Consider the following 56,605-nt stretch of genomic DNA (forward strand, 5'->3'; position numbering starts at 1 on the left):
TACTAATAGGCCGAGGGCTTGCCCCACAAACCCTCAACCAAAACCACAAGCACCCACTGCGTGCACGCGTCCACTACAAGACCACCCCACCACCCGGGGAACACGGTCACCACACCCCCCTCACAAAGAGGTCGCTGGTGAGCCGGTATCACCCCGGGCGGCATACTGGGGTCATAGAGTTACGGCGGCCATAGCGGCAGGGAAACACCCGGACCCATCCCGAACCCGGAAGTTAAGCCTGCCAGCGCCAATGGTACTGCAACCGAGAGGCTGTGGGAGAGTAGGACGCCGCCGGACAAACACCTCAGCAGGGCCATCCATTCGTGGGTGGCCCTGTTGCATTGGTGCGCCTGAGCAATGCGCCGGCAAGCTTCCACAGAGGCCCGTTCCGGCACCTGTCGTCCCCAGCCGCCGGTGCGCCGGGCCCCGGATGTCCCCGCCCTCCCCGAGTCTGGCTCGTGGAGGTGATGCGCATGTCAGCGCAGACGACGGAGACCGACGTGGAGGTCGCCAACGAGGTACGGCTGGTCGGACGGGTCTCGCAGGAGCCCGAGCTCAAGGAGATGCCCAGCGGGGACACGGTGTGGGTGTTCCGGGTGGTGGTGGCGCGTCCACCGGCGGCGGTGCGGCCCCACCAGACGGTGGACGCGCTCGAGTGCTGCGCGTGGAACGGCCGGGCCAAGCGCTCGGTCGCGTCCTGGCACGCCGGCGACCTGGTGGCCGTCGAGGGCAGCCTGAGGAGACGCTTCTTCCGGGCAGGCGGTGGTGCGGCCTCGCGCGTGGAGGTGGAGGTGAGTGCCGGACGGCTGGTCAGGCGCGCCGTCAGTCCTCGCGAAGAGAGCGGATGAGCACACCCAGGCTCGGCTTGGGCTGGAACGACGTGGCCTTCTCCGGCAGCAGCCGGTCGTCGCGCACGATCCGCAGCACCCGGTCGACCAGCGGCGCCGGCATCAGCACCGCCACGCCGGTGTCGGGCGCCACCTGTGCCAGCGCGTCCTCGGCCGTGTGGTGGTAGCGGATGTCGTGGGGGCCGTAGGGGAGGGCCGGGATCAGCTGGTCGTGCAGCAGCTGCACGGCGGTGCGGTCCGGTGGGACAGAGAGCGTGACCACCGCCCAACGGTCGTTGTCGGTGACGACCAGGTGGTCGGGGTCGAGGGCGGCCACGGCGACGGCGGCGGTGGTCTCCTCCACGCCCATGCCGGCCCCGGCCGCCGCTGCCACGACGTCGTCCACGGACGTGCCGGTCAGCACCCGGTGGATGGCACCGAGGAAGAGCGGAGTGTCCTCCTGGTCGACGAGCATGGCCAGGCCGTAGTCGCTGCCGGTGCCGGGGTTGCGCAGGTGCTGCCGCAGGTAGGCCGCGTAGCGGTGGTGCCCGTCGGCGATCAGCGCGGTCTCGTCCGCCAGCTGCGCCGCGATCGCCGCCAGCTCCTCGGGGTCCCGGATCGGCCAGATCCGGTGCTGCTGCTCATTGCGGTCGACGAAGTCATGCTCGGGGGCGCGCTCCTGCACCGCGGCGAGCAGCGCACGCAGGGGCGCCGGACCCCGGTGCACGAGGAGGATGGGTGCCGGGTTCAGCTGCATCTCCGACATCCGGTCGGCGAGGTCATCGGCCTGCGCGGGGTAGATCCCCTCGTGGGGCAGGATCGCGCGCTCCTCCGCGCGGCTCGCGCGACGCGAGACGTCGAGCAGCCCGACGAGTCCGCGGATGGTGATGCCGGCGGCGGTGTACTCGTGCAGGTACAGCGCGGGCTCGCTGTCCTGGGTCATCTGACCCTGGCTGCGCCACCTCTCCAGCCGGGCGGAGACGTCGCGGTAGGGGCGGGCGAAGGCACGCGCGGAGCTGGGTGCGCCGATGCGCGAGGGGGCCAGCATCATCGCGCGGAACGGCAGCAGCCGCAGGGGACCCCCGACGTACGGAGGGGTGACCACGGCGCTGGACTCCATCGGGGCATCGTAGGGTGCCCGGACCAGCCCACCGTGCCAGGAGGCACCATGCTCGGCGAGTCCGACACCGACCTGTCCACCGCCTACGACCTGGCGATGCTGGACCTCGACGGCGTGGTCTACATCGGCGGCGAGGCCGTGCCCGGCGCCCCGGCCCACCTCGACGCGGTGCGCGAGGCCGGCATGCGGCTCGCCTTCGTGACCAACAACGCCGCCCGGCCGCCCGGGGCGGTCGCGACCCACCTGCGCGAGCTCGGCGTGACCGCCGACCCCGAGGACGTCGTCACCTCCGCCCAGGCGGCGGCGCGGGTGCTCGTCGACCGGCTGGGCACGGGCGCCCGGGTCGTCCTGCTCGGCGCGGCCGGCCTGGAGGAGGCACTGGCGGCCGAGGGCCTGGTCGCCACCGACGTCGAGGACGAGGACGCCCAGGCGCTGGTGACCGGCTACGGGCCCGAGGTGCGGTGGCGCCACATCATGCGCGCGGCCGTGCGGGTCCGCGACGGGCTGTGGTGGGTGGCGAGCAACGCCGACTACACGATCCCCACCGCCTACGGCGTCGCCCCCGGACACGGGGTGCTCGTCGAGACCCTCGCCCGCTTCACCGGCGTGGACCCGGTCGTGGCCGGCAAGCCCCAGCGTCCGCTGCTGGACGAGACCGTGCGCAGGGTCGGGGGGCGACGCCCGCTCATGGTCGGCGACCGGCTGGACACCGACATCGAGGGCGCCCGCAACGCCGGCATCGACTCCCTGCTGGTGCTGACCGGCGTCACCGGCCTGCCCGAGCTGGTCGCCGCCGGGGAGGGCGAGCGCCCGACGTACGTCTCCCGCGACCTGGGCGGGCTGCTCCGCCCCCACGAGTCGCCGACGGGGGACGACGGCGGCTGGGCGCTCGGCGGCTGGCGCGCCACCGTCGCCGACGACCGACTCGAGGTGACGGGCTCGGGCGACCCGGAGGCCTGGTGGGCCGTCGTGGCGACGGCCGCCTGGGCCCACGTCGACGGCGGCGGCGCGGTGCCGGCCACCGACGCGCTGACGGCACCGTGACGCCGACGGGCACGGCGCCGAGCGTGCCGCTGGCGGCCGTCGAGGGCGGCCCCCGGTAGCCTCGGGACCATGACGCAGGAGCCGGCACCCGCAGCCCACGAGGCGCACGACGACGTGGCCGAGTCCCTTCCGGACGAGGAGCGCGTGCGCACCGGCGAGGAGCGGGTCGACTCCGTCGTGGCCGCGATCGAGCAGCTGCGCGACCGCCCGGTGGACGAGCACGTCGCCGCCTTCGAGCAGGCCCACGACGAGCTGCGCCGAGCCCTCGACGACGTCCCGCCGCAAGACCCGGCGTAGGGCCACCGCATGCCACCGCGCCGCCTGCGGCTCGATGCGGAGCTCGTACGCCGGGGCCTGGCCCGTAGCCGTGAGCACGCCAGCGAGCTGATCGCCGGCGGCCGCGTGAAGGTGTCCGGGTCCGTGGCCGGCAAGCCCGCGACCGGGGTCACGACCGACGTCGCGATCGTCGTCGTCGACGACCCCGACCGCCCCGACTACGCCTCCCGCGGCGGCCACAAGCTGGCCGGGGCCCTGGCGGCGTTCGGCCCGCAGGGGCTGGTGGTCGAGGGTCGCCGCTGCCTGGACGCCGGCGCGTCGACGGGCGGCTTCACCGACGTGCTGCTGCGGGCCGGGGCCGCCCAGGTGGTGGCGGTCGACGTCGGCTACGGCCAGCTGGTGTGGCGCCTGCAGAAGGACGAGCGGGTCGTCGTCCACGACCGCACCAACGTCCGTGAGCTCACGCCCGAGCTCATCGGGGGACCGGTGGACCTCGTGGTCGGCGACCTGTCGTTCATCTCGCTGCCGCTGGTCCTCGACGCGCTCGTGGGCGTCACCCGCCCCGACGGCGACCTGGCGCTGATGGTCAAGCCGCAGTTCGAGGTCGGCAAGGACCGGATCCCCAAGGGGGGCGTCGTGCGCGACCCGGGACTGCGCGCGGAGGCCGTGATCGGCGTGGCCACGGCGGCGGCGGCCCGGGGCTGGGGCGCGGTGCAGGTCGCGACCAGCCCGCTGCCGGGGCCGTCCGGCAACGTGGAGTTCTTCCTGTGGCTGCGGCGCGGGCCGGCGGTGCTGACCGACGACGCCATCCACGCCTGCGTGCAGGAGGCGTCGTCGGGAGCTCCGGGGGTCCCGGGTGAGAGGGTGGACCCGTGACCGACCAGCCCCCCGTGAGACGTGTCCTCGTGCTCGCCCACACCGGGCGGGAGGCGGCGCGTGAGGTCGCCCTCGAGTTCTGCCAGGGGCTCACCGGGCACGGCATCGTGGTGCGCCTGCTGGCCGGCGAGGCCGCCGACCTCGGGCTGGACCCCTCCGACTACGAGCCGCGCATCGAGCTGACCGAGTCCGAGAGCGACGCCAGCCGCGACTGCGAGCTCACGCTCGTGATCGGCGGCGACGGCTCGATCCTGCGGGCGGTGGAGCTCACCTACGCCAGCCAGACGCCGGTGCTCGGGGTCAACCTGGGCCACGTGGGGTTCCTGGCCGAGGCCGAGCAGGACGACGTCGACTCGACCCTCGCGGCGATCGTGGCACGCGACTACGCCACCGAGGACCGGATGACGCTCGACGTCCGCGTCTACCGCGACGGCGAGCTCGTGACGAGCACCTTCGCCGTCAACGAGGCCAGCGTCGAGAAGGCCGCGCGCCAGCGGATGCTCGAGGTGGTGCTCGGCATCGACGGCCGTCCTCTGTCCCGCTGGGGATGCGACGGCGTCGTGTGTGCCACCCCCACCGGCTCGACCGCCTACAACTTCAGCGCCGGCGGGCCCATCGTGTGGCCCAGCGTCGAGGCGATGTGCATCGTGCCGCTGAGCGCCCACGCCCTGTTCTCCCGACCCATGGTGGTCGCGCCGACCTCGGTCATCGCGATCGAGGTCCTGGCCCGCACCGACGGCGCCGGGGTGCTGTGGTGCGACGGTCGCCGCACCGTCGACCTGCCGCCCGGCGCGCGGATCGAGGTGCGGCGCGGCACCCAGCCCGTGCGGCTGGTGCGGCTGCACGAGGCGCCGTTCACCGACCGGCTCGTGGCCAAGTTCGGTCTCCCGGTCGAGGGCTGGCGTGGCAACGCCGAGCGCCGCCGGCGGGGTGAGGACACGTGATCGAGGAGATCCGCATCGGCTCGCTCGGCGTCATCGACGCCTCCGCGCTCGAGCTCGGGCCGGGCCTGACCGTCATCACCGGCGAGACCGGCGCCGGCAAGACCATGATCGTGACCGCCCTCGGGCTGCTCCTGGGTGGGCGGGCCGACAGCGGTGCGGTCCGCACCGGCGCCAAAACCGCCCGCGTCGAGGGTGTCGTCACGGTCAGCGACGTCCGAGGGCTGGCCGAGGCCGTGGAGCTGGCCGGGGGAGTCGTCGAGGACGACCGCGTCGTGCTGGCCCGCAACGTCTCGGCCGAGGGCCGCTCGCGCGCCTTCGTCGGTGGGGCCTCCGTTCCCGTCGCGACCCTGTCCGAGGTGGCGCAGCCGCTGGTCGCCGTCCACGGGCAGTCCGACCAGCACCGGCTCCTGCAGGCCCGCGCCCAGCGCGACGCGCTCGACCGGTTCGGTGGCGCCAAGCTGGCCAAGTCCTCGGCCGCCTACGCCGCCCTCCACGACCGGCTCGAGGTCGTCGAGGCCGAGCTGGTGGAGGTCGTGGCGACGGCGCGTGAGCGCGCGCGGGAGGCCGACCTGCTCCGCTTCGGGCTGGAGGAGGTCGAGGCCGTCTCGCCCGAGCCGGGCGAGGACGCCGTCCTGGCGTCGGAGGAGTCCCGGTTGGGCTTCGCCGACACCCTGCGCGCTGCGGCCGAGACCGCCCGCGAGGCGCTCAGCAGCGAGGAGGAGGCCCCCGACGCCCTGGCGACCACCTCGGCCGCCCGGATCGCCCTCGACGGCGTCCGCGAGCACGACCCCGAGGCCGGCGGGCTCGCCGACCGCCTGGCGGAGGTCACCTACCTGCTCTCCGACGTCGCCGCCGACGTGGCGTCCTACGCCTCGCGCATCGACACCGACCCGGCCCGGCTGGCCGCGGTCTCCGAGCGGCGTGCGGCGCTGACCGCGCTGACCCGCAAGTACGGCGACACCGTCGACGAGGTCCTGGCCTGGGCCCAGGAGTCCTCTGCGCGGCTGCTCGACCTGGACTCGACCGACGACCGCATCGCTGCGCTCAAGGCCCAGCGGGAGTCGCTGCGCGCCGACCTCGCCACGGCCGGCGGCGCTCTCTCCCAGCTGCGGCAGGACGCCGCCCGCCGCCTCGGCAAGCAGGTCACCGAGGAGCTGACCCTGCTCGCGATGCCCGACGCCCGGCTCACGGTCGCCGTCACCCAGGTCGACGGCGAGCCCGCCGAGGGCCGCCGCGCCCCCCTGCGCGTCGGCGAGCGCTGGGTGCGCTACGCCGCCCACGGCATCGACGAGGTCGAGCTGCTGCTCGCGGCCAACACCGGCTCCGAGCCCCGCCCGCTCGGCAAGGGCGCCTCCGGCGGTGAGCTGTCGCGGGTCATGCTCGCGATCGAGGTCGCCCTCGCCGGCACCAGCCCGGTGCCGACGTTCGTCTTCGACGAGGTCGACGCGGGCGTCGGCGGCGCCGCGGCGGTGGAGGTGGGCCGACGGCTCGCCCAGCTCGCCCAGACCGCCCAGGTGCTCGTCGTGACCCACCTGCCGCAGGTCGCCGCCTACGCCGACCGCCACGTCGTGGTCGAGAAGTCCAGCGACGGCTCGGTCACCAGCTCGGGCCTCACGGTGCTCGACGACGCGGCCCGCGAGCGCGAGCTGTCGCGCATGCTCGCCGGGCTCACCGACTCCGACACGGCCCTGGCCCACGCCCGCGAGCTGCTCGACGTGGCGCAGTCGGCGCGTGGACGCAGGTAGTTCGCGGATTCTGGGATAGCCTGGTCATCCGTGAAGAGCCCCACGCCCACCAAGCACGTATTCGTCACCGGAGGCGTCGCCTCCTCGCTCGGCAAGGGCCTCACGGCTTCGAGCCTCGGCCGGCTGCTGCGCTCGCGCGGGCTGCGGGTCACCATGCAGAAGCTCGACCCCTACCTCAACGTCGACCCCGGGACGATGAACCCCTTCCAGCACGGGGAGGTGTTCGTCACCAACGACGGCGCCGAGACCGACCTGGACATCGGTCACTACGAGCGGTTCCTCGACACCGACCTGGGCCAGATCGCCAACGTCACGACGGGGCAGGTCTACTCCAGCGTCATCGCCAAGGAGCGTCGCGGCGACTACCTCGGCGACACCGTCCAGGTGATCCCGCACATCACCAACGAGATCAAGGACCGCGTCCTGGCCATGGGCCTGGGCACCGGCGAGGACGCCGTGGACGTGGTGATCACCGAGGTCGGCGGCACCGTCGGCGACATCGAGTCGCTGCCGTTCCTCGAGGCGGCGCGCCAGGTCCGCCACGACATCGGCCGTGACAACTGCTTCTTCCTCCATGTCTCCCTCGTGCCCTACATCGGGCCGTCCGGCGAGCTGAAGACCAAGCCGACCCAGCACTCCGTCGCCGCGCTGCGCCAGGTCGGCATCCAGCCCGACGCGATCGTGTGCCGCGCCGACCGCGAGCTGCCCTCGTCGATCAAGAAGAAGATCTCGATGATGTGCGACGTCGACGAGGAGGCCGTGGTCACCGCGGCCGACGCCCCGTCGATCTACGACATCCCCAAGGTTCTGCACCGCGAGGGACTCGATGCCTACGTCGTACGCCGCCTCGACCTGCCCTTCCGCGACGTCGACTGGACGATATGGGACGACCTGCTCCGCCGGGTGCACCACCCGAAGGAGGACGTCACGATCGCGCTGGTCGGCAAGTACATCGACCTGCCCGACGCCTACCTCTCGGTCGCCGAGGCGCTGCGGGCCGGCGGCTTCGCCCACGAGGCGAAGGTGCACCTGCGCTGGGTCGCCTCCGACGAGTGCGAGACGCCCGCCGGCGCCCACAAGCACCTCCACGACGTCGACGCGATCTGCGTGCCCGGCGGCTTCGGCGTGCGCGGCATCGAGGGCAAGCTCGGCGCCCTGACCTTCGCGCGCACCCACCGCATCCCCACCCTGGGCCTGTGCCTGGGCCTGCAGTGCATGGTGATCGAGTACGCCCGGTCCGTCGCCGGGCTCGCCAAGGCCGCCTCTACCGAGTTCGACCCCGAGTGCCCCGAGCCGGTCATCGCCACGATGGAGGAGCAGAAGTCCATCGTGGACGGCGCCGGCGACCTGGGCGGCACCATGCGCCTGGGGCTCTACCCCGCCGAGCTCGTGGCCGGCACGGTCGTGCGCGAGGCCTACGGCCAGGCGTCGATCCAGGAGCGGCACCGCCACCGCTACGAGGTCAACAACGCCTACCGCGACCAGCTCTCGGAGGCCGGGCTGGTCTTCTCCGGGACCAACACCGAGCTGGGCCTGGTGGAGTTCGTCGAGCTGCCGCGAGACGTGCACCCCTACTACGTCTCCACGCAGGCCCACCCCGAGCTCCGGTCCCGCCCGACCCGACCGCACCCGCTCTTCGCGGGCCTGGTCGGCGCCGCCATCGAGCGCCAGAAGGAGCTCCGCTTCCCGATCGACGAGAGCCACCTGCGCGACGGGAAGTGACGAGAGCGTCGCTCGACGGCGACCGAGCCCTCAGTCGGTACGCCGCTTGGCGCGCTGCATGCGGGTCAGGGTGTCCCAGCCGGTGAGGATCGTCGAGCGCACGGCCGGCAGCACCTCGGGGGAGTCGGCCGTCGCGCGGCCGCGGCGCAGCAGGTCGTCGTCGGCGACGCTCGGGACCATCGCGCGCATCAGCGACATGATGTCGAGCATGCCGCCCCCGCTGAGCCGCTCCGCCTCGTCGAGGTAGCGCTGGGCGTAGGGGAGTAGGAGCTCGGACTGCCCCGGCTGCCAGAACAGCCCGGCGACCTGGATCACCGCTCCTCCGGCCGGGACCGACCGCCTCTCGAAGAGCTCGGCCCACACCCGGTCCTTGGCCGCCGCGTCCGGCTGCGCGGCGCTCACGCCCAGCACCCGGGCGGAGACGTCCGGGTCGGGGTCCCGCTCGCGCAGCGCCTCGACCGCAGCGGGGTCGTGGGACCCCAGGGCCGCTCGCCTGGCCAGTGCGCGCCAGGCCAGGTCGAGGTCGTCGCCGGCGGCGTCGTCAAGCGCCGCGAGGTGCTCGTCGGTGGTGGCGGACATGGCGAGCGCGCGCAGCGCCGGCTGCCGGTGCTCGCCGCCGGCCAGGGCGAGCGCCGCGTCCGCCAGCCGTCGCTGCCGCTCGGGGACGTCACGGTCGGCGCTCCACCGCGTCACGGTCGCCTGGGCCAGCCCGAGGAACGGCTCCACGAGCGCCGCTGAGCTCTCGCGCTCGAGGACGGCCAGGCAACAGTCCAGGAAGGCCCCGGGGCCGAGCTCGCCCTTGACCAGCATGTCCCAGGCGGTGGTGACGGCGAGCCCGCGCCCCAGAGGTGTGGGCAGGTCGGCGGCCCCGTCGAGCAGGGCCCGGGTGGTCGGCTCGTCGGCTCGGACGGCGGCGAAGGTCAGGTCGTCGTCGTTGACGAGGTAGAGGTCGGCCGCCGGCAGCTCGACCGGCGTGCTGGTGCCGGCGAGCTCGACCGCGACCGAAGCGGTGCGGCGCAGCCCCGAGGCCTCGCGGGTGTAGCAGCCGACGTCGAGGCGGTGCGGTCGCGGTGGCTCGCCGTCGGGCCCCACGGCCTCCACCTGACCGTCGCGCAGGGTCAGGGTGTCGGTGCCGGACCGGTCGAGCCACTCCCGCGTCCAGCCGGAGAGGTCACGGCCGGCCGCGGTCGCCACCGCCCCCATCAGGTCGTCGAGGGTCGTGTTGCCGTAGGCGTGGTCACGGAAGTAGGCGCGCAGCCCCTCCACGAAGGCGTCCTCGCCGACGTAGGCGACCAGCTGCTTGAGGACGCTGGAGCCCTTGACGTAGGTGATCGCGTCGAAGTTGGCCGTGGCGGCGGCCACGTCAGGCACCGCCGCGCGGATGGGGTGCGTCGCGGGGCCCATGTCGTCGCGGTAGCCCTGGGACTTGAAGCGCGCCAGGAAGGCGGCCCAGGCGTCGGCGTACTCGGTGGCCGCGGCCAACGCCCAGTCGGCGGCCCAGGAGGCGAAGGCCTCGTTGAGCCACAGGTCGTCCCACCACCGCATCGTGACGAGGTCGCCGAACCACTGGTGGGCCATCTCGTGCAGCAGCACGTTGGCGGTGCGGATGCGCTCGGTGTACGTCGGCGCCGAGCGGGGCACCAGGTTGTCGCCCCAGGTGACGCAGCCCCAGTTCTCCATCGCGCCGCCCATGTCGGGGACGAAGACCTGGTCGTAGCGCCGCTGCGGGAACGGCGAGCCGAAGCGCTCCCCGAAGAACGCGAGCCCCTGCCCGGTCACGGTGAACAGCTCCTCGGCCTCGCGCTCGAAGACCGGGCGCAGCGACCGGCGGCAGTAGAGGCCCAGGTCGTAGCCGGCGCGCTCGCTGCGCTGCTCGTGGAAGGGCCCGGCGTTGACCACCACGACGTACGTCGACAGCGGCGGCGTGTCCGGGAAGCGCCAGGTGCGGGCGTCGTCGGTCGGCTCGATCGCGTCGGGACCGCAGTTGGACAGGACCGTCCACGACGCCGGGGCGTGGACGGTGAACGCGTGCGGCGCCTTGAGGTCGGGCTGGTCGAAGCAGGCCCAGGCCCGGCGCGCCTCGTCGGGCTCGAAGGAGGTCCAGAAGTAGACGAGCCCGTCGCTCGGGTCGACCGTGCGGAGCATGCCGGCGCCGGTCCCGGTGTCGGACTGGGTGGCGGAGACGACCAGGACGTTGTGCTCGGCCAGGTCGCTCAGCACGATCCGGCCACCGCTCGCCGTCGACAGGTCGAGCCCGACCCCGTTGAGGGTGGCGCGGCTCGCCTCCGCGACGCAGTCGACGAAGGTCTCGGCCCCGGGCTCGCGGCAGGTGAAGGTCACCGTCGACGTCGACGCGAGCACCTCACCCTCCAGCAGGCCGCGCAGGTCGACCTCGATGTCGTAGCGCTCCACCGAGATCAGCGCCGCCCGCTCGGCTGCCTCGTCCATGGTCAGGCTCGTCGCGTCCATCCCGTCACGGTAGCGTCCGAGGCATGCCCAGCGACCCCCACGCAGCCACCACCGGCCCGCTCGGCGACAGCGAGGAGACGTGGCCCGTGGCGGCCACCCGTGACCTGCACCGCGACGACTGGGTCGTCGCGCTGCGGCGCGACGAGGTCCGGCTGCCGGGCGACGAGGACGGCCCGACGTTCGGCCGGCTGGTGCTGGAGCACCCCGGCGCGGTCGTCGTGCTCGCGATCGACGCCGACGAGCGGGTCCTGGTGCTGCTGCAGTACCGCCACCCGGGCCGGCACCGCTTCGTCGAGCTGCCCGCCGGGCTGATCGACAAGGTGGGGGAGGCGCCGGTCGAGGTCGCGCGCCGTGAGCTGCGCGAGGAAGCGGCGCTCGAGGCGGCCGACTGGGCCGACCTGGGCACGGCCTACTCCTCGCCCGGGATCTCCGACGAGCTCATCCACTACTTCGTCGCCCGCGGCCTCACCGAGGTCGACCGCGACTTCGCGCCCGACCACGAGGAGGCGGACATGGAGGCCCGGTGGGTCCCGTTCGCCGAGCTGTACGACGCCGTGCTGGCCGGGCGGGCCCGCGACGCGCCCCTCGCGCTGGCGGTCCTCCTCGCGCACGCGCGCGGGCTCGCCGGCAGCGCCGGCGGCGGGCGATAGTGTCGCCGCGTGGCGTCCTCGCGCCACGTCCTCGACGAAGGAGCTGCAGGTGAAGGTCGGCGTCCCCAAGGAAGTCAAGAACCACGAGTACCGCGTGGCGATCACGCCGGTCGGGGTGCACGAGCTGACCGCTCACGGTCACGAGGTCGTGGTCGAGCGGGACGCCGGGGTGGGGTCCTCGATCCCGGACGAGGCCTACGTCGCGGCCGGGGCCACGATCTCGGACTCCGCGGACGACGTGTGGGGCTCCGCGGAGATGGTGCTCAAGGTCAAGGAGCCGGTCGCGGAGGAGTACCACCGCCTGCGCGAGGGGCTGACGCTGTTCACCTACCTGCACCTGGCGGCGGACAAGCCGCTGACCGAGGCTCTGCTCGCCAGCAAGGTGACTGCGGTCGCCTACGAGACGGTGCAGCTGCCCTCGGGCGGGCTGCCGTTGCTGTACCCGATGTCGGAGGTCGCGGGCTGTCTCGCACCGCAGGTGGGTGCGCACAGCCTGTTGAAGGCGCAGGGTGGTCGTGGGGTGCTGATGGGGGGTGTCGGCGGGGTCGCGAACGCGAAGGTCGTGATCATCGGCGCCGGTGTCTCGGGCCAGAACGCCGCGAACATCGCGCTCGGGATGGGTGCGGACGTGACGTTGCTGGACACCGACCTGGACAAGCTGCGGATGTCGTTCTGGCGTTACAACAACCGGGTCCACGGCCTGGCGTCGTCCAGGCTCACGGTGGAGCAGCAGGTGATGGAGGCTGACATGGTGATCGGTGCGGTCCTGATCCCGGGTGCTGCGGCGCCGAAGCTGGTGTCGAACGAGCTGGTGTCGCGGATGAAGCCGGGTTCGGTGCTGGTCGACATCGCGGTGGACCAGGGTGGGTGCTTCGAGGACACCCGGGCCACCACCCACGACGACCCCACCTACCAGGTGCACGGGTCGACGTTCTACTGCGTGGCGAACATGCCGGGCGCGGTGCCGAACACCTCGACGTATGCGCTGACGAACGCGACGCTGCCCTACACGGTCAAGCTGGCCGACCACGGGTGGGCCGAGGCCAGTCGTCGTGACCACTCGCTCGCGCTGGGCCTCAACACCCACGCCGGCCAGCTCACCAACGCCCCCGTCGGGGAGGCCGTCGGCATCGACGCGGTCACCCTGGAGAGCGTGCTGGGCTGACTTGGCCGCCACGACCGGACCAGGACCCGCGACGTCGACCGGCGACGTCGACCGGGCCGTGCGCACCTACCTCGAGCACCTCTCGGTCGAGAAGGGCCTGGCGACCAACACGCTGACGTCCTACCGGCGCGACCTGCGCCGCTACCGCGCGCACCTCGCGGGCGAGGGCGTGGAGCGCCTGGAGCAGGTCGACGAGGCGACCGTGGCCGGCTTCCTGATGCGGCTGCGCGAGGGCGACGCCGACCACCCGCCGCTGAGCGCGACGTCCGCGGCGCGCACCGTGGTCGCGGTGCGGGGCTTCCACAAGTTCGCCGTGGCCGACGGGCTCGCGACGCTCGACCCGGCCAGCGGCGTCAAGCCGCCCGCCGCGGCGAAGCGGCTGCCCAAGGCGCTGCCGCTCTCCGACGTGGAGGCCATCCTGGAGGCGGCGGGCGCCCCGGGCACCACCCTGGCGCTGCGCGACCGTGCGCTGCTGGAGGTGCTCTACGGCACCGGTGCCCGGATCTCGGAGGCGGTGGGGCTCGACGTCGACGACCTCGACGACGTCGACGGCACGGTCCTGCTGCGCGGCAAGGGCAGCAAGGAGCGGCTGGTGCCGATCGGGTCGTTCGCCCGGGAGGCGCTCGCGGCCTACCTCGTGCGGGCGCGCCCCGAGCTGGTCGCGACCGGCTCCGGGGCCGTGGGTGGCGCGCTGTTCCTCAACGCCCGCGGTGGCCGGCTGTCCCGGCAGTCCGCGTGGGCCGTGCTGGCCAAGGCCGCCGACCGCGCCGGGGTCACCCGCGACGTCTCGCCGCACACCATGCGGCACTCCTTCGCGACCCACCTGCTCGACGGCGGCGCCGACGTGCGTGTCGTGCAGGAGCTGCTCGGGCACGCGTCGGTGACCACGACGCAGGTCTACACGCTGGTCACCGTCGACAACCTGCGCGAGGTCTTCGCCACCGCGCACCCGCGGGCGCGCGACTGATGGCGCGCACCCTCGACCCGGACAAGGTCTACGACGAGATCACCACCTGGGCGGCCGGGGAGGGCCTCGAGCTCTACCCGCACCAGGACGAGGCCGTCATCGAGCTGCTGGGCGGCAGCAACGTCGTCCTGGCGACGCCCACCGGCTCGGGCAAGTCGCTCGTCGCGATCGGCGCGCACATGGCGGCGCTCGCCGACGACCGGGTGAGCTTCTACACCGCGCCGATCAAGGCGCTGGTGAGCGAGAAGTTCTTCGCCCTCTGCGGGGTCTTCGGCGCCGAGAACGTCGGCATGCTCACCGGCGACGCCTCGGTCAACGTCGACGCCCCCATCATCTGCTGCACCGCGGAGGTCCTCGCCAACATCGCGCTGCGCGAGGGGGCGTCGGCCGACGTGGGGCTCGTCGTGATGGACGAGTTCCACTACTACGCCGAGCCCGACCGCGGCTGGGCCTGGCAGGTGCCGCTCCTGACCCTGCCGCACGCGCAGTTCCTGCTGATGTCGGCCACCCTCGGCGACGTCACGGAGATCGCCGAGGACCTGAGCCGGCGCACCGGGCGGGAGACCGCGATCGTCGACGACGCCGAGCGGCCGGTGCCGCTGTCCTTCGAGTGGGCGCTGACGCCGCTCGACGACACCGTGCAGCGGCTCGTGGAGGAGCGGCAGGCGCCCGTCTACGTCGTGCACTTCACCCAGAAGGACGCCGTCGAGCACGCCACCAGCCTGCTGTCGCCGAGCTCGGCCATCGGCAAGGTCAGCGAGGCCGACAAGGAGGCGATCGCCGCCACCATCGGGGCCTTCCGCTTCGGGGCCGGCTTCGGGAAGACGCTCTCCAAGATGGTGCGCCGGGGGGTCGGCATCCACCACGCCGGCATGCTCCCGCGCTACCGCCGCCTCGTCGAGCAGCTGGCCCAGGCCGGGCTGCTCACGGTCATCTGCGGCACCGACACCCTCGGCGTCGGCATCAACGTGCCGATCCGCACGGTGCTCTTCAGCGGGCTGGCGAAGTTCGACGGCAGCCGCCAGCGGATCCTGCGCACCCGCGAGTTCCTCCAGATCGCGGGTCGTGCGGGCCGCGCGGGCTTCGACACCGCCGGCTACGTCGTCGTGCAGGCGCCCGAGCACGTCATCGAGAACGACAGGGCACGCAAGAAGTCCGACGCCAAGAACGCGTCGATGAGCGCCGAGAAGCAGGCCAAGAAGAAGAGCAAGCCGCAGCTGAGGAAGCCCCCCGAGGGCATGGTCGTGTGGACCGAGCAGACCTTCGACAAGCTCGTCAACGGCGAGTCCGAGCGGCTGCAGTCGCGCATGAAGGTCGACAACGCGATGCTCGTCAACGTCCTGGCCCGCGAGGAGGACGCGTTCCCGGTCCTGCGCAGCCTGCTGACGGACAACCACGAGGACCGCCGCGGCCAGCTGCGGCTCAGCCGGCGCGCGCTGCGCCTGGTGCGCAGCCTGCTGCGCTCCGGGACCGTCACCCGCCTCGAGGAGCCCGACGAGTTCGGGCGCCGCTACGTCCTCACCGTCGACCTGCCCGAGGACTTCGCCCTCAACCAGCCGCTGGCGCACTTCGCGCTCGCCGCCCTCGACGTGCTCGACCCCGAGAGCGAGACCTACACCCTGGACATCGTCTCGGTGATGGAGTCCGTGCTCGACTCGCCCCGCCAGGTCCTGTTCGCCCAGCAGCGCGCGGCGCGGGGGGTCGCGATCGGCGAGATGAAGGCCGACGGCATCGAGTACGACGAGCGGATGCTGCTGCTCGACGCCATCACCTGGCCCCAGCCGCTCGCCGAGATGCTCGAGGGCGTCTACGAGATCTACCGCGGCACCCACCCCTGGCTGCGCGAGGACGCGCTCGACCCCAAGTCGATCGTCCGGGAGATGTACGAGCAGGGGATGGGGTTCACCGACTTCGTGGGTCGCTACGAGCTGGCGCGGTCCGAGGGGCTGGTGCTGCGCTACCTCACCGACGCCTACCGGACGCTGCGCCAGACCGTGCCCGAGGCGCACCGCACCCCCGAGCTCGACGACCTCGTCGAGTGGCTGGGGGAGACGGTGCGCCAGACCGACTCCTCGCTGCTCGACGAGTGGGAGGCGCTCTCCGACCCCGAGCAGGTCGCGAAGGCGCTCGCCGAGGGCACCCCGCCGCCCATGAACCGGCCGATCTCCGCGCAGGAGCGGCCCTTCGCGATCATGATCCGCAACGCGATGTTCCGTCGGGTGGAGCTGGTCGCCCGCGACGACCTCGACGGCCTGATGGCCGTCGAGCGCGCCGCCGCGGACCGCACGGACCCGCCCGGCGAGGTGCTGATGACCCGCTCGGCCTGGGACGCGGCGATCGAGGAGTACTACGCCGAGCACGACACCGTCGACTTCGGCCCGGACGCGCGCGGCCCGCAGCTGCTCGCCGTCCAGCGCACCGGACGGCGCTGGGAGGTCCGCCAGACCATCCACGACCCCGCGGGCGACCACGACTGGGTGATCGAGGCCGTGGTCGACCTGGACGTCTCCGACGAGCTGGGCGAGCTGGCGCTGACCACCACCGCCATGCGCTGCCTGGGCGACTGAGCGCCCGTTCGGAGTTCTCAGCCCAGCAGCTGGGCGATCTGCGCGTAGAACTCGGCGGGGTCGCCGGCCAGCGAGGCCTTGACCATCGCGGTCCAGTCGTCGACGACGACCTCGATCGCGCCCGTGGTCAGTCCGTCGAGCGAGAGCCGAGGCACGTCGCGGGGGTCGATCTTGGGTCCGTCGTAGCCGTCGGTGAGGTCCGTGTCCGCCGCACCCAGCAGGACGCCCTGCACGAAGGTGCCCTGGGCGGCGAGCTCGAGGCGGACGCCGTTGGTCATGTTCCACTCCGCCGCCTTGGCCGCGGAGTAGGAGCCGCTGCCCGGAGCGGCGAACCACGACAGCGCCGACAGGACGTTGACGATCGCGCCCCCGCCGTTGGCCGCGAGCACCGGGCTGGTCTCGCGGATGACGTCGAGCGTGCCCCAGAAGTGGGTGTCCATCTCGCGGCGGACCTCGGCGAGGTCGCCGGTCACCAGCGGGGCGCCGGTGGAGATGCCGGCGTTGTTGACCAGGAGGGTGAGGTCGGGCACGGCGGCCGCCGCTGCGACGACGGAGTCGTGGTCGAGGAGGTCGAGCCGCAGCGGCACCACCCGGCTGTCCTCGAAGTCGAGGGTCTCGGGACGGCGGGCCGTGGCGTACACCTTCGTGGCGCCGCGCTCGAGCAGCTCGAGCACGAACTGGCGCCCGATGCCGCGGTTGGCTCCGGTGACGAGGGCGACCTGGTCGGGAATGTTCATCGGTTCCTTGCTTTCGGGTGAGGTCTGACGAGGCCGGCCTCGGTGGCCCGGCGTCGGCTACGCTAGGACCTGACGTTGACGTCAAGGGCAAGTCGGCGAGACCGACGACACAGCACGGACCGGCAGGGAGACGTACATGCGCATCGGTGAGGTGGCCGACCGGGCCGGGGTCAGCACGCGGGCGCTGCGCTACTACGAGGAGCAGGGCCTGATCGCTCCCGAGCGCACCGGCAGCGGGCAGCGGAGCTATGCCGAGTCCGCCGTCGAGCGGGTGCAGATGATCCAGCAGTTCTTCACCGCCGGCCTGCCGAGCCGCACGATCCGCCAGCTGCTGCCGTGCGTCGACACCGGGCACGGCTCGCCGGAGGCCTTCGCCATGCTCGCGGCCGAGCGCGACCGGATCACCGCCGCCATGGCGGACCTCGCGGCCGCGCGCGACGCCCTGGACGCGCTCATCGACCTCGCCCACCACCCCACGCCGGAGCACTGCCCGGCGCTGCGCGACCCGGCCTGGTCGTCCTACGACGCCGGGCTCGTCCGCGCCTGACGAGCCGTCTCGACGCTCTCGTCGCGGCCTGGACCACCGGCGTCGTTCCTCCACAGGAAAGTGCACAGGGGAGTCCCGGCCTGTGCAGGGGAGCGCGCGCGAGTGCACATCCTCTCCACACCTTTCCCTTGCCCCTGTGGGAATCCGGCAACGAGTAGGTGCATCGTCGGGACCGGGCCTAGAGTCCGCGGCGAGTCTCCGCAATGTCGTCGTGTCGACATTGTGTGATGGGGAGCAGAGCCCCGACCGGTCTCGGAGAACCCACGAGGAGTGGCACATGAGCAGCAACGGGAACTACCCCCCGAGCCACGGCAGCGGTGGCAGCGCCGCACCCGACATGCCTCCCCGGGCACCGGTCCCTTCCCCTCCCGACCGAGATGAGCACGTCGTGTCCGACCCCCTTCCCTTCGAACGCCCCCGCGCCGGCATGCCCGAGATGGCCGCCAGCAACGAGGCCCCCTCCGCCCCCGCGCCCGAGCGCGAGCCGGCCCTCGACGACGTCGACGTGCCCGCGGTCGTCCTCGGCCCGACCGGCCGCCCGATGCCGCACCTGCCCGAGCCGCGACCCGTCACCGGCGAGCACCGCGCGCGGGTGATCTCGATGTGCAACCAGAAGGGCGGCGTGGGCAAGACCACGACGACCATCAACCTCGGCGCGGCGCTGGCGGAGTACGGCCGCAAGGTGCTGCTCGTCGACTTCGACCCGCAGGGCTCGCTGTCGGTCGGCCTGGGGCTCAACCCGCACGAGATGGACCTGTCGATCTACAACCTGCTGATGCAGCGCGACGTGAGCGTCGAGGACGTCGTGGTCCCCACCGGCGTGCCGGGCATGGACCTGCTGCCGTCCAACATCGACCTGTCGGCCGCCGAGGTGCAGCTGGTGCACGAGGTGGCCCGCGAGCAGACCCTCCAGCGGGTGCTGGCCCCGGCGCTCTCCCAGTACGACGTCATCCTCATCGACTGCCAGCCCTCGCTCGGGCTGCTCACCGTCAACGCGCTGACGGCCTCGCACGGCGTGATCATCCCGCTGGAGTGCGAGTACTTCGCGCTGCGCGGCGTCGCGCTGCTCAAGACCACGATCGACAAGGTGCGCGAGCGCCTCAACCCGCAGCTGGAGATCGACGGGGTGCTCGGCACGATGTTCGACGGCCGCACGCTGCACTCCCGCGAGGTCATGGAGCGGCTCGTGCAGGCCTGGGGCGACAAGGTCTTCCACACCGTCATCCGTCGCACCGTGAAGTTCTCCGACGCGACCGTCGCGGGGGAGCCGATCACCTCCTACGCCTCCACCTCGGGCGGCGCCGAGTCCTACCGCCAGCTCTCGAGGGAGGTGCTCGCACGGTGCCTCGACGCGTGAGCATGCCCACGGCCGACGACCTGTTCCGGCCCACCGCCGTCCACGCGGTCCCGGACGCCCCCGAGACCGCCGAGCCGGCCGAGGCCGAGTCGGCGACGCTGCCCAAGCCCAGCGGCCGGATCCGCCACGACGAGAAGATGACCGTCTACGTCACCTCCGACGAGCTGATCCACATCGAGCAGGCGCGCCTCGCGCTGCGCAGCGGCCACGGCCTGGCGGTCGACCGCGGCCGGCTGGTCCGCGAGGCGGTGGCGCTGGTGCTGGCCGACTTCGACGCCCACGGGGACGACAGCGTGCTGGTGCGGCGGCTGACCGAGGGATGACCGCCCTCGCTGCCCCCGGCGAGGCGGGTGAGCAGGCTCCCGGCTTCGAGCTGCGGCTCGACAACTTCGAGGGTCCCTTCGACCTCCTGCTGAGCCTCATCTCCAAGCACAAGCTCGACATCACCGAGGTCGCGCTCTCGCGCGTGACCGACGAGTTCATCGCGCACGTCAAGGCCGGAGGACCGGTCTGGGACCTCGAGCAGACCACGTCGTTCCTGCTCGTGGCCTCGACCCTGCTGGACCTCAAGGCCGCGCGCCTCCTGCCCCAGGGCGACGTCGAGGACGAGGAGGACCTGGCGCTGCTCGAGGCCCGCGACCTGCTCTTCGCACGGCTGCTGCAGTACAAGGCGTTCAAGCAGGTCGCCGGCTTCCTCGAGGTGCGGCTGGCCGAGGAGTCGCGCCGCTTCCCGCGCGCGGTGGAGATGGAGGAGCGCTACGCCACCCTGCTCCCCGAGGTGCTCATCGGCATCGGGCTGGACCGCTTCGCCGAGCTCGCGGCCAAGGCGCTGGAGCCCAAGCAGGTGCTCGAGGTCTCCCTGCAGCACATCCACGCCAACAAGGTCAGCGTGCGCGAGCAGGCCGCCCTGGTGGTGGACCGGCTGCGGCGCACCGGCACGATGACCTTCCGTGCCCTGTGCGGCGACTCGCCCGACCGGCTCACCACGGTGGCGCGGTTCCTGTCGCTGCTCGAGCTGTTCCGCGAGGGCGCGGTGGCCTTCGAGCAGGTGACGGCGCTGGGCGAGCTGACGATCCGCTGGACCGGGGCCGAGGACGAGGAGATCGAGATCACCGACGAGTTCGACGGGGCGCCGCCCGAGCCGGGCGCACCGGCGCCCGCTGACGAGGAGACACCATGACCGACGCCCCGACCGAGCCCGACGCGGTCCCCGAGACCCCGGGGGAGCCTGAGGTGTCCGAGGCGGCCGAGGTGCTCGAGGCGCCCGAGGCGCGCGAGACCGACGGCGGCGACCTGCTCGCCGTACCCCTGACCGAGCTGCGGCCCGCGCTCGAGGCGGTGCTGATGGTCTCCGACCAGCCGCTCGACGACGTGAGCCTGGCCTCGACGGTGGGCTACCCCGCCGCCGAGGTGTCGGCGGCGCTGCACGAGCTGGCGGCGGAGTACACCGAGCAGGGTCGCGGCTTCGAGCTGCGCAACGTCGCGGGCGGGTGGCGCTTCTACTCGCGCGACGAGTACGCCGCCGTCGTCGAGGCGTTCGTCCTGGAGGGCCAGCAGGCCCGGCTGACGCAGGCGGCGCTGGAGACGCTCGCGGTGGTCGCCTACAAGCAGCCGGTCTCGCGCGCCCGGGTGTCGGCGATCCGCGGGGTCAACGTCGACGGGGTGATGCGCACGCTGCTCTCGCGCGGGCTCGTGGAGGAGGCCGGCCAGGACGGCGAGACCGGGGCCAACCTGTTCCGGACCACCAGCTACTTCCTGGAGCGCATCGGGGTGACCTCGGTCGACGACCTGCCCGAGCTCGCGCCGTACCTCCCGGACATGGAGGACCTCGAGGACGAGCTGGCCGAGATGGCGGCCTCGGAGTCGGTCCACGAGGGGCCCGCCGGCGGACCCGAGGCCGCGCCCACCGCGCCCGAGGCGACGCAGCCGTGAGCCGCGAGGTCGCCACGGACGACGACGGCCTGATCCGCCTGCAGAAGCTGCTGGCGCAGTCGGGGGTGGCGTCGCGGCGCAAGTGCGAGGAGCTGATGCTCGACGGCGAGGTGGAGGTCGACGGCGAGGTCGTCACCCGCCTCGGCACCAAGGTCGACCCGCGCACCGCGGTGATCCGGGTCTCCGGCCAGCGCCTGCCGCCGGTCTCCGACCTGGTCTACCTCGTGCTCAACAAGCCGACCGGCGTGGTCTCCACGATGTCGGACCCCGAGGGGCGGCGCACGATCTCCGACCTCGTCGAGCACCGCGCGGAGCGGCTCTTCCACGTCGGGCGCCTCGACACCGACACCTCAGGGCTGCTGCTGCTGACCAACGACGGCGACTTCGCGCAGCGCATGGCCCACCCCTCCTACGAGGTGGACAAGACCTACGTCGCCGAGGTCGAGGGCGAGCTCGGCAAGGACACGCTGCAGCGGCTGCTGGCCGGCGTCACGCTCGAGGACGGCCCCGTCACCGTCACCCAGGCGCGCACGGTCGCGGCCGCGCGCGACAAGTCGATCGTCGAGCTGGTCATCCACGAGGGCCGCAACCGCATCGTGCGGCGCCTGCTCGACGAGGTCGGCCACCCGGTCCGCAAGCTGACCCGCACCGCCATCGGGCCCGTCTCGCTCGGCTCGCTCAAGCCCGGCCACCTGCGCGAGCTCACCCTCGACGAGCTCGGACGGCTGCTCGACGACGCGGAGCTGTAGGCGGCCGGCGACGGCTCGCGCGGCGTAGGGTCGGCGCATGGTCGGCCCCCTGACGGTGCCTCTCGCCCTGCGGCCGTACGTCGCCTGGCTGACCGGCTACGACGTGGTCGGGCCTCCAGGGGTGCACCGCGGGCTGCCGGGGACCTCGCTGACCTTCGTGCTGCCCCTCGGGGCCCCGCTGGACGTCGCCTGGAGCGGTGACCCGGGCTCGCGGCGGGCGTCGTGGTCGAGCGTGGCCGGGCTGCACGCCGCGCCGGCGGAGATCCGGCACGACGGTCACCAGGAGGGCTTCTTCCTGGCGCTGACCACCGCCGGCGCCCGCGCCCTGCTCGGGCTGCCGGCGGCCGCGATCGCCGGGCAGCTGCTCTCTCTTGACGACCTCGCACCGGGCCTGCGGCACCTCCCCGAGCAGCTCCACGCCGCGCCGACGTGGCCCGAGCGCGCGGGCGTGCTGCACCGCGCGCTGGCGACCGCGCTGTCCGCCCACGCCGGCCCCGGCGCGCGGGCCGAGGTCGGCCGGGCGCTGGCCAGCCTGTCGCGCGGCGTCCCGGTCGCGGCGGTGGCCGACGAGGTCGGCTACAGCCGCCGCCACCTGCGCAACCTCGTGGTGGCCGAGACGGGGCTGAGCCCCAAGGAGTACCAGCGGGTGGCGCGCTTCGAGTCCAGCCGCGACCGGGTCCTGGACGCGGCCCGGCGCGGCGGCACCCTGGCGGAGGTCGCGGCCGTGTGCGGCTACGCCGACCAGGCCCACCTTGCCCGCGAGTGGCGCGACCTCGCGGGGTGCGCGCCGACCACGTGGCTGCGCGAGGAGTTCCCCGACGTCCAAGCCGGCGGCGTACTCCCGGGGTGAGGGTGGTGCCATGACGAACCCCACGGCAGCAGACGTCCGGCACTGGCAGACCATGACTTTCCGCGACGCGGAGACGATGATGCGCTGGCTCGGCGCCATCGGCTTCAGCGAGCACGCGACCTACCGCGACGAGCACGACCCCACGGTCGTGGCCCACGCCGAGTGGCTGTGGTCCGGCGGCGGCGGCATCATGTTCGGCTCGGTGCGCCCCGACGCCGCGGTCGACAACGCCGGCGGCTCCGCGGCCTACCTCGTCACCGACGACCCCGACGCCCTCTTCGACAGCGCCGTGGCCGCGGGCGCGACCGTGCTGCGGCCCATGGTCGACCAGGACTACGGCGGGCGCGGCGGCAGCGTCGCGGATCCAGAGGGCAACCACTGGTCCTTCGGGAGCTACCAGCCCCGATAGCATCGGCCGCGTGCCAGTCAGAGCCGTGCGCGGCGCCACCCAGCTCGACGCCGACGAGCGCGAGCACATGCTCGAGCGGGTCGCGGAGATGGTCACCGACGTGATGACCTCCAACGGCCTCGAGGTCGACGACTTCATCTCGGTCATCTTCACCGCGACCTCCGACCTGGTCTCGGAGTTCCCGGCCTATGCCGCCCGGCAGCTCGGCTTCGGCGAGGTGCCGCTGATCTGCGCGCGCGAGCTCGAGATCGCCGGCTCCATGCCGCGCTGCGTGCGGATGATGGCGCACGTCGAGACCGACCTGCCCCGCGCCGACATCACCCACGTCTACCTGCACGGCGCCGCGGCGCTGCGCAGCGACCTCACCCGGGTCCGCTCCGTGCCGGATGAGTGAGCTGACCGGTCCCGTCGAGATCGTCGGGGCCGGGCTGATCGGGACCTCGATCGGGCTGGCCTGCCGCCGGGCCGGTCTCGAGGTGCTGCTGACCGACCCCTCCGACGACCACCTCCGCACCGCCTCGGGGCTGGGCGCCGGGCGACCGAGCGCGCCGGGCGACCGCCCGCAGCTGGTCGTCGTCGCGGTGCCCCCCGACCACCTCGCCGAGGAGATCTCCCGGGCGCTCGACGGGGAGACGGTCGTCACCGACGTGGGCAGCGTCAAGGCCGGGCCGCTGGCGGCGCTCGCGGAGCGCCCCGGGGTCGAGCGGTACGTCGGCGGCCACCCCATGGCCGGCAGCGAGCGCTCCGGCCCGCTGGCGGCCAGCGCCGCGCTCTTCGACGGGCGGCCGTGGGCCGTGACCCCGCACCCCGGCTCCGACCCCGACGCGGTGGCGCTCGTGGAGGCGCTCGCGCTGCTCTGCGGGGCCGTCCCGGTGCGGCTCACCCCCGATGAGCACGACAAGGCCGTGGCCCGCACCTCGCACCTGCCCCACCTGCTCGCCTCGCTGGCCGCGGGCGTGCTCGCCGGCGCCCCGGCCGATCACCTGGCCCTGTCGGGGCAGGGGGTCCGTGACGTCACCCGCGTGGCCGCGGGCGACCCCGCGCTCTACGGCCAGATCGTCTCGGCCAACGCGACCGCGGTCGGAGCCCTCCTCGGGGAGGTGCGCGGCCGCCTCGACGAGGTGATCGCCGCCCTGGCCACCGGTGACCGGGCCGGGCTCGAGGCCGTGCTCGACCAGGGCGTCAGCGGGACGCGCGCCATCCCGGGCAAGCACGGCGGACCGCCGCGTCCCACGGCCGTCGTCCTGGTGGCCGTGCCCGACCATCCGGGCGAGCTGGCCCGGCTGTTCGCCGACGCGGGGGAGAGCGGGGTCAACATCGAGGACGTGCGCATCGACCACGACCCGGGCCGCCCCGTCGGGCAGGTCGAGCTGACCGTGGACGAGGACCGGGCGGAGCACCTCCTGGGCTCGCTCGAATCACGGGGCTGGGTGACTCACCGGTAGGCTTCGCTCCCGTGAACAGCACTCCCGAGGCACAGGTCGTGGTCGCGGTGGACGGCACCTCGGGGTCCGGCAAGTCCAGCACCTGCCGCGGCGTGGCCGACCGGCTGGGCCTGCGCTACCTCGACACCGGCGCCCAGTTCCGCGCGATGACGTGGTGGATGCTGCGTGAGGGCGTCGACATCCACGACGCCGACGCCGTCGCCGCGGTCGCGGAGAAGCCGACCATCGTCTCGGGCACCGACCCGCTCGACCCCACCATCGAGGTGGACGGCGTCGACGTCGCGACCGAGATCCGCACCGAGGCCGTCACCGGCTCGGTGTCGCCGGTCAGCACCGTCCCGCAGGTGCGGGCGCGGCTGCTCGAGCTCCAGCGCCGGATCATCGACGGCGGCGGGATCGTCGTCGAGGGCCGCGACATCGGCTCGGTGGTCTGGCCCCAGGCCGAGGTCAAGCTCTACCTCACCGCCGACCCCGCCGCCCGCGCCCTGCGCCGGGCCGCCGAGGAGGGCGGCACCGACGTCGCGGCCACCGAGCGGGTCCTGGCCGAGCGCGACCGGATCGACTCCGGGCGCGCCACCGCCCCCCTGACGATGGCCGACGGCGCCGTGCACGTCGACACCACCTTCCACTCGCTCCACGAGGTCATCGACCAGGTGGTGCAGCTCGTCGAGCGGGCCGCCCGGTGAGGGCCCCCACCACGCAGCGGGACCTCGACCCGCACCACCTCGAGCGACCCCGGACCGACCGCACGCCCCACCCGCCCCGCGCGACGCTGCGCGGCCTGCGGCCGATCAGCCGCTGGCTGCTGCGCCGCCGCTACGACGTACGGGTGACGGGCGCCGGGCGGGTGCCGGCCGCCGGTCCGGTGATCCTGGCCGCCAACCACGTCGGCGTCATCGACGGGCCGCTGCTGGCGATCTTCGCGCCCCGGCCGGTGCACGCGCTGACCAAGATCGAGATGTTCCAGGGGCGGCTGGGCCGCTTCCTGCACCTCTCCGGCCAGATCCCGCTGGACCGGATGGTCGCCGATCCTGCGGCGGTCAAGCAGGCCGTGCGGGTCCTGCGCGACGGGGGAGTCGTCGGCGTCTTCCCCGAGGGGCGGCGCGGGGCGGGCGAGCTCGACCGCTTCCATCGCGGCGCGGCGTACCTCGCCCTGGTCACCGGCGCACCCGTCGTCCCGGTCATCCTGATCGGCACCCGCGAGCCCGGCGGCCACACCGGCTCGCTGCCGCGCCGGGGCGCGAGGATTGAGCTCGTCATCGGCGCACCCTTCACACTGGAGCAGATGCCTTGGCCTCGCCGGCGCGCTGACGTGGAGACCGCGTCCTTGCGACTGCGCGACCGGATGCTCGACGATCTTCGTGAGGCGCTGGTGACCACCGGCCGCCGCCTCCCGGGACCCCTCCCGTCAGGGGAGCTGGAGCCCGACCCTTCCGGTGGCGTGACAGGAACGACGACGTGAGCGAGACGCTGGAGCCCGACGACAACGGACGAGAGGGCACGGACGGGCCGGTGCCCGTGCTGGCCGTGGTCGGGCGCCCCAACGTGGGCAAGTCGACCCTGGTCAACCGGATCATCGGCCGCCGCGAGGCGGTCGTGGAGGACGTCCCCGGCGTGACCCGTGACCGGGTGTCCTACGACGCCAACTGGGCCGGGCGCGCCTTCACGGTCGTCGACACCGGCGGCTGGGACCCCGACGCCCGTGGCCTCGCGCAGAGCATCGCCGCGCAGGCCGAGATCGCGGTGACGCTCGCCGACGCCGTGCTGTTCGTCGTCGACGCCTCGGTGGGCATCACCGACCTCGACGAGCAGGTCGTCAAGATCCTGCGCAAGTCCGGCAAGCCGGTCGTGCTGGCCGCCAACAAGGTCGACGACCAGCGCACCGAGGCCGAGGCCTTCGGCCTGTGGAACCTCGGCCTGGGCGAGCCCTGGCCCGTCTCGGCGCTGCACGGTCGTGGCTCCGGCGACATGCTGGACGCCGTCCTGGCCGCCCTGCCCGAGCCACCCCCCGAACGCGAGCACGAGGCCGGCGGCCCGCGCCGCGTCGCGATCGTCGGCAAGCCCAACGTCGGCAAGTCCTCGCTGCTCAACCGCCTGGCGGGGGAGGAGCGGGTGGTCGTCGACAACGTCGCCGGCACCACGGTCGACCCCGTCGACGAGCTGATCGAGCTGGGCGGGCGCACCTGGCGCTTCATCGACACCGCCGGCATCCGCAAGCGCGTCAAGGAGGCCTCGGGGCACGAGTACTACGCCTCGCTGCGCACCTCGACCGCCATCGACCGCGCCGAGGTCGCCGTGCTCGTCGTCGACGGCGGGGAGTCGCTGTCCGAGCAGGACATCCGCATCATCCAGACCATCCGCGAGGCCGGCCGCGCGCTGGTGATCGCGTTCAACAAGTGGGACCTGGTCGGCGAGGAGCGCCGCTACTACCTCGAGCGCGAGATCGAGCGCGACCTCGTCCAGGTGCAGTGGGCGCCGCGCATCAACATCACCGCCCGCACCGGCTGGCACGTCGACCGGCTGGTCCCGGCCATCGACAAGGCCATCGAAGGCTGGGAGACCCGGATCTCGACCGGCACGCTCAACGCGTTCCTCGGTCGGCTGGTCGCCGAGCACCCGCACCCGGTGCGCAGCGGCAAGCAGCCCAAGATCCTGTTCGGCACCCAGGCCCAGTCGGCGCCGCCGATGTTCATCCTGTTCACCAGCGGCAAGCTCGACGCCTCCTACGAGCGGTTCATCGAGCGCCGCCTGCGCGAGGAGTTCGGCTTCGTCGGGACGCCGATCCTGCTTCAGCAGCGGCCTCGGGAGAAGCGCAAGCGCTAGTGGAATGACTTCGTCATTCCAGTGGGAGTACTCGTTTCGCTCGTACTCCCGACTGTCCTGTTGTCCCGCGGGTCGGGGTCTGCTGACCTAGGGTGTGACGATGCGCACCCTGGCAGCCCTGACTCTCGGGGCGGTGGCCCTGGCCGTGCTGTCCCCGGTGGGCGGCCCGGAGGGCACGCGTACGTCGTCCCCTGACGTCCCGCGGGCCGACAAGACCGCCGCCGCGCGCTCGGTCGACGCCAAGCCGGTCGCCGGGACCAGGTGCTCGGAGTTCCCCGCCGACAGCTGGTGGCACGCCGACGTACGCCGTCTGCGAGTGCACCCGCGCAGCCGGGCGTGGCTCTCCCACATGTCGACCGGGCGGAGCCTGCACCCCGACTTCGGGCCGTCCGGCGACGGTCCGGGCTACGGCATCCCGGTCACCGTCGTGAGGTCATCGCACCGCACGGTGCGGGTGGGCTTCGACTACGCCTCGGAGTCCGACCGGGTCCGCTACCCGCTGGGGTCGGACACCCGCATCGAGGGCGGCCGCGCCTCCGACGGCGACCGGCACGCCATCGTCGTCGACCGCGGGCGCTGCCGGCTCTACGAGACCTACGACACCCGGGTGCGCGGCGGCCGCTGGCACGCCGGCTCCGGCGCGGTGTGGTCGCTGCGGAGCAACCGCCTGCGGCCCGACGGCTGGACCTCCGCCGACGCCGCCGGTCTCCCGATCCTGCCCGGGCTGCTGCGCTGGAACGAGGTCCGCGCCGACCGCATCGACCACGCGATCCGCTTCACCACCGACGTCACCGCCCGGCGCCACCTCTGGCCGGCGCGCCACGACGCGGGCTCCAGCGACAGCCGCGACGTCCCTCCCATGGGCGCCCGCTTCCGGCTCCGCGCGGGGTGGTCGGCGGCCGGCCTCTCGCCGTACGCCCGACGGGTGGTGCGCGCGATGAAGACCTACGGCCTGGTGCTGGCCGACAACGGCTCGCCGTGGTTCTTCCAGGGCGAGCAGCACCGCCGGTGGCCCGAGCGCCTCATCGAGGACCTCAAGACCATCCCCGCGTCGGCGTTCGTCGCCGTGGACACCGCCCCGCTGCGCAAGAGCAAGGACAGCATGGCCGTGAGGTGAGCCCGATTCCGCGGGGACCGGCGCGCTGTTGTAGTGTTCCAGCGCTCGGCCAACGCGAGAATCGGCCGGGAGATTCGGGCTGTGGCGCAGCTTGGTAGCGCACTTGACTGGGGGTCAAGGGGTCGCAGGTTCAAATCCTGTCAGCCCGACCGAAGAACCGCAGGTGAGGCCGCTTCCGGAGAGATCCGGAGGCGGCCTCGACCGATTTGCCGTCGTCGGCCACCTCGCCGGCGCGGCCACGCCGGGGTCCCGGCTAGATTCGCAGGCGTGTCGGCTCACCAGCGCGTCCTCGTGGTGAGCACGAGCGTGGGGGAGGCCGAGCTGGCGCGCCTGCGCCACGACCTGCGGCGCGACCCGCTGGTCCTCACGGCTCCGACGGCCGAGGCCAAGCGGGTGGTGCTCGCGCTGCGGGTCGAGCCCCAGGTGGAGGTGTCGTTGGCGCCGGTGCGGTTCCCGCCGGCCGACCGGGCGCACCGGCTCGAGGAGCTGGTCCGGCGCCACGCCCTGCGCGACCGCTTCCGCGACGTCGTCGTGGTGGTGGACCCCGCGACCGTGATCCTGCTCCTGCGCGCCCTGGCCCCCGACCAGCTGCCGGCGTCGGGTCCGGTGGCCGTCGTGGGGCTCCCGCGCGGCGACCGACCGGTCGACGTACGGCGTGCGGTCGTCGTGGGACTCGTGCTGGGCCTGGTCGCCGCCGCGGCCAACCCGGTGGTGCTCGTCGGGCTCGCGGTCTCGCTCGGGCTGGTGCTGCTGCTGGTCCCGCCCTGGCGCCACCTCGGCCGGGAGCTGCTCCTGGCCGCGGCCATCAGCACCGCGGTGGCGCTCGCGCTGGTGTCCAGCTCGGGTCGGTTCCCCGGCGGCTGGTAGCCCTTCCCGCATCCGTTCACCCACAAGTCACTCGGATGTCGCCGGGCAGACACCGGTGGTGGAAGAAGGTCCCCATGCGACCCGGACAGCAGGACACCGCGCCATGAGCACCTACGGCACCGAGGAGAAGGGCGAGCTCCGGTCCAACCTGACCAAGCTCTACCAGGCAGGCCGGCAGGACTTCCCCGACCGCGCGGACGCCGTGAGCGCCGTGGCCACCGACGTGAACTTCCTGATCGAGGACCTCAACGGGCGGGCCGCCCAGCTCGGCGACCCGGCCGTGACCCAGGACATGCTGGCGGTGTGCGCACGGGTCGCCGACGCGCTGATCCGCACCGTCAAGACGCTCAACGCGTGCGCCGAGGGCCTGGTCTACATCGCCGACGACTTCGTGGCGCGTGACGAGTTCGCACAGCAGGTGTTCAACAGCCTGGGCGCGGAGCTGACCACCGGGGCGCCGGCGCAGGCACCCGTGCCCCAGCAGATCGACGGGGAGACCCTGCTGCACGAGGGCGACGGCGACGACTACGTGACCTCCGCCCCGCCCGTGAGTCCCGAGGCGGACGCGGACACGCGCAACGACGAGTACGACCAGGCCCAGGACGGCATCGGCTTCCCCGAGGAGGACGGCTCATGAGCGAGGGCAAGTTCGACCTCGGGCTCTTCTACGACCTCACCGGCGAGATCGAGCGCTACCTGGGTTGGCTGCGTGGCAACGAGGCCGTGAAGGAGTGGTGGGACTCCTACCAGGAGCAGCTGGGCCCCGACACCCCGCGCGTGATCCAGGGTCTCGGCTACACCTCCACGCCGTACGAGCCCGACCTCTGGGTCACCTTCATGTACTCGGGGCTCCCCGACCTCACGCAGGACGAGCTCACCGCCCTCACCGGACAGCTCAACGAGGCTGCGGACAAGGCCTGGCACAACGGGGTGGGCTGGGCGGCCGGCATCGGTGGCTACCTGCGCGACATCTGCGCCTCGTTCACGCGGCCGCAGGCCTCCTACCTCACCGAGGCGATGGACATGTTCGCCGCGACCCGCACCAAGATGGAGACGGCCATCCCGGTCAACGCGACCGAGCTCGACGTCGACGACTGGCACGGGCAGTCGCACGACGAGTTCAAGGCCTTCACCGAGCAGCTGCACGACTCGATGCAGCAGTACGCGACCTACTTCGCCTACGCCGAGAACTGGTTCGCCGCGGCGGCCACGCTGGCGGTCAACACGCAGAACGGGCTCATCCCGCTCCTCGAGGAGGTCCGGGACGCCCTGCGCCTGCAGCTCGTGGAGTGGGCGGAGACCCAGGGCAGCCCCATGGACAGCGGCCCGGGCAACGCGAAGGCCCTGGAGGTTGCTCAAGGTGGGCCGCGAGATCATCGGCTTCATCCCCGCGGCCGACAAGGTCATCGGCACCGCCGAGGACGTCGTCAGCACGACGGGGGACATCCTGGCGCTCTTCGACGCCGAGCCGAAGTTCTACGAGCCCGTGGAGTTCACGGTGACCTCGGCGGAGACCGTCTACAGCAAGCTCGTCGCCACGCTGACCGACAAGTACCTCACGCCGTTCGACGACTCGCTCACCGAGATGGGCACCAAGTCGGCGCCGGTCAGGGCGACGATCAACGACCTCGGGGACGACTTCTTCCCACCGGTGGTGAACGACGCGCGGTCCCCGGAGTGGAAGAACGACCTGGAGGACTGACACGAGGGTCTCGTCCCCGTCTCGTCCGCCCGGCGAGGCGGGGACCCGATGTGGAGATGTCGTGCAGGTCCCGCTGTCGCGGCCGCGGTCGGGGCCGGAGGCCCTAGGTTCCAGCCATGATGCGGCAGAGGCGGATCCTGGACGGGCTCCTGGCGGGGATCGCGGGGGTGCTCCTCACGCTCGCCGTCGTGGGGATCGTCCACGTCGCCCATCGGGTGGACGCGGGGCCACCCCAGCCGTTCACCGTGTTCGGCGTCTGCGCCGGCTCGGAGGTCGCGGTCACGCTCGCGCAGGCGCCGGGGAGCAGCCTCGTCCTCGTCGACGTGGTCATCCACGACGTGCCGCTCCACCAGCGGGGGCAGGTGACGTGGGCCGGGTACCCCGGACGGGCGGAGCGCATCTCGCCCGAGCTCGACACGAACGTCGCCCAGGTGTTCCGACAGCTCGGCGACCTCGACGACGGCCCGCAGCGGCGGGTCTGGATCCGACCGGACGGGCAGCGGGCCTGGTGCAAGACCGTCGCGCGCCTCGCCTGAGCTTCACTCGGGCGGACCTCTCGAAACCCGAGCCTCACTCGGGCTCGTGTCGTCTCGTGGAGCGTAGGATGGGCGACCTGCATGTCGTCCCAGCCCCCGACGGCCCGTGCTTCACTCGTGACTGCTGCCTGGGAGACCCGTATGACCGCGAGAACGTCGCCACCGAGAGTGGACCCGACGCCCATCGACAGGGCACTACGTCGTCGTGCCGATCAAGAAGACGTCACGACCGGAGTGGGGGCGAGATGAGCGCATCGCTGGAGGTGGTCCGAGCCGAGCTCACCGCCGCCGTCGCCGGTGCCGAGCCGGGCATCGATGCGGCCAACGAGCTCTGCCTGGCGTGCACAGGACTCTTCGGGGTCGATGGCGCGGCGGTCTCCATGATCCACGAGGGGTCTTCGCGCGGCACGTTCGGCTCGAGCGACGAGATCAGCAGGCGCGTCGACGAGCACCAGTTCACGTTCGGTGAAGGACCGTGCCTGGACGCCGCGGCGACACAGCAGGTCGTGCTGGTGCCCGACCTCGACTCCCCGCGCGAGGTGCGATGGCCGGGCTTCGCCGGTGCCGCGCTCAGCGACGGGATCCGGGGGGTCTTCGCCATCCCCATCATGGTCACCTCGGAGTGCGTCGGCGCCCTTGACCTCTTCCGGTCAGGTCCCGGTCCTCTCGAGGGCGACCAGCTCGCGGGGGCCTTCGTCGCCGCTGAGCTGGCGTCCGTGACTCTCGTGGAATCCCTCGCCGTCGACGCCACCGCCGCGAGCGATCTCGACGAGAGCCTCATGAGGGAGGGCGAGGACGCGTGGGGGCGCCTGGCGGAGATGGACCGCATCGAGGTCTACCAGGCGACCGGGATGCTGATCGCCCAGCTGGACGTCGACGCCGCCGAGGCGCTCGTCCGCCTCCGTGCCCACGCCATCGCCACGGGCCAGACCGCGAGCCAGGTGGCCTGGGCCATCGTCGAGCGCCGCCTCCGGCTCGACCGGGACAGCAGAGGCCCCGCAGGAGGCTTCCATGACTGACGGTAGAGAACGCGAGATCATCCGTGCCTTCGTCAACCTGTCCAACGACCTGGCCGACGAGTACGACGTGATCGACATGCTCACCACCCTCACCTCGCACTGCGCTGACCTGCTGGACGTCTCCTCCGCCGGCCTGCTGCTCGCCGACAGCAAGGGCGTCCTGCACCTGGCCGCTTCGTCGTCCGAGCGCGCGGAGCACCTGGAGACCTTCCAGCTCCAGCGCGACGAGGGCCCGTGCCTGGACTCCCATCGCAACGACGAAGTCGTCAGCGTCTCCGACCTGTCGGCCGAGGACGGACGCTGGCCCCAGTTCGCCCCCGCAGCCCGTGCTGCTGGGTTCACCTCCGTGCACGCGCAGCCCATGCGGCTGCGCCACCAGAATCTCGGAACGTTGGGTCTCTTCGCCAACCGCGCCGGTCTGCTCGGTCAGGACGACCAGGAGCTGGTGCAGGCCCTGGCGCACGTGGCCAGCGTGGCCATCGTGAACGAGGCGGCCGCCAGTGACAGTGCGACGGTCAACGCCCAGCTCCAACGTGCCTTGACGAGTCGCATCGTGCTGGAGCAGGCCAAGGGTGTCATCGCGCACACCGGCAGCGTCGAGATGGAGGAGGCCTTCAACGCGCTGCGCCGCTTTGCCCGTGACCGCGGCCGCAAGCTGAGCGACGTCGCCGCCGCGATCGTCAATCGCGACGAGTCGGGTGCAACGATCCTGGCGCACGCGGAGTCGGTGTCCATCCCTCCCTCCAGGTGAGCACGCGCCCGACCGAGGTGATGCCGTCCCGGGTCGCCCCACCCGAACGTCGACCCGGCGCACGTGTGCCGGGTCGCAGGACGGCGCGCGTCTCGGTCGAGGTCACTCGTCGCCGTTGTCGTCGTTCTCGCGCCACCAGGTGACCAGGAACCACGCCGCGAAGACGAGCGTCGGGACCAGCAGCAGCAGCTGCGGCACGTCGAAGCCCGCGATCCCCCCGGCAGCGCTGATCGCGAGACAGGTCATGGCGCCCCCCTGGCGGCTCGTCGTCGTGGCAGGTCGAGCCCGTCGGCCCGAGACGTCCAGGGACACCGGGCCCGTCGGCTGCCGGTGGGTCGGCGGACCGGGTCGCGGCCCTCACCCTCCCCCGGAGTGCGGCAAGCCTATCGAGCGAGGCGTGTGGACTCGGAGCCGGTGAGCTGTACCCGCTCGGTGGCTCGGTGCCGTCACGGCGCTCAACGCGTGCGCCGAGGGCCCGGTCCACCTCGCCGACGACTTCGTGGCGCGTCACGAGCTCGCGCAGCAGGTGTTCAACAGCCTGGGCGCGGAGCTGACCACCGCCCTCCTCCCCTCCGGGCGGCGGAGGGGCGCGGTGTCGCCGGGTCCCCAGTCTTGGGTATCTGACCGCCGATCCCGCAGACGGGTCGCGGCGATCCCAGAGGCTCAGGGGCGGAGTGGGGGACCGGAACCGTTCCTCGCCTGTCGCCTAGGGGCTCGTTGATGTCGAATCGCCGCTCGATGCTGACCGCCGTCGCGCTCATCGTGGGCCTGGCCGTCGCCGTGGGATGTGTGCTCGCCCTCGGTGTCGGTCAGGACCCGAGGGCCGACGCGGAGGGGGTCGCGCACCCGAACGCCCGGCCCGGCGCTGCGAGCGAGAGCTCCCAGGGCCGGCCCGGGACCAGCCCTAGCGGGGCGACGGAGTCGCGGCCGATGCCCTCCGCGTCCTCCGGCGAGGCACCGTCCGCGACGGCGTCGCCCCGGTCCGCGCCGACCTTCAGGGGCGGAGTGCGGATCGCGCCCGAGCGGCCCGGACCGGAGTCGGCGTACCGGCTTCCCGGTCTGCGCGCCGCCGCGCCGGTGTCCCTCCCGAGCCGGGACGACCTCCCGGCCGAGGCGGTGTTCGCCCGCGGGCGGCTGGTCGACGGCTATCCCGCCCGGCTGCTCCCGGGCGCGCCCGGCGGCTCGGTGGTCACCAGCAGCCTGGCTCCCTCGGCGGACCGGGTGCACGTGGCCCTGGTCGGACTCCGAGGGCGCCCCCCGCAGCGGGTGCTGCGCTTCTACCGCGCGTCCATGAGCCGCGCTGGGTTCCGGGAGGTCTCCGTCCGCGCCGCTTCCGGCAGCTCCGCCGCCGCCTTCGCCCGGGGAAGGAGCCGGGTGCTCGTCACCGTCGACCTCAGCGGGACCCGGGCCTACTCGCTCTTCGCCAGCCTCTTGATCGGCAGGGCCTGACCAGATGTACATCACGCTCAGCGACCGGCCGGCGGCCTCGCCCGCCGCTCCCGTCGCCGGCCGGCGGCGCGTGGCGCCGGTGGTCGTCACGCTGGGTCTCGTCAGCCTCGTCACCGACATCTCCTCGGAGTCCGTCGCGGCGATCCTGCCGCTGTACCTGACCGCGGTGGTCGGCCTGTCCGCCATCTCCTACGGGCTCGTCGACGCCCTCTACCAGGGGGTCAGCGCCCTGGTGCGCATCGGCGGTGGATGGGCGGCCGACCGAGGCGGACACCCCAAGTGGGTCGCGTTCGTGGGCTACGGCCTGTCGGCGGTGGCCCGCTTCTTCCTGCTCTTCAGCACCGGCCTGGCGGCCATCTCGACGGTCATCGCGGCCGACCGGGTCGGCAAGGGGCTGCGCACCGCCCCCCGCGACGCGATGATCTCGGCGGCCACCCCTCCCGAGAGCCTCGGGCACGCCTTCGGGGTCCACCGGGCGTTGGACACGGCCGGCGCCGCGATCGGTCCGCTCATCGCGTTCGCGGTCCTGTGGTGGATCCCGGACGGCTACCTCACGGTCATGGTGGTCTCGTTCGGGTTCGCCGTGCTGGGGGTGGCCCTTCTCGGTCTCCTGGTGCCGGACCGGCCGGTGGTCGAACGACGCCAGGACCGCGCCCCGGTGCGGTGGCGGGAGGTGGCGCAGCCCGGGCTCGTCCGTCTGCTGGTGGTCGCCGGCGCCCTCGGCCTGGTGACGGTGGGGGACGGGTTCCTCTACCTCGCGCTGCTCGACCTCGGCGGGTTCGCGGCCCACTGGTTCCCGTTGCTCTACGTCGGCACGAACGTCGTCTACCTGACGCTCGCGGTCCCCGTCGGTCGCCTGGCCGACCGGCGCGGCAAGGCGAAGGTGCTGATCGCCGGGCACGGCGCGCTGCTCGCGGCGTACGCCGTCGTGGCGCTGTCCCTGGACGCCACGGCGTCGACGCTGCTCGTGCTCCTGCTGCTCGGCACGTTCTACGCCGCGACCGACGGGGTGATCGCGGCCCTCGCCGGCCGGCTGGTGCCGGACGAGCTGAGAGCCAGCGGCATCGCCTCGGCCCAGACGGTCGTGGCGCTCGCCCGGATGGCCTCCTCGGCGGCCTTCGGCGCCCTGTGGTTCGTCCTCGGACCCCAGCAGGCGCTGGTCGTCGTGGGCGGCGTCCTGCTCCTCGCGCTCCCGGCGGCGTTCGCCACGGCCCGCGGCCTGGACCTCGACGCGGCGGAGCTCCCATGAGCCAGCGCGCCAGGGTCTCCCTGTTCCTCGCCCTCGTCTTCGTCGTCGTCAGCGGTGTGACGGCCTACGCCGTCGGCTCGGCCGCCGACTACCGCGAGACGCACGAGCGGACGCCGAGCGTCCCCACGGTGTCGCACCCCGACCAGGACGCCGGCACGAGCACCGGGCCGCGGATCCTCTTCCGGCACACCGGCATCGACGAGAGCTACGGGCGGGTGGGCGCGGTGTCGCTCGACGACCCCTCGGGTCCGCGGTCCTTCAGCGACGTGAGCTGCGACCGACTGGACGCGACCGCCGAGGTGACGGCGTGCCTGCGGACCGAGCGAGGGGTCGTGACCACCTACTCGCTGACGGAGTACGACGCCGACTGGCACGAGCAGCAGCGGGTCGCGGTCCCGGGGATCCCGAGCCGCACACGTCTGTCGGCCGACGGGACACTGGTCGCGACGACGACGTTCGTCAGCGGGCACGACTACATGCAGGCCGGGTTCTCCACGGCGACCGAGATCCGCGACGTCGGCGGGCGCGGGCACGGCGACCTCGAGCGGTTCGCCCTCGTGATGGACGGTGAGCGGGTCACCCCCCGCGACCGCAACGTCTGGGGCGTCACCTTCGCCGACGACGACACGTTCTACGCCACCGTCGGCACGAACGGCGAGACCCACCTCGTGCAGGGGAGCCTGTCCGCCCGCACCCTCACGTCGGTCGCCGACCAGGTGGAGTGCCCGTCGCTCTCCCCGGACGGCACCCGGATCGCCTTCAAGCAGGCCAGCACGCGGGACGGGAGGACCTGGTGGACCCCGGCCGTGCTCGACCTGGCCTCCGGCGAGCGGACCGTCCTCGACGCCGAGCGGGCCAGCGTGGACGACCAGCTCGAGTGGCTCGACGACCACACCCTGCTGTACGGGCTTCCCCGTGAGGGGGAGACCGGCAGCACGGACGTCTGGGCGCTCGACACGCGTGGGTCCGTCCCTCCGCGACTCCTGATCGCCCAGGCCTGGTCACCCGCGGTGGTGCGGCCATGAGCACGACGAAGGGAACCCGAGTGCACCCGCAACCCCCCGCCCCTGCCGACGCCCCTGCCGACCTCGAGGTCGCCGCCGCGTGGCCGCGCGTCGCCGCGATGCGGATCGACGACCCGGCGGCCCCCGACCGCGTCCTGCGGCTCACCACCCTCGCCGAGCGGGGCCTCGCCGCGGGGTACGACGCCGGCACCGGGTCCTTCGCCCAGACGGTCCGCGGTGTCAGCGGCGGCCACGGGGTCCGCGTCCGCTCGGAGGGAGCGAGCCTGCGCTACACCGCGATGGCCGCCCTGGGGATCGGCCGCCTGCCGGAGGCTGCACAGCGAGAGATCCTCGGTGGCCGCACCGCGGGGGAGGTGGCGCTGCGCACCGCGGAGCGGGCACTCGACTCCGACGACCCGGGCGCCGTCGCGCTGGCGGTCTGGGCCGGCGTCGAGCTCACCGGCTCGGCCCCCGGCGTGCTGCTCGACCGCCTGGGCCGCCTCCTGCGTGAGCGCCGGTCGCTGCCGACGGTGGATGCCGCCTGGATGCTGACCGCCGCGGTCGCGGCCGCCGATGACACCGACACCGGGGACATCGTGGGGCGGGCGGCCGCGCTGCTGCGGCGCCATCACGGCCCGGGCGGCACCTACCCGCACGTCCTGCCGCCGCACACCCAGTCACGTGTGCGTGCCCACGTCGGCAGCTTCGCCGACCAGGTGTACCCGTTGCAGGCCTTCGCCCGGGCGTCCCGGCTGACCGGCGAGCGGTGGATGCTCGAGCTGGCCGACCAGACGGCGGCCGCCATCTGCGCCGCCCAGGGTCCGGCCGGTCAGTGGTGGTGGCACTACGACTGTCGCGACGGCAGCGTGGTCGAGCCGTACCCGGTCTACAGCGTCCACCAGCACGCCATGGCGCCGATGGTCCTGTTCGACCTGCGGGAGGCCGGCGGAGCGGACCATCGTCCGGCGATCCGACGCGGCCTGGAGTGGGTCGACACGCACCCGGAGGTGGTCGAGGAGCTGGTGACCGAGCGCTTCGGCCTGGTCTGGCGCAAGGTGGGCCGGCGCGAGCCGCGGAAGGCCGCGCGGGCACTCGCGTCCGCCGTCACCTCGGTCCGGCGGGGAGCCACGGTCCCGGGCATCGACCGGGTCCTGCCGCCCTCGGTGGTCGACCACGAGTGCCGGCCCTACGAGCTCGGCTGGCTGCTCTACGCGTGGCTCGCGCCGATCGGTCGACGGTCCGGGGTCGAGGATGCGTGACACCGGCGTCCCGACCCGGCGGCTCTTCGGCCTGGAGGTCGACGCGCTGACCCTCGAGCAGACCGTGGCGCTGGCCGAGGAGGCCGTCCGCCGGCACGAGCGGCTGCTGATCGGCGTCGTCAACGCCGCCAAGATCGTCAAGCTCAAGGCCGACCCGGTGCTCCGCAGCTCGCTCCTCGAGGCGGACCTGATCCTCGCGGACGGGCAGTCCGTGGTCTGGGCGAGCCGGCTCCTGCGCCGGCCGCTGCCCGGACGGGTGGCGGGCATCGACCTGTTCGAGGAGCTGCTCGGCGTCGCCGACCGGCTGCACCTGCGGGTCTTCCTGCTCGGCGCCACCGCCGCCGTGCTCGCCAGGGTCGAGGACGAGGTCGCCCGCCGCTGGCCGGGAGCCGTCCTCGCCGGGAGCAGGGACGGCTACTTCGCGGAGGAGGAGTCCGCCCAGGTCGCGGACCAGATCGCCGGGTGCTCCCCGGACCTGCTCTTCCTCGGGATGACGACCCCGAAGAAGGAGATCTTCCTCGGACGGTACGGCGACCGGCTCGGCGTCCCCGTCCAGCACGGCGTGGGTGGCTCCTTCGACGTGCTGGCCGGGGTCACCTCCCGTGCACCGCGCTCCTGGCAGCGCCTCGGCATGGAGTGGGCCTACCGGGTGGCCCAGGAGCCGCGCCGGCTGGGCCGGCGCTACCTGGTCACCAACCTCGCCTTCGTCGGGCTCGTCGGGGTCGAGCTCGTCCGCCCGCAGCCGGCGTACCCGCGCCCCCGCCCGACCACGCGGCTCGAGGCCGTGACCGAACCGCACCCACCACGGAGGGAACAACCATGAACGAGGTCTTCGAAGGACGCATCGCCATCCTGGGGCTGGGCTACATCGGCCTCCCCACCGCGGCCGCCCTGGCCACGCGCGGCATCGAGGTGGTCGGCGTCGACGTGAACGAGGCCACCGTGAAGGCGGTGGCCAACGGAGAGGTGCCGTTCGTCGAGCCGGACCTGTCCGCGGCCGTGAGCGGCGCCGTGGCCATGGGCCGCCTGACCGCCTCGACCGAGACACCGGCCGCCGACGCCTACATCATCGCGGTGCCCACGCCGTTCCGCGACGACCACCAGGCCGACCTGCGCTACGTCCAGCAGGCGAGCGAGCAGATCGCGCCGATGCTGCGCGGAGGTGAGGTGGTCATCCTCGAGTCCACGTCCCCGCCCGGGACCACCGAGCGCGTCAGCCGGTGGTTGGCGGAGCTGCGGCCGGACCTGGTCTTCCCGCACAGCTCCGAGGGCGTGCCGGACGTCTACGTCGCGCACTGCCCCGAGCGGGTGCTGCCGGGGCGGATCATGATCGAGATGGTGACCAACGCCCGCGTCATCGGCGGGATCACGCCGCGGTGCGCCGCGAAGGCGGCCGCCATCTACCGGGTCTTCGTGCAGGGCGAGATCGTGCTCTCCGACGCCGCGAGCGCCGAGATGGCCAAGCTCGTGGAGAACGCCTACCGCGACGTCAACATCGCCTTCGCCAACGAGCTGTCGCTGATCAGCGAGCGCATCGAGCTGGACGTCTGGGAGGTCATCCGCCTCGCGAACCACCACCCCCGGGTCAACGTCCTCACGCCGGGCCCGGGAGTGGGCGGCCACTGCATCGCGGTCGACCCGTGGTTCATCGTGGGCGCCGCTCCCGAGGAGGCCACCCTGATCCGGGCCGCACGGCAGATCAACGACCACAAGCCCCACCACGTGGCCCACCAGGTGGCGCTCAAGTCCGAGCGGTTCCGCAACCCGACGATCGCGTGCCTGGGGCTGGCCTACAAGGCCAACGTCGACGACCTGCGCGAGAGCCCGGCCATCGACATCGTCGCCGCCATCGCCCAGGCGCAGCCCGAGCTCGACATCCGCGTCGCCGAGCCGCTGACCCACGTCCTGCCCCACCAGCTCGCCGACTACCCGAACGTGCGCCTCGAGGCCGCGTGCGACGCCATCGCCGCCGCGGACATCGTGGTGCTGCTGGTGGACCACGACCACTTCAGGTCGCTGAGCCGGTCCCGGCTCGCCGGCAAGGTCGTGTACGACACCCGCGGGCTCTGGAGGTAGTCGTGCCGAAGGTGATGGTGGTCTACGGGACCAGGCCCGAGGCGATCAAGCTGGTCACGGTCATCCGGGCGCTGTCCGCCGCTCCGGACGTGGACGTCGTGAGCGTGGTGACGGGACAGCACCGCGAGATGCTCGACCAGGTCAACGGGCTCTTCGGGATCGTGCCCGCCCTCGACCTCGACGTCATCCAGCCCCGCCAGCAGCTGGCCGACCTCACCGCCCGCGTGATGGCCGGCGTCACCGGGGCGATCCGCCGCTTCCGGCCCGACGCCGTCATGGTCCAGGGCGACACCACCACCTCGTTCGTCGCCGGGCTGGCGGCCTTCTACGAGCAGGTGCCGGTCCTCCACGTCGAGGCCGGTCTGCGCACCGACGACCGCTACAACCCGTTCCCGGAGGAGGTCAACCGGCGGCTCACGTCGCAGCTGGCCTCGCTCCACTTCGCGCCGACGCGGCTCTCCCGCCAGAACCTGCTCGCCGACGGCATCGACCCTGCGGACGTCCTGGTCACGGGCAACACGGTGATCGACGCCCTGCTCGAGGTCGTCGCCCGCGACCTGCCGGTGGAGAACCCGGACCTGGCCGTGCTGGACGGCGGCCCGGCCGTCCTCGTGACCAGCCATCGCCGCGAGTCGTGGGGGGAGCCCATGGCCCACACGGCGGCGGCCCTCGCGCGGCTGGCCAAGGAGTTCTCCTCCGTCCGGTTCGTGCTGCCCGCGCACCTCAACCCGGTCGTCCGCGAGGTGCTGCTCCCGCCGCTGCAGGGGTTCGACAACGTGACCATCACCGAGCCGCTGTCCTACGGCGACTTCGCGTTCGCGATGAACGCCTGCTCCGTCATGCTCACCGACAGCGGGGGAGTGCAGGAGGAGGCGCCCAGCCTCGGCAAGCCGGTGCTGGTGCTGCGCGACAACACCGAGCGGCCCGAGGCCGTCCACGCGGGCACCGTCCGGCTGGTCGGGACCGACGAGGACCGGATCGTCGAGGAGGTGTCCGCGCTGCTGAGCGACCCGGCGGCGTACGACGCCATGGCGCACGCCGTCAACCCGTACGGCGACGGGCTCGCGACGCCGCGGATCGCCGCGGCCGTGGCGCACTTCTTCGGCGTCGGGGACCGCGAGGACGAGTGGGGCGGCACGCCCTGACCCGTGTCTCGGGCGGTCCGCGAGCAGGTGGTACGGGCCCGGGCCGGTGTACGTTGAGGGGCGACCCACCCCCCGCGCGTCCCCCCCCGACGCACCCCTGGAGGTCCCAGTGCGCCCACACGACCGGATGCCCCGCCGCACCCTGAGGTCGGCCCTGGTCGTCCTCACGTCGGCCGCCGCCGTCCTCGCCGCCACCACCGCCGTCCCCGCCCCGAGCTGGTCGGCGCCCGCGGACGACGCCGCCCGGAGCGGCCCTGGCGCCTCGCGCGCCGGCGCCCGGGCCGTGGTCGGGCTGAGGACGGCCCGTCAGGTGTCGAGCCAGCGCGGGGCTCGCGCGGTCGTGACCGTCACGCGAGCCGCCGGCCGCGTCCCCGCGGGCCGGGTCGTGCTGCGCAGCGGCACCCGGGTCCTGGCCTCGGTGACCACGAGAGCCGGCCGCCGGGCCCGGGTCGTGCTCGACCTGCCTCGCCTGCGCCCCGGGCAGCACCGCGTGCGTGCCTACTTCCGCGCCGGCGGGCGACGCCTCGGGCGCAGCCCCGCCGTCGCCGTCACCTCGCGCGCCGGGTGCGCCTGGAAGCCGTCGGCCTGCGGGTTCGCGTCGGCCGGGACGACGGGCGTGCCGCGGGGGACCCGCCTGCGGGCGTCCGGGTCCGTCACGGTCACGCGGCCGGGGACTGTCATCGACGGGCTCGACATTCGGGGCACCCTGACGATCAAGGCCCCCCGGGTGGTGGTCCGCAACACCAGGATCCGCGGGGCGGGATTCTGGGTGGTCACGGTCGACAAGGCCGCCTCCGGCGTGGTCCTCCAGGACGTCGAGGTCGACGGGCTCGGGACGCGGGGGGTGGCGGGGTCCTCCGGCATCGTCGGAGGGTCGCCCACGATCATCGGCGCGCGCGTCACCGGCGTCGAGAACGGCCTCGTCCCCGGGTCCGGCACGCGGATCCGGCGCTCCTACGTGCACGGACTGGCCTCACCCGGCGCCCCGCACTACGACGGGATCCAGATCGACGGCGGCGTGAAGGACATCTCGGTGACCGCGAGCACCATCGACGTCTCGGACCAGACGCAGACGTCGGCGGTGATGATCGACAACTACTTCGGAGCCGTCTCGGACGTGTCCGTCACCCGCAACCTGCTGATGGGTGGGGGCTTCACCGTCTACGCCGACGGGGCCTTCTCCGACTCCGACGGCATCGAGACGGTGACCTACGCGAGGAACCGGCTCGTGCGTGGCTACTACGGCTACCACCTGGTCCGGAACGCGCGGGTGCGGTGGGCCGGCAACGTCGTCGACCGGACCGGCTCGCCGGTGCGGGTGCCCGCATCCAGCTGAGCCTGCGTCATGGCCCGCGCAGGCCGTCGCCTGCCACCACCACCGCGCGTGCCGGCTCCGTCGTCGGCGCCTGGAAGTGCTCGGCCCTGACGATCCTCCACAGCGCGTCCACGAGACCCAGCGACAGCGCGGTCACGGCGGCGGCCGTCGGGAACGTCAGCGCGTCGAAGAACGCGTAGCTGAGCGTCAGCCCGCTGATGCCCGCCGCGAGCGCCCCCGCCAGGGACCTCAGCTCCGCGGACGCCGTCCGGCGGCGGGCGGTCAGCGCCACGCCGATCCCGGTCAGGAACGTCGCCACGAGCGCCAGCGTGCCGACCACGCCGGTGTCGATGAGCAGCCCGAGGTACTGGTTGTCGATCACCCGGTAGGGCGGCAGGAACGTCATGAACCCGCGCCCGAAGAGCGGTGCGTGCTCGATGAAGGCCCACCCGAGCTCGTAGCTCCCGGTGCGCGAGGTGGTGGTCGGGTCGTCGGAGAGGCCGCTGAACATGCTCGTGATCGTGCCGAGCATGCCCGGCACGAGCAGGAACAGGCCGACCGTGCCGAACGCACCGACGATGCAGGCGCGCAGGCGCACGGGAGCCGGCCACAGCGGGAAGATGACGACCAGCGCTGCCAGCAGCGCCAGGAACCCGGACCGCGAGTTCGCGAAGGGCACGGCGAGCACCACGACGACGGTCGGCCACCAGCGGCGCAGCAGGCCCCCGGTGCCGTGCAGCCCGACGTGGACGCACAGGGGCAGCATCGCCGCCATCACGACGCCGAACTCGATGGGGTTGATCGTGGTGCCGATCGCCCGGCTGAAGCCGTCGCGGGGTGCCACCGTCGGAAGGATGGTGTTGACCGACAGCCCGGGGATCGACAGACGGTCCGTGAGCGCCTGCCCGGTCACGAACTGGATGATCCCCACGGTGGCGCACGCCCCGACCCCGACCGCCAGCCGCCGCACCAGCAGGCTGATCCGGTCGTGGCTGGTGACGCCGTCGGCGGCGATCACGACCAGGCCGGCCCAGCCGCACAGCATGATCAGCGCGGTGTGGATGCTGTTGAGCTCAGTGCCGGTGATGGGACGCGACATCGCCGCGACGTAGCTCGCGAGGACGCCGAGCACGAAGAGGGTCCCCACGGTCCGGACCGGGTGGGGGCGGGCGAGGGGACGGTCGACCCGGGAGATCCGGTCGAGGAACCAGCAGCACGCGCCGAGGAGGGCGAGCATCCCGGCCGGGGTGCCGGCGGCCCCCAGCGGCGCCGCCACCAGGCTCGCCGGGATCGCGAACAGCACGAGGATGTAGAGCGTCAGGAAGTCGACGCCGTCGACGTCGTGCGCCTCCGCCCAGGCGACGACGGCGTCCCGCAGCCGGCGGAGCAGCAGGAGCCCGGTGACCATCTCCAGGACGCGCTGCCACCCCATGGCTCAGGGCTTCCGGCCGCGCGCGGCCGTGAGGTCGGCGACCCCGTCACGGCTGTCGGTGTCGTCGGGCTCCTCGGTCATCCGCAGCTGGGGCACGGCCCGCTCCGCTGACCGGGCACGTCTGCGTCGTCTCCGCAGCAGCAGGCTGTCGGCCAGTGCGGTCAGCATCAGGGTCGCTGCCAGCCCCGCACCGAGCACCATGAGCGCCGCGCGCAGCTGCGGCCGGTAGGAGACCTGCGGCTTGTCCGACGAGGCGATGACCTTGGAGCGGATGAGCTGCCTGTCCTCGACGCCGGCCGACGCCTGGATGGTCGACAGCGTCGCCGGGACCTGGTCGACGAGCACCTTCAGGCCGTCCGCGGCCGACTCCGCCGACGGAGCCTCGACGGTCACGAGGAGGATCGGGGCCGCCGTGCCGCTGTCGCGCTCGACGAGGCCCGACACCGCACCGGTGCCCGCGAGCCGCTCCTGGACCGGGTCGGACGACAGCCCGGCGGCGGCGACGTCCACCGCCGCCTCGAGCCCACCCATCACCAGGTAGGGGTTGCCGCCGGGTCCGACCGTCTTCTCCGGTGCGAGGAGCACGACGCTCGCCTTCATCGTGTACACCGGGGACACCCGTTGCGTGGCGAGCTGGGTGAGCGGGAGGGTCACCAGCAGCCCGGCGATGACGAAGTACCACCGCCGCGTCACCAGGCCCAGCACCCCGTTGAACTTCACTGCCTCGGCATCAGATGCCATGCGGATCCCCTTGTCCCCAGGAGGCCTGTCCGGGCCGGTGTGGCGCGGCAGGCGTGGTCGTCACGAGCGCGCGGGAGGGTGCGCTGCCCTCGGAGTCCGAGGAGGCCTGGTGCCGTCCTCGACGGGCGTCGAGGCTGCGGGTGCCCCGACGGCAGACCACGGCCGTGAGCACGAGACCCAGCAGTGCGGTCGCCGCCATGGCGCGCTCGCGGTGGGTCGGCGCGTAGCGCACCTGCGGCTCCGCCGGCACGCTGCTCGCGGTGGCCCGGGTAGGGGTCGGCACACCGGCCTCGTCCTGCAGCCGCTCCAGCGCCCGGGTCACCCGGGCGATCCCGTCCTGCAGGCGCCTCGAGACGCCCTGCGGGGTCTCGTCCACGGCCTCCACCCGGATGAACGGCCGGCTGAAGTCGTTGGCCCACTGACCACCGAGATTGACCAGGCTGATCATCGTCTCGTGGCGCAGCCCCTGGTCGGCGAGGGTCAGTGACTGGTTGGTGACCCGGGGCACCTCCTCGCCGTGGGTCGCGACCTCGGCGACGAGCGCCGCGAAGCGGACGGCCTCCTGGTTCGAGGTGGCCAGGGGGTTGGGCACCGCGAGCGTCCGGGGCAGGTGGACCACGACCTCGACCTTGCCGACGTAGACGCCCTGCGCGGACCCCACCGCGCTCGTCATGAGGACCGTCACCACCAGGCCGCCGAGCGCGAGCGCCAGGACGAGGAGCCGGCGCCGCGCGGGCGCCCGGGCGGCGGACGCCGCAGACCCCTGGTCGTCACCGGGTCGAGGCACGCTGACCACCGAAGGCGCCCCTGTCGTCCGCGGCTCGCAGCGAGATCCCCGCCGCCGCGAGGTCCAGGGTCGCCAGCGCGTCGACGTGGATCCCGATGACGTGGCGCGCCGGCCACGGCGGGCGCTCCAGGGTGCTCAGCGCGAGGTCCTCCAGCTCGTGCAGGACCCGCTGGTCGGGGGAGTAGAAGAAGAAGCGATAGCCCCACTCGCCACACCGTTCGTACCAGGGGATCGAACGCTCGCCGATCAGGAGGACGAGGATGGAGGCGGCGCCGCGGGCGAGCAGGGCCGCGGCCCCGGACAGCACCTCGGGCTCGTAGCCGGCGACGTTGATCTTGAGCACCGAGATCCGGGGCAGGCCCAGACGTGCGACCTCGTCCGTGAGCGTGCGCACGGCGACCAGCTCCGAGGACCAGGCTCCCGGGACGGGCCGGTCGAGACGGCTGAGGTAGCTGTTGCCCTGGGTGACGAACGCCTGCTCGCCGACCCGGTCGGACAGGGCCACCTGGTGCACGTGGACGCGGTCGCCGAGGCGGTTGTCCGCGAGATTGCGCCGAAGCGAGGAGATGTTGGCGCCGCTGGGCTCGAACGCGTGCACCTCGGCGACCGGGAGGCCGGCGGCGAAGACCGAGAACTGGCCGATGGCGGCCCCGACGTCCACGACCAGCCAGTCGGGCTCGGCGATCTCGGACAGCAGCGGGAACTCGGGGTCGATGAGGGTGCGGAACATGACGAGTGCCGGTGGCAGCTGGGAGGCGACGTCGAAGCTGATCGACGCACCCGAGCGCAGCCGGACGTGTGCTCGCTCCCGGCGCCCCAGGCGGAGCCGCGCCAGCCGGACGCCGCCCGCGACCGCGGGCCAGAAGCCGACGACGCGTGCCCCCCACCGGAACTTGTCCCAGGCCTGCCACACCCGCCGCAGGCCGTGCCGGCCCGCTCGCGGCAGCAGGTGGCGCGCATCGCGCAGCGGCCTCCGCAACCGCCCGGACCATTCCACGACAGACTCCTCGTTCGCCAGCCCTCCGGGGGCGCCACGTGGTCGCGAGCACCCCGCGGCCCGACCGGGCCGCGCTCGTCCTCCAGTCTCCGGCGAGGCTCCCGACCGGTCCGCGCAACGGCGACGACATCCCCAATATTGGCTACCCGCCGCGGGGACCCCGGACCGCGCGTCGCGCCCGCCGTAGCGTGCCGGGCGAAGCCTCAGTGAGCGCCGGCAGGCGCCCAGGCTGAGGGACGGGCGAGGGACAAGGTGCCGCGTGGCCACATCAACCGGACCAGCGGGCGTGCCCGCGCCGCTGCGGGCGGACGCGGCGGGCCCTGCGGTCCAGGCGCGATTCGACTACCTGGACGGGATCCGGGCGGTGGCGGCGGTGTTCGTGGTCGTCCACCATTCCTGGCTGCTGGTCTACCCCGGCTTCCCGCGCAACAGCGGCCCGTCCTGGCTCGGCTGGATGCTCTACGGCCATCTGGCCGTCTCGGTCTTCATCGTCGTCTCGGGCTTCTCCCTCGCCCTCGCCCCGATGCGCCGCGACCTGCACCTGCCGGGGTCGACCGCGCAGTTCATCGCCCGTCGCGGATGGCGCATCCTCCCGACGTACTGGGCGGCGCTGGCCTTCTCGTGCGTGGTGTTCGGGGTGGTGACGGCCGACCAGACCGGGGACACGGTCGACCTGAAGGCCGTCCTCGTCCACGCCGTGATGCTGCAGGACGTCGTCGACAGCGCGAAGCCGAACGGCGCGTTCTGGTCCATCGCCGTCGAGTGGCAGATCTACTTCCTGTTCCCCGTCATGGTGTACCTCTCACGGCGCGTGGGGATGGGTCTGACCTTCGCAGGCACCGTCGGCCTCGTGCTCGTCGGCTACCTGCTCGCCGTGAACGCCAGCCCCTTCGAGCGCTTCCTGAACATCACGCCGCAGTACGTCGCGCTGTTCGCGATGGGGGTGCTGGCCGCGGGACTGCTCCGTCCCGGCTCCGACCCCCGGTCCGCCCGGTTCCTGATGCCCGCCAGCGTCGTGCTGGGGCTCGCGTTCGTCGCGCTCTGCCTGGCGCAGGGCTCCGTGTGGGTCGTGGGCCACTTCTTCTGGGTCGACCTGCTCGTCGGCGCCGCGGTGGCCGCCGCCGTCGGCGGGCTGGCGGTGGGACGTGGCCGCGCCGCTGCACGGGTCCTCGGCAGCCGGGTGCCGGTGAGGGTCGGGGCCTACAGCTACAGCATCTACCTGATCCACGCCCCGATCCTGTGGCTGGTCTGGCTCGTCGGGGTGTCCCGGCCCGACCTCCCGCCCGGTGGCAGGCTCGCCCTGCTCCTGGCGACCGCGGTGCCGGTCGTGCTGCTGACGTCCTGGCTCTTCCACCTCGTCTTCGAACGCCCGTTCCTCGCTCGCCGCTCGTGGGCGGCCTGGCGCGACGCGCTGACGTCGTACGCCGGCGCGCGTGGTCGCCACCCGGTGCGGGTGCTCGCGGAGCCGGCAGCGGCCGCGGACCTGGGGTCGCCCCAGCCCGCGGGGGAGCGTTGAACGGGCATCCTCAATATTGGGTAAATCGGGACCACGACGCACCGGTCCCGCGCTCGCGTTTGCCCTGGTGACGCGCCTGGGACGGCGGATCCGGGCGGTTCTCGCGCCGCCCCCGGAATTTGCGCTCTGCCGTGCGACCGGGTTCGTTGGACGGGAACCACCAGGGCAGCCTGCCCACGATCCTGCAGCCCGAAGAGCCGACGACAGGTCGGTCCTCGCGGCTCGTCGCCTCCAGGCGGCACAGGGTCGGACGTCGCGCGTGGGGGCACCGCGTGACACCAACGAGCCCCTCTGGAGTCACCACATGAGCAAGTTCTCCCAGGCGCGCCGTGCCGCGCTCGCCGGCATCGTCGCCGCGACGCTGTGGGCGGCGGCGCCGGTCGGCGCAGCACCCGACGCGTCGTCGGACCGATCCTCGGTCCGGCCCGACCACCGGGTGTCGGCCGAGACCTGGTCGGGCGCGCGCCGGCACTGCTGGCCGCACCGCCGTCACTGCTGGTGGTGGCCGGGCCCCACGCCCACCCCCGTCCCGACCCCCGAGCCCACCCCCGAGCCCACCCCCGAGCCGGCGCCGGAGCCGGAGCCGACGCCTGACCCGACGCCCGAGCCGACGCCGGAGCCCGAGCCCGAGCCCACGCCGGAGCCCACGCCGGAGCCCGAGCCGGTGCCCGAGCCGGCGCCGGAGCCGGAGCCGGTGCCCGAGCCCAGCCCCGCCCCGGGCAGCTACGGTGACGCCGCCTCGACGGGAGTCCCGGCAGGCACGAAGCTCACCGCCTCGCGGAGCCTGACGGTCACCACGGACGGCGCGGTCGTCGACGGGTTGGACATCGACGGGACGCTGACGATCAGGGCCTCGAACGTCACCGTGCGTAACACCCGCGTGCGCGGGAGCGCCTTCTGGGTCGTGACGATCGCCAACAGCGCCGAGAACGTGCGGTTCGAGAACGTCGAGGTCGACGGCCTCGGCATGGACGGCAGCCCGGGCTCCTCCGGCATCGTGGGCCCCGGCACGTTCGTGGGCGTCGACATCCAGGGCGCCGAGAACGGCCTGGTCCCGAGCTCCGGGTCGGTGATGCGCAACTCCTACATCCACGACCTGGACGCTCCTGGCGCCCCGCACTACGACGGGATCCAGATCGACGGGGGACAGAGCGACGTCCGCATCACCGGCACCACCGTGGACATGTCCAACCACACCCAGACGTCCGCGGTCATGGTCGACAACTACTTCGGCCCGATCCGCAACGTGGTGGTCGACGGCAACCGCCTCCTGGGCGGTGGGTACACGGTCTACGCCGACGGCAACTTCTCCGCCAGCGACACCATCACCGGCGTGCGCTACGTCGACAACCGGATGGGCAAGGGCTACTACGGCTACGGACTGCTCCGGCAGGCCCAGGTCGAGTGGGCCGACAACGTCGACGACACGACCGGACGGCCGGTGACCGCAGGCGGCTGATCGGCTGCAGCGACCGCGATCCGCTCGTAGGATCGCGCCGTGAGCCAGCCCGTCGACGTCGTCGTCGTGACGTACAACAGCGCGGCCACGATCGGGCCCCTGCTCGACAGCCTTCCGGCTGCGGCGGGGGCTCTGTCGTACCGCACCACGATCGTCGACAACGCGTCTGTCGACGCCACCCCCGCGGTGGTGGCACGCCGGGCCGACGCGCAGCTGGTGCCGGCGCCCAACGACGGCTACGCCGCGGGCCTCAACCGCGGGGTCGCGGCGGCGGGTGGCAGCGGCCCGATCCTGATGCTCAACCCCGACTGCGTGCTCGAGCCGGGCTGCGTCGAGCGGCTCGTCGAGGCTCAGGAGGAGACCGGCGCGGGGGTCGTCGTGCCGCAGGTGCTGGACCAGGACGGCGCCACGGCCCGGTCGCTGCGCCGCGAGCCGTCGCTGCCGCGGTCGGTCGGCTTCGGGGAGTCACGGTGGCCGCTGCTCAGCGAGGTGGTCACCGACGACGCGGCCTACGCCCGCCGCCATCCCGTGGACTGGGCGACCGGGGCCGTGATGCTGGTGAGCCGTGACTGCTACGACGCGCTCGGCGGCCTGGACGAGTCGTTCTTCATGTACTCGGAGGAGACCGACCTGTGCCTGCGGGCGCGCGACCTCGGTCTCCTCACCGTCGTCGAGCCTCGCGCACTGGCGATGCACCTCGGTGCCGCCTCGGGGCAGAGCCCCGAGCTGTACGCGATGCAGGCGGTCAACCGCGTGCGTCTCTACCGCCGACGGCACGGCGCGGCCGCCAGCCTCCTCTTCCTGATGCTCGCCGTCGCCCGGGAGGCCGGCCGGGCTCTCGCGGGCGACCCGGAGGCGCGGCGAGCGCTGGAGTCCCTGGTGCGCCGCTCCCGCCGGCCGGCGCAGCTGCCGTGGACGGGGTCGATCCTGCGCCGGTCGTCCCCAGACAGGTCGCTCACGTCCGCGTGAGTCCCGGGGCCCTCAGGTCTCCGACATCAGCGGCGCACAGATCCGCAGCAGGTCCGCGCGCAGCCCGTCCTCGTGGTAGCGGTGGAGCACGGCGGCGGAGGCGCGGCGTCCCGCGGCCGCGAGCGTGTCCAACGGCAGTGCCATCACTCGCTGGAGCTCGCGCACGAGCTGGGCGGTCGACCTCACGGGGCTGCAGTAGCCGGGGTCGAAGAACTCCTCCCCGCCGCCGCCGGGGTAGCCCACGACGTAGGCGCCGCACGCCATGGCCTCGGCGGGCGGCAGGCCGAAGCCGTCGCGGTCGCTGAAGCTGACGAAGAGAGGGACGCGGCGCAGCGTCTCGGCGACCTGGCCCTCGGACATCCCGGTCAACGGCACCGGCTGCCACCCCACCCCGAGGGCGCGCAGCATGTGCAGGACCTGGTTCCGCTCCTGCGGGCGCCGGGACGGGGCGTAGGCGAACGCCCTCCGGTCCGGCACGGGTCCCGGGTGGAAGAGCCGGCCGTCGACGACGGGCCGGGCGACGTCGACAGGCACGTCCGGGAAGGACATCGCCAGCAGCTCGGCGCTGTCGCGCGACACCGTCATGATCCCCTCGAGGCGACCGAGGTCGCGGTACGGCGATCCGGGCGCGGTGGTGTCGAGGTCGAGGGCGTCGAAGGTGAGGTAGGCGCCCTGGTTGAAGACCAGCACCCGGATGCCGGGGTCGAGGTGGCGCATCGAGGGCCCGTAGACCTCCGGCACCACGAGCAGGTCGTCGGCCCCGAACCGCAGGCCCTGGCTGTCGACGACGCGGGTCGTGTGGGCGAACCAGGTCGCGCGGAACCCGGGCGCCGTGTGCAGCACGGCGGCCCGCAGCCCGAGGGCGTTGAGGAGGTCGACGTGGCGGTAGGCGACCCGCACCCCGCCGTGCGGGGTGTCGACGTCCGGCACGAGGTAGTAGATCGTCGGGGTCCCTCGGGCCGGGTGCACCCGGATCGAGGGGACCCGCCGCCACCGCAGCTCGCGGTGGGACCGGTAGCGACCGACCACGGCCCGGGCCGCCTCCGAGGCGCTAGGCAGCATGGTGGCTCCCCACGGTGCTCGCCGTCGTCGTCGGGGGAGCGTGACCCACCGGCGCCTCGTCGAGGACGAGTCGCCGCAGGTGGGGTCCGGCGGTGAGCGCGTAGACGCCGGTCATGGCGAGCCCGGCGACGGTCAGCTGGAGCCACGGGTCGTCCAGCGCGGCCACGGTCACCAGCCCGACGCCCACGGTCGGCACCGCCGCGGCGACGGGGAGCCCCAGGGCGCGGAGCACCTGGGCGCTGCCGACCCCGGCGCTCCGCAACGCCACGAGGAACGCGGGGAGGGCCACCAGGGACGCGATCGCGACATGCGCGAGACCGGCCCCGGCCAGGCCGCGACCCTGGACCGCCCACCACATGGTGGGCGCCAGGGCCACGAACCACAGCAGCTGACAGCTCAGCAGCAGGAGCGAGCGTCCATGCGCGGTGAGGTAGGCGACCCACACGTCGATCAGGATCCGCATCGCCCCCAGCGGGGCCAGCCAGACCAGTTCCGTGGCGGCGGCCGCCCACCGTTCGCCGTACAGGATCGTCACCACCGGGTGGGCCAGCACGGCGAGGCCGATCGACATCGGGACGGCCACGCCCCACGTCAGGCCGCAGGCGCGTGCGAGCGTCGCGGTCGAGTCGTCCGTCCCGTCCCGGTGGATCTCGGCGAACGCCGGCATCGCGACCGCCCGGATGGCCGTGCCCACGATCGAGCTCGGCCACGAGGACAGGTTGAAGGCGATGCTGTAGAGACCGAGCGCGGTCACACCGCCCAGACGGCCCACCGCCACGTTGTCGATGTTGAGCAGCCCGAGGGACAGCAGCCCCGCGACCGACAGGGGCAGGCCGAAGCGGAGCCCGGACCGGGCGACGGACCGGTCCCACCCGACCTGCGGGCGGGTGCGCGTCAGAGCGAACTGGAGGACGACCACCGCCGTCTGTGAGACCAGCCGCCCGATCGCGATCGACATCGCGCCCCAGCCCGCGACGGCCAGCCCGAGTGCGAGGCCGGTCGACAGCGCGAAGGCGACGAGCTCGACCTGGAAGAGCTCCCGCTGCCGCAGGTCTCGCTGCAGGCGGGAGAACGGCACCACGCCGACACCGGCAAGGAGCAGGGTCAGCGCCATCACGCGGATGACCGCGGTGGCCTCCGGTGCCGCGAAGAAGTCGGCGAAGGCGGGGGCGGCGAGCAGCACGGCCACCGTCAGGAAGCCGGAGGAGACCAGCGACAGGGTGGCGATCGTGGGCCCCCGCCGGTCGATGTCACCGTGCCGGATCAGGTCGGCCGCGAGCCCCAGCTCGCTGAGGGTCATCAGCGCGGTCTGCACGGTGAGGGCGATGGCGAAGACCCCGAACGCCTCGGGGTCGAGCAGGCGGGCCAGGAAGATGCCGGTCACCAGCGTGCCGAGTCGCAACGTCAGGTTGTTCAGCGCGCTCCACATGATGCCCGTGCGAACCCGCGCGCCCAGGGTCGCGGGCGCGGTCATACGCCGTACCTGCGCCAGAGCCGCCACCTCAGGTGCTCCTCGACCCGCCGCAGGAACGCCGCGGCGCGGTGCTCGAGGAGCCCGTCGGCCAGCGCGGCCAGCGGCCGCGGGGAGGCCGCAGGCACGGTGGTCTCGGTCTCCTGCGCGAAGCGGGTGAACGCGTCGGTCTGGTCGGCGCCGGCCCCGTCGCGGCGGCTGGCGAGGGCGAGGCGCCGAGCCCGGCGCACGACGGAGCGGTGGGCCTGCTCGCGGAGCCCGCTTCCCAGGTCGACCCCTCGCGGCGGGTCGTCGAAGAGGATCCGGAGGACCTCGCGCTGCTCGACGAGGTCGCGGTGCATCCCGGCGAACCTCGTCAGGTGCATGTTGGCGCCGTGCACGCGGTAGAACGCCTGGGCGCCGTTGTTGACGCGGCCGACTCCCCAGCAGGCGGCGGCCTGGTACCAGAGCAGCATGTCGGCGCCCAGCGGGAGGCGCTCGTCGTAGGCGCCGATCTCCGACCACGCGGCGCTGCGCATCACCGCCGTCGGCGTGTAGACGGGGTTCCTGGAGCGGCGGGCGCGCGGCGTCAGCCACTCGCCGGGGCCCCACACCGACCAGCTCCGGGGGCGGCAGTCGACCTCGGGGGGCGCCTCGGTGAACGACGGGGCGTGACCGTAGACCAGCCCGACCTCCGGGTGGGCCTCCATGAGCGCCGTGGCGCGGGTCAGCGCGTCCGGCGTCAGCAGGTCGTCGGCCGAGAGCAGGACGAGGTAGTCGCCACTGACCTTGCCGAGGCCCTCGTTGTAGGTGCGGATGTGGCCCTGGTTGGTCTCGTGCGCCAGGACCTGCACCCGGTCGTCGCCCGCCGCGATCCGGTGGGCGACCGCGACGCTGTCGTCGGTCGAGGCGTCGTCGACGATCAGCACGTCGACGTCGACGTGGTCCTGGTCGAGCGCCGAGGCCACCGCCTGGGGCAGGAACCGCCCGTAGTTGTAGCAGGGCACGACCACCGAGACGCGGGGACGCGACGTGAGCGGCACCGGCCGACGCAGGCGCACGTCAGCCCTCCTGGGACGCGGCCACGGCGGCGGCGACCCGCTCCTGCTGGTCGCCGGCCAGGTGCGGGTACATCGGCAGCGACAGGATCTCGCCGGCCGCTCGCTCGGCCACCGGGAAGCTGCCCGGTCCGAGACCGAGGTGGGCGTAGGCCCCGGTCAGGTGGACCGGCGTCGGGTAGTGGACGCCCGCACCGATGCCCGCGGCGCCCAGGTCGGCGAGCAGACGGTCGCGACGCTGTGACCGCACGACGTAGAGGTGCCAGACGTCGCTGTTGCCCTCGGCCGATCGCGGCACCCGCAGTCCCGGCACGTCGGCCAGCAGCTCGGCGTAGCGGGCGGCGGCCTCGCGACGCAGCTCGTTCCACTTCTCCAGCCGGGACAGCTTGGCGCTCAGGTAGACGGCCTGGATGGTGTCGAGGCGGGAGTTCATCCCCACGACGTCGTGCACGTACTTGCGCGGCGATCCGTGGGCGGCGAGCAACCTGACCGACGCGGCGATCTCCGGGTCGTCCGTGGTCACGGCCCCCGCGTCACCGGCGGCGCCCAGGTTCTTCCCTGGGTAGAAGCTCGTCCCCGCGACGGCGCCCAGCGAACCGGCCGCGCGACCGTGACGCTGGGCTCCCTGCGCCTGGGCCGCGTCCTCGACGATGGGGACGCCGCCCGCCAGGGCCCGCAGGCGCTCGACGAACGCGGTCTGGCCGAAGAGGTGCACGGGCACGATCGCCTGCGTCCGAGCGGTGATCGCGCCGCGCACCTCCTGGGGGTCGATGAGGAGGTGCTCGTCGTCGACGTCGACGAGCACCGGGTGCGCCCCGATGCGGGACACCGCCTCGGCGGTCGCGATGAAGGTGTTGGCGGGCACGATCACCTCGCCGCCGGCTCGCACCCCGACCGCCCGCAGCGCGAGCTCGAGGGCCTCGGTCCCGTTGGCGACGCCGATGGAGTGCCGGGTGCCGACGTAGGCGGCGTACTCGCGCTCGAAGTCGTCGACCTCCCGCCCACCCACGAACGCCGTCCTGTGGAAGACGTCCGCGAGGCCGATACTCACCTCGTCCGCGACCTCGTCGTGCTGAGCGGCGAGGTCCACCAGGGGGATGGTCATGGCACATGCCTTCCTCGAGCGCCGCGAGCGCCCGACTGGTCGGGGGTGGTGGGGCGGTTCGTCCCGAGCGTCATCTCGAGGCGGCGGGCGGGGACGCCGGCCCACACCTGCTCCGGCGGGAGGTCCCTGGTGAGGGCGGCTCCCATGCCGAGCGTGGACCCGGGGCCGACGGTGAGGCCCTCCCGCACGGACGCGTTCATGCCGACGTACGCCGCCCGGCCGACCCGGACCCGTCCGCCGAGCACGGCCCCGGCGCACACGGTCGCGTAGTCGGCCACGTCGTCGTCGTGGGTGAGCGTGGCGTTCGGCATCACGACGACGTGGGACCCCAGGCGCACGTGGGCGGTGAGCACGACGCCGGCGAGCAGGATGCTGCCCCGGCCGATGGTGCAGTCCGCGGGCAGCGACACCGAGGGGTGGACCAGCGTGAGGTAGCGGTCCTCGTGGACGCCGAGCCCGGCGAGCCGCTCCACGATGCTCCGGCGAGCCGTGCCGCGCCCGGCGCACACCAGCACCCGGTGCCCCTCGTGCTGGCGAACCTCCGCCAGGCCGCCCACGACCGGCACGTCGCCCAGGTCGGTGCCCCAGCGGCCGGGGTCGTCGTCGAGGACCACCGCGTCCTCCAGGTAGCCGAAGGTCCGCACGGCCGCGATCGCCTCGAGAGCGAGTCCGCTGGCGGCGACGAGCACGAGCCTCATGTCGTGACCCGCACCGGCGCTGCGGCGGCCGGCTCGCCGGCCAGCGGGACCAGGGTGCCCTGCGCCCGCATGCTCGCGCCGGCGGCCTCCAGGACGTGGAGGATGCGCAGCCCGGCGCGGCCGTCGGTGCGCGGCGCGCGCTCCTCGCGGATGCTCGCCGCGAACTCCTCGACCATGGCGCCGAGGGCCTCGCGCTCCTGGAGCGCCGGCGCCCACGTGTCGCCCACCCGGTAGGCGACGTTGCGCGCGGCGCGGGCCTCGCCGTCGGCCGGGCGGTCCGTCAGCTCGACGCCGCGGTCGTAGATGCTGACGCGCTGGACGAGGTTGAGGTCGTCCCAGACCAGCGTGCGGCGGGAGCCGCCGATGACCATCTGCCGGATCTTGGTGGGGCTGAGCCAGTTGACGTGGACGTGGGCCATCGCCCCGCTCCGCAGGGGCAGGTTGAGGTGGCCCACGCAGGCCTTGCCCGCACCCAGCGGGTCGGAGCCGTGCGCCGAGACGCCGATCGGGTCGAGGCCTCCCGGCAGCACGAAGTCGAAGACCGACAGGTCGTGCGGCGCGAGGTCCCAGAGCACGTCGACGTCGGGCTGGACCAGGCCCAGGTTGATCCGGACGGAGTCG

General features: G+C 73.3%; 56 protein-coding genes, 1 tRNA gene and 1 rRNA gene (1 of these 58 cut by a window edge). 44 read left to right on the forward strand and 14 right to left on the reverse strand.

Going from position 1 to position 56,605, the window contains the following annotated elements:
• The first annotated feature begins 180 nt into the window (after positions 1-180).
• Both rrf and E4622_RS21840 read left to right on the forward strand, forming a co-directional pair.
• Positions 181-297, forward strand: a 5S ribosomal RNA gene (gene rrf, locus E4622_RS21835).
• Positions 298-473: 176 nt separating this feature from the next.
• Positions 474-848: a single-stranded DNA-binding protein gene (locus tag E4622_RS21840; protein ID WP_134742350.1), complete on the forward strand. Its 375-nt coding sequence runs from the start codon at positions 474-476 to the stop codon at positions 846-848.
• Here the strand turns inward: E4622_RS21840 and E4622_RS21845 are convergent.
• Positions 823-1,947: a DUF1015 family protein gene (locus E4622_RS21845; RefSeq protein WP_134742351.1), complete on the reverse strand. Its 1,125-nt coding sequence runs from the start codon at positions 1,945-1,947 to the stop codon at positions 823-825. The genes E4622_RS21840 and E4622_RS21845 overlap by 26 nt on opposite strands.
• A gap of 48 nt (positions 1,948-1,995) precedes the next feature.
• On the opposite strand from E4622_RS21845, the gene E4622_RS21850 reads away from it, so the two are divergent.
• The 6 genes from E4622_RS21850 (at position 1,996) to E4622_RS21875 (ending at position 8,554) form a co-directional block, all read left to right on the forward strand.
• Positions 1,996-2,991 (forward strand): HAD-IIA family hydrolase, encoded by a 996-nt coding sequence (locus tag E4622_RS21850; RefSeq protein WP_134742352.1) that lies wholly within the window; start codon positions 1,996-1,998, stop codon positions 2,989-2,991.
• A 69-nt stretch (positions 2,992-3,060) separates the two neighbouring features.
• Complete coding sequence (locus E4622_RS21855) at positions 3,061-3,288, forward strand: hypothetical protein (protein WP_134742353.1); 228 nt, start codon at positions 3,061-3,063, stop codon at positions 3,286-3,288.
• 9 nt (positions 3,289-3,297) lie between these two features.
• On the forward strand, positions 3,298-4,143 hold the full coding sequence (locus tag E4622_RS21860) for a TlyA family RNA methyltransferase (RefSeq protein ID WP_134742354.1): 846 nt from the start codon (positions 3,298-3,300) through the stop codon (positions 4,141-4,143).
• Positions 4,140-5,087, forward strand: coding sequence for an NAD kinase (locus E4622_RS21865; RefSeq protein ID WP_134742355.1), 948 nt, complete (start codon positions 4,140-4,142; stop codon positions 5,085-5,087). Before E4622_RS21860 ends, E4622_RS21865 begins: the two co-directional genes overlap by 4 nt.
• On the forward strand, positions 5,084-6,832 hold the full coding sequence (gene recN, locus E4622_RS21870) for a DNA repair protein RecN (protein ID WP_134742356.1): 1,749 nt from the start codon (positions 5,084-5,086) through the stop codon (positions 6,830-6,832). The genes E4622_RS21865 and recN overlap by 4 nt, the downstream gene beginning before the upstream one ends.
• A gap of 30 nt (positions 6,833-6,862) precedes the next feature.
• Positions 6,863-8,554 (forward strand): CTP synthase, encoded by a 1,692-nt coding sequence (locus E4622_RS21875; protein WP_134742357.1) that lies wholly within the window; start codon positions 6,863-6,865, stop codon positions 8,552-8,554.
• Positions 8,555-8,584: 30 nt separating this feature from the next.
• On the opposite strand, the gene pepN is transcribed toward E4622_RS21875, so the two are convergent.
• Positions 8,585-11,023: an aminopeptidase N gene (pepN, locus tag E4622_RS21880; protein ID WP_134742358.1), complete on the reverse strand. Its 2,439-nt coding sequence runs from the start codon at positions 11,021-11,023 to the stop codon at positions 8,585-8,587.
• Positions 11,024-11,046: 23 nt separating this feature from the next.
• Between pepN and E4622_RS21885 the strand changes: the two genes are divergently transcribed.
• From E4622_RS21885 to E4622_RS21900, 4 genes are read left to right on the forward strand one after another with little or no spacing between them, the layout of a single operon-like run.
• Complete coding sequence (locus E4622_RS21885) at positions 11,047-11,673, forward strand: NUDIX hydrolase (RefSeq protein WP_134742359.1); 627 nt, start codon at positions 11,047-11,049, stop codon at positions 11,671-11,673.
• Positions 11,674-11,722: 49 nt separating this feature from the next.
• Positions 11,723-12,838, forward strand: coding sequence for an alanine dehydrogenase (ald, locus tag E4622_RS21890; RefSeq protein ID WP_134742360.1), 1,116 nt, complete (start codon positions 11,723-11,725; stop codon positions 12,836-12,838).
• A gap of 1 nt (position 12,839) precedes the next feature.
• Entirely contained in the window at positions 12,840-13,805 is a 966-nt protein-coding gene (gene xerD / locus E4622_RS21895; protein ID WP_134742361.1) for a site-specific tyrosine recombinase XerD, read from the forward strand.
• A complete protein-coding gene (locus tag E4622_RS21900; protein WP_134742362.1) occupies positions 13,805-16,372 on the forward strand; it encodes a DEAD/DEAH box helicase in 2,568 nt (855 codons plus the stop codon). The genes xerD and E4622_RS21900 overlap by 1 nt, the downstream gene beginning before the upstream one ends.
• A 17-nt stretch (positions 16,373-16,389) precedes the next feature.
• On the opposite strand, the gene E4622_RS21905 is transcribed toward E4622_RS21900, so the two are convergent.
• Positions 16,390-17,109 (reverse strand): SDR family oxidoreductase, encoded by a 720-nt coding sequence (locus E4622_RS21905; RefSeq protein ID WP_134742363.1) that lies wholly within the window; start codon positions 17,107-17,109, stop codon positions 16,390-16,392.
• Positions 17,110-17,245: 136 nt separating this feature from the next.
• On the opposite strand from E4622_RS21905, the gene E4622_RS21910 reads away from it, so the two are divergent.
• The 21 genes from E4622_RS21910 (at position 17,246) to E4622_RS22010 (ending at position 33,213) form a co-directional block, all read left to right on the forward strand.
• Positions 17,246-17,656: a MerR family transcriptional regulator gene (locus tag E4622_RS21910; RefSeq protein ID WP_134742364.1), complete on the forward strand. Its 411-nt coding sequence runs from the start codon at positions 17,246-17,248 to the stop codon at positions 17,654-17,656.
• 541 nt (positions 17,657-18,197) lie between these two features.
• Positions 18,198-19,013, forward strand: a complete 816-nt coding sequence (locus E4622_RS21915; RefSeq protein ID WP_245156158.1) for a ParA family protein — start codon at positions 18,198-18,200, stop codon at positions 19,011-19,013.
• Positions 18,998-19,336 carry a hypothetical protein gene (locus E4622_RS21920; protein ID WP_134742365.1) on the forward strand — a complete coding sequence of 113 codons (339 nt, stop codon included), beginning with the start codon at positions 18,998-19,000 and terminating at the stop codon, positions 19,334-19,336. The genes E4622_RS21915 and E4622_RS21920 overlap by 16 nt, the downstream gene beginning before the upstream one ends.
• Complete coding sequence (locus E4622_RS21925; RefSeq protein WP_134742366.1) at positions 19,333-20,193, forward strand: segregation/condensation protein A; 861 nt, start codon at positions 19,333-19,335, stop codon at positions 20,191-20,193. Before E4622_RS21920 ends, E4622_RS21925 begins: the two co-directional genes overlap by 4 nt.
• On the forward strand, positions 20,190-20,945 hold the full coding sequence (gene scpB, locus E4622_RS21930; RefSeq protein ID WP_134742367.1) for an SMC-Scp complex subunit ScpB: 756 nt from the start codon (positions 20,190-20,192) through the stop codon (positions 20,943-20,945). Before E4622_RS21925 ends, scpB begins: the two co-directional genes overlap by 4 nt.
• Positions 20,942-21,694 carry a pseudouridine synthase gene (locus tag E4622_RS21935; RefSeq protein ID WP_134742368.1) on the forward strand — a complete coding sequence of 251 codons (753 nt, stop codon included), beginning with the start codon at positions 20,942-20,944 and terminating at the stop codon, positions 21,692-21,694. Before scpB ends, E4622_RS21935 begins: the two co-directional genes overlap by 4 nt.
• Before the next feature lie 37 nt (positions 21,695-21,731).
• Complete coding sequence (locus tag E4622_RS21940) at positions 21,732-22,544, forward strand: AraC family transcriptional regulator (protein ID WP_134742369.1); 813 nt, start codon at positions 21,732-21,734, stop codon at positions 22,542-22,544.
• 10 nt (positions 22,545-22,554) lie between these two features.
• Positions 22,555-22,953, forward strand: coding sequence for a VOC family protein (locus E4622_RS21945; RefSeq protein ID WP_134742370.1), 399 nt, complete (start codon positions 22,555-22,557; stop codon positions 22,951-22,953).
• 10 nt (positions 22,954-22,963) lie between these two features.
• Complete coding sequence (aroH, locus tag E4622_RS21950; protein WP_134742371.1) at positions 22,964-23,347, forward strand: chorismate mutase; 384 nt, start codon at positions 22,964-22,966, stop codon at positions 23,345-23,347.
• On the forward strand, positions 23,340-24,398 hold the full coding sequence (locus E4622_RS21955) for a prephenate dehydrogenase (RefSeq protein ID WP_134742372.1): 1,059 nt from the start codon (positions 23,340-23,342) through the stop codon (positions 24,396-24,398). Before aroH ends, E4622_RS21955 begins: the two co-directional genes overlap by 8 nt.
• 11 nt (positions 24,399-24,409) lie before the next feature.
• On the forward strand, positions 24,410-25,084 hold the full coding sequence (gene cmk / locus E4622_RS21960) for a (d)CMP kinase (protein WP_245156155.1): 675 nt from the start codon (positions 24,410-24,412) through the stop codon (positions 25,082-25,084).
• Complete coding sequence (locus tag E4622_RS21965; RefSeq protein WP_134742374.1) at positions 25,081-25,860, forward strand: lysophospholipid acyltransferase family protein; 780 nt, start codon at positions 25,081-25,083, stop codon at positions 25,858-25,860. Before cmk ends, E4622_RS21965 begins: the two co-directional genes overlap by 4 nt.
• A complete protein-coding gene (der, locus tag E4622_RS21970) occupies positions 25,857-27,221 on the forward strand; it encodes a ribosome biogenesis GTPase Der (RefSeq protein ID WP_209022051.1) in 1,365 nt (454 codons plus the stop codon). The genes E4622_RS21965 and der overlap by 4 nt, the downstream gene beginning before the upstream one ends.
• A 100-nt stretch (positions 27,222-27,321) precedes the next feature.
• The gene (locus E4622_RS21975; protein ID WP_134742375.1) at positions 27,322-28,338 is read left to right on the forward strand and encodes a hypothetical protein; all 1,017 of its coding nucleotides are present in this window, start codon (positions 27,322-27,324) and stop codon (positions 28,336-28,338) included.
• A gap of 75 nt (positions 28,339-28,413) precedes the next feature.
• Positions 28,414-28,487 (forward strand) — tRNA-Pro (locus tag E4622_RS21980).
• 118 nt (positions 28,488-28,605) lie between these two features.
• Entirely contained in the window at positions 28,606-29,205 is a 600-nt protein-coding gene (locus E4622_RS21985) for a hypothetical protein (RefSeq protein WP_134742376.1), read from the forward strand.
• Positions 29,206-29,308: 103 nt separating this feature from the next.
• Positions 29,309-29,842 (forward strand): hypothetical protein, encoded by a 534-nt coding sequence (locus tag E4622_RS21990; protein ID WP_134742377.1) that lies wholly within the window; start codon positions 29,309-29,311, stop codon positions 29,840-29,842.
• Between the two features lie 723 nt (positions 29,843-30,565).
• Positions 30,566-30,907 (forward strand): hypothetical protein, encoded by a 342-nt coding sequence (locus E4622_RS21995; RefSeq protein ID WP_134742378.1) that lies wholly within the window; start codon positions 30,566-30,568, stop codon positions 30,905-30,907.
• Between the two features lie 116 nt (positions 30,908-31,023).
• A complete protein-coding gene (locus tag E4622_RS22000) occupies positions 31,024-31,443 on the forward strand; it encodes a hypothetical protein (RefSeq protein WP_134742379.1) in 420 nt (139 codons plus the stop codon).
• A 245-nt stretch (positions 31,444-31,688) separates the two neighbouring features.
• Positions 31,689-32,462, forward strand: a complete 774-nt coding sequence (locus E4622_RS22005) for a GAF and ANTAR domain-containing protein (protein WP_134742380.1) — start codon at positions 31,689-31,691, stop codon at positions 32,460-32,462.
• Positions 32,455-33,213, forward strand: a complete 759-nt coding sequence (locus tag E4622_RS22010; protein WP_134742381.1) for a GAF and ANTAR domain-containing protein — start codon at positions 32,455-32,457, stop codon at positions 33,211-33,213. The genes E4622_RS22005 and E4622_RS22010 overlap by 8 nt, the downstream gene beginning before the upstream one ends.
• Before the next feature lie 102 nt (positions 33,214-33,315).
• Here E4622_RS22010 and E4622_RS22980 read toward each other — a convergent pair whose 3' ends face one another.
• Positions 33,316-33,459, reverse strand: coding sequence for a hypothetical protein (locus E4622_RS22980; protein ID WP_167736197.1), 144 nt, complete (start codon positions 33,457-33,459; stop codon positions 33,316-33,318).
• A gap of 474 nt (positions 33,460-33,933) precedes the next feature.
• On the opposite strand from E4622_RS22980, the gene E4622_RS22015 reads away from it, so the two are divergent.
• The 8 genes from E4622_RS22015 to E4622_RS22050 all read left to right on the forward strand — a co-directional run bounded on the left by E4622_RS22015 (position 33,934) and on the right by E4622_RS22050 (position 42,731).
• A complete protein-coding gene (locus E4622_RS22015; RefSeq protein ID WP_134742382.1) occupies positions 33,934-34,662 on the forward strand; it encodes a hypothetical protein in 729 nt (242 codons plus the stop codon).
• A gap of 4 nt (positions 34,663-34,666) precedes the next feature.
• Entirely contained in the window at positions 34,667-35,911 is a 1,245-nt protein-coding gene (locus E4622_RS22020) for an MFS transporter (protein WP_134742383.1), read from the forward strand.
• Entirely contained in the window at positions 35,908-36,936 is a 1,029-nt protein-coding gene (locus tag E4622_RS22025; RefSeq protein WP_134742384.1) for a hypothetical protein, read from the forward strand. Before E4622_RS22020 ends, E4622_RS22025 begins: the two co-directional genes overlap by 4 nt.
• A 20-nt stretch (positions 36,937-36,956) precedes the next feature.
• Positions 36,957-38,174, forward strand: a complete 1,218-nt coding sequence (locus E4622_RS22030; protein ID WP_134742385.1) for a hypothetical protein — start codon at positions 36,957-36,959, stop codon at positions 38,172-38,174.
• The gene (locus E4622_RS22035; protein WP_134742386.1) at positions 38,167-38,997 is read left to right on the forward strand and encodes a WecB/TagA/CpsF family glycosyltransferase; all 831 of its coding nucleotides are present in this window, start codon (positions 38,167-38,169) and stop codon (positions 38,995-38,997) included. Before E4622_RS22030 ends, E4622_RS22035 begins: the two co-directional genes overlap by 8 nt.
• Positions 38,994-40,250, forward strand: coding sequence for a UDP-N-acetyl-D-mannosamine dehydrogenase (gene wecC, locus E4622_RS22040; RefSeq protein ID WP_134742387.1), 1,257 nt, complete (start codon positions 38,994-38,996; stop codon positions 40,248-40,250). Before E4622_RS22035 ends, wecC begins: the two co-directional genes overlap by 4 nt.
• A gap of 2 nt (positions 40,251-40,252) precedes the next feature.
• Positions 40,253-41,395, forward strand: a complete 1,143-nt coding sequence (gene wecB / locus E4622_RS22045) for a UDP-N-acetylglucosamine 2-epimerase (non-hydrolyzing) (protein ID WP_134742388.1) — start codon at positions 40,253-40,255, stop codon at positions 41,393-41,395.
• Positions 41,396-41,522: 127 nt separating this feature from the next.
• Positions 41,523-42,731, forward strand: coding sequence for a hypothetical protein (locus E4622_RS22050; protein WP_134742389.1), 1,209 nt, complete (start codon positions 41,523-41,525; stop codon positions 42,729-42,731).
• Positions 42,732-42,738: 7 nt separating this feature from the next.
• Here E4622_RS22050 and E4622_RS22055 read toward each other — a convergent pair whose 3' ends face one another.
• Genes E4622_RS22055 through E4622_RS22070 form a run of 4 tightly spaced genes read right to left on the reverse strand, consistent with a single transcriptional unit; the run spans position 42,739 to position 46,667 of the window.
• Complete coding sequence (locus E4622_RS22055) at positions 42,739-44,142, reverse strand: O-antigen ligase family protein (protein WP_134742390.1); 1,404 nt, start codon at positions 44,140-44,142, stop codon at positions 42,739-42,741.
• 3 nt (positions 44,143-44,145) lie between these two features.
• Complete coding sequence (locus E4622_RS22060) at positions 44,146-44,883, reverse strand: hypothetical protein (protein WP_134742391.1); 738 nt, start codon at positions 44,881-44,883, stop codon at positions 44,146-44,148.
• Positions 44,873-45,670 (reverse strand): hypothetical protein, encoded by a 798-nt coding sequence (locus E4622_RS22065; protein WP_134742392.1) that lies wholly within the window; start codon positions 45,668-45,670, stop codon positions 44,873-44,875. The genes E4622_RS22060 and E4622_RS22065 overlap by 11 nt, the downstream gene beginning before the upstream one ends.
• Complete coding sequence (locus tag E4622_RS22070; RefSeq protein WP_134742393.1) at positions 45,654-46,667, reverse strand: FkbM family methyltransferase; 1,014 nt, start codon at positions 46,665-46,667, stop codon at positions 45,654-45,656. The genes E4622_RS22065 and E4622_RS22070 overlap by 17 nt, the downstream gene beginning before the upstream one ends.
• A 286-nt stretch (positions 46,668-46,953) precedes the next feature.
• On the opposite strand from E4622_RS22070, the gene E4622_RS22075 reads away from it, so the two are divergent.
• The 3 genes from E4622_RS22075 to E4622_RS22085 all read left to right on the forward strand — a co-directional run bounded on the left by E4622_RS22075 (position 46,954) and on the right by E4622_RS22085 (position 50,611).
• Positions 46,954-48,183, forward strand: coding sequence for an acyltransferase (locus tag E4622_RS22075; protein WP_167736198.1), 1,230 nt, complete (start codon positions 46,954-46,956; stop codon positions 48,181-48,183).
• Between the two features lie 304 nt (positions 48,184-48,487).
• Positions 48,488-49,642 (forward strand): hypothetical protein, encoded by a 1,155-nt coding sequence (locus tag E4622_RS23085; protein WP_209022052.1) that lies wholly within the window; start codon positions 48,488-48,490, stop codon positions 49,640-49,642.
• Between the two features lie 39 nt (positions 49,643-49,681).
• Complete coding sequence (locus E4622_RS22085) at positions 49,682-50,611, forward strand: glycosyltransferase family 2 protein (protein WP_134742395.1); 930 nt, start codon at positions 49,682-49,684, stop codon at positions 50,609-50,611.
• Between the two features lie 12 nt (positions 50,612-50,623).
• Here E4622_RS22085 and E4622_RS22090 read toward each other — a convergent pair whose 3' ends face one another.
• The 6 genes in view from E4622_RS22090 to E4622_RS22115 are tightly spaced (at most 1 nt apart) and all read right to left on the reverse strand, a layout consistent with a single transcriptional unit that may run on beyond the window.
• Complete coding sequence (locus tag E4622_RS22090; protein WP_134742396.1) at positions 50,624-51,673, reverse strand: glycosyltransferase; 1,050 nt, start codon at positions 51,671-51,673, stop codon at positions 50,624-50,626.
• Positions 51,663-53,147, reverse strand: a complete 1,485-nt coding sequence (locus E4622_RS22095) for an oligosaccharide flippase family protein (protein WP_134742397.1) — start codon at positions 53,145-53,147, stop codon at positions 51,663-51,665. Before E4622_RS22095 ends, E4622_RS22090 begins: the two co-directional genes overlap by 11 nt.
• On the reverse strand, positions 53,144-54,184 hold the full coding sequence (locus tag E4622_RS22100; protein ID WP_134742398.1) for a glycosyltransferase: 1,041 nt from the start codon (positions 54,182-54,184) through the stop codon (positions 53,144-53,146). Before E4622_RS22100 ends, E4622_RS22095 begins: the two co-directional genes overlap by 4 nt.
• 1 nt (position 54,185) lies before the next feature.
• Positions 54,186-55,286 carry a DegT/DnrJ/EryC1/StrS family aminotransferase gene (locus tag E4622_RS22105; RefSeq protein WP_134742399.1) on the reverse strand — a complete coding sequence of 367 codons (1,101 nt, stop codon included), beginning with the start codon at positions 55,284-55,286 and terminating at the stop codon, positions 54,186-54,188.
• Complete coding sequence (locus tag E4622_RS22110; RefSeq protein WP_134742400.1) at positions 55,283-55,984, reverse strand: NeuD/PglB/VioB family sugar acetyltransferase; 702 nt, start codon at positions 55,982-55,984, stop codon at positions 55,283-55,285. Before E4622_RS22110 ends, E4622_RS22105 begins: the two co-directional genes overlap by 4 nt.
• Positions 55,981-56,605: the 3' portion of a Gfo/Idh/MocA family oxidoreductase gene (locus E4622_RS22115; RefSeq protein ID WP_134742401.1), read on the reverse strand. It continues 452 nt past the right edge of the window; 625 of the gene's 1,077 nt are visible here — the last part of the coding sequence; its start codon lies off the right edge, out of view; its stop codon occupies positions 55,981-55,983. Before E4622_RS22115 ends, E4622_RS22110 begins: the two co-directional genes overlap by 4 nt.

The organism is Nocardioides sp. 503 (assembly GCF_004522095.1).
Taxonomy (GTDB): domain Bacteria; phylum Actinomycetota; class Actinomycetes; order Propionibacteriales; family Nocardioidaceae; genus Nocardioides.

Coding starts and splice junctions, on each gene's coding strand:
- E4622_RS21840 (WP_134742350.1), top strand. CDS start 474: ATGTCAGCGCAGACGACGGAGACCGACGTGGAGGTCGCCAACGAGGTA.
- E4622_RS21845 (WP_134742351.1), bottom strand. CDS start 1,947: ATGGAGTCCAGCGCCGTGGTCACCCCTCCGTACGTCGGGGGTCCCCTG.
- E4622_RS21850 (WP_134742352.1), top strand. CDS start 1,996: ATGCTCGGCGAGTCCGACACCGACCTGTCCACCGCCTACGACCTGGCG.
- E4622_RS21855 (WP_134742353.1), top strand. CDS start 3,061: ATGACGCAGGAGCCGGCACCCGCAGCCCACGAGGCGCACGACGACGTG.
- E4622_RS21860 (WP_134742354.1), top strand. CDS start 3,298: ATGCCACCGCGCCGCCTGCGGCTCGATGCGGAGCTCGTACGCCGGGGC.
- pepN (WP_134742358.1), bottom strand. CDS start 11,023: ATGGACGCGACGAGCCTGACCATGGACGAGGCAGCCGAGCGGGCGGCG.
- E4622_RS21885 (WP_134742359.1), top strand. CDS start 11,047: ATGCCCAGCGACCCCCACGCAGCCACCACCGGCCCGCTCGGCGACAGC.
- E4622_RS21900 (WP_134742362.1), top strand. CDS start 13,805: ATGGCGCGCACCCTCGACCCGGACAAGGTCTACGACGAGATCACCACC.
- E4622_RS21905 (WP_134742363.1), bottom strand. CDS start 17,109: ATGAACATTCCCGACCAGGTCGCCCTCGTCACCGGAGCCAACCGCGGC.
- E4622_RS21910 (WP_134742364.1), top strand. CDS start 17,246: ATGCGCATCGGTGAGGTGGCCGACCGGGCCGGGGTCAGCACGCGGGCG.
- E4622_RS21915 (WP_245156158.1), top strand. CDS start 18,198: ATGCCGCACCTGCCCGAGCCGCGACCCGTCACCGGCGAGCACCGCGCG.
- E4622_RS21925 (WP_134742366.1), top strand. CDS start 19,333: ATGACCGCCCTCGCTGCCCCCGGCGAGGCGGGTGAGCAGGCTCCCGGC.
- scpB (WP_134742367.1), top strand. CDS start 20,190: ATGACCGACGCCCCGACCGAGCCCGACGCGGTCCCCGAGACCCCGGGG.
- E4622_RS21940 (WP_134742369.1), top strand. CDS start 21,732: ATGGTCGGCCCCCTGACGGTGCCTCTCGCCCTGCGGCCGTACGTCGCC.
- E4622_RS21945 (WP_134742370.1), top strand. CDS start 22,555: ATGACGAACCCCACGGCAGCAGACGTCCGGCACTGGCAGACCATGACT.
- E4622_RS21955 (WP_134742372.1), top strand. CDS start 23,340: ATGAGTGAGCTGACCGGTCCCGTCGAGATCGTCGGGGCCGGGCTGATC.
- E4622_RS21975 (WP_134742375.1), top strand. CDS start 27,322: ATGCGCACCCTGGCAGCCCTGACTCTCGGGGCGGTGGCCCTGGCCGTG.
- E4622_RS21990 (WP_134742377.1), top strand. CDS start 29,309: ATGAGCACCTACGGCACCGAGGAGAAGGGCGAGCTCCGGTCCAACCTG.
- E4622_RS22000 (WP_134742379.1), top strand. CDS start 31,024: ATGATGCGGCAGAGGCGGATCCTGGACGGGCTCCTGGCGGGGATCGCG.
- E4622_RS22005 (WP_134742380.1), top strand. CDS start 31,689: ATGAGCGCATCGCTGGAGGTGGTCCGAGCCGAGCTCACCGCCGCCGTC.
- E4622_RS22010 (WP_134742381.1), top strand. CDS start 32,455: ATGACTGACGGTAGAGAACGCGAGATCATCCGTGCCTTCGTCAACCTG.
- E4622_RS22980 (WP_167736197.1), bottom strand. CDS start 33,459: ATGACCTGTCTCGCGATCAGCGCTGCCGGGGGGATCGCGGGCTTCGAC.
- E4622_RS22015 (WP_134742382.1), top strand. CDS start 33,934: ATGTCGAATCGCCGCTCGATGCTGACCGCCGTCGCGCTCATCGTGGGC.
- E4622_RS22020 (WP_134742383.1), top strand. CDS start 34,667: ATGTACATCACGCTCAGCGACCGGCCGGCGGCCTCGCCCGCCGCTCCC.
- E4622_RS22025 (WP_134742384.1), top strand. CDS start 35,908: ATGAGCCAGCGCGCCAGGGTCTCCCTGTTCCTCGCCCTCGTCTTCGTC.
- E4622_RS22035 (WP_134742386.1), top strand. CDS start 38,167: ATGCGTGACACCGGCGTCCCGACCCGGCGGCTCTTCGGCCTGGAGGTC.
- wecC (WP_134742387.1), top strand. CDS start 38,994: ATGAACGAGGTCTTCGAAGGACGCATCGCCATCCTGGGGCTGGGCTAC.
- E4622_RS22050 (WP_134742389.1), top strand. CDS start 41,523: ATGCCCCGCCGCACCCTGAGGTCGGCCCTGGTCGTCCTCACGTCGGCC.
- E4622_RS22055 (WP_134742390.1), bottom strand. CDS start 44,142: ATGGGGTGGCAGCGCGTCCTGGAGATGGTCACCGGGCTCCTGCTGCTC.
- E4622_RS22060 (WP_134742391.1), bottom strand. CDS start 44,883: ATGGCATCTGATGCCGAGGCAGTGAAGTTCAACGGGGTGCTGGGCCTG.
- E4622_RS23085 (WP_209022052.1), top strand. CDS start 48,488: ATGAGCAAGTTCTCCCAGGCGCGCCGTGCCGCGCTCGCCGGCATCGTC.
- E4622_RS22090 (WP_134742396.1), bottom strand. CDS start 51,673: ATGCTGCCTAGCGCCTCGGAGGCGGCCCGGGCCGTGGTCGGTCGCTAC.
- E4622_RS22095 (WP_134742397.1), bottom strand. CDS start 53,147: ATGACCGCGCCCGCGACCCTGGGCGCGCGGGTTCGCACGGGCATCATG.
- E4622_RS22105 (WP_134742399.1), bottom strand. CDS start 55,286: ATGACCATCCCCCTGGTGGACCTCGCCGCTCAGCACGACGAGGTCGCG.
- E4622_RS22110 (WP_134742400.1), bottom strand. CDS start 55,984: ATGAGGCTCGTGCTCGTCGCCGCCAGCGGACTCGCTCTCGAGGCGATC.